Below are 44,298 nucleotides of genomic sequence, written 5' to 3'. Positions count from 1 at the left end.
CCATACGGCAGGAGATAACGGCTCGCCAAGCTCCCAGCGCCACATTCCTGAACAGCCATCCCCGAACTTTCTGCCATCGCTCTTAAGGTTGATTCCTTCCCGCTCCCTCTCCTCCCTTAACTCCTCCTCCAACCACCCCTTCCACTGCTGCATCTTCCAGTGCACCATCTCCGGCCCACCCACAAAATCCTTAGCCACCTTGCAAGCCCAGCCTAGAGGCATATCCCCCGACAGCAAAACCATCGTTCCATTCACTCCAGCATTCCTGCACACATACTCCCACCATGCGATATCTATACGTAGGTCCAGCGAAATTTTCATCCTCCACCGCTGCCCTTGCCGGATGGCATATACGGCGACACGCATGCGCCCGCCTCCTTTCTCCCTTCCCGTGTGAATGGTATAGGCCTCTACTGGGCCGTTATAACAAGAGGTCCATTGCAACATCTATACAAGTCCTTATCACCGACGATCCTCCGCCCAACGCAAAAAAGCACACCCCCGGCTTATCGCCTTTGGAGTGTGCTTCACTCTGTATTCTGCATTATGCCGCCTCCCGGCATGAACGCAGTTCCCTGCGTATTAGACATAAGGGATGCGCTCCGCTTCATGCGGCTTTCTCAAATCAATCATTTCGGAAATCATGCCGTCAGCCAGCACCAAGGTTCCTTCGATGTCTCCGTTCTCCACGGAGGACTGCATCGGGACGACGGATAATTCCATACCCGCGGTTCCGTGCATTCGGTGGACAATCTCCACGGTCTGATCCGTGGAAGCTGCATCCATCACCGTTAGACGAAGCTTCTTGCCTGAAATGAACGAATACCACCCGAATGCCCGGATGTACCATTCGATCTGTCCTTCATGGTTGGACGTCACCAGCGTATAGTGAACCCAGGGTGAACTTTTGCGCTTCTGCCAAGCATGAAATAAGTGAACCGCCGCAGCCGCCAGCACGTATACCGCCGTGATCCACAAAAGCGGAATCATCATGCAGACTCACCTCCTGTATACCCACACTATATGCGGGTACAAACCAGACGGTGAATGATAAAGGCCGGATCGCCCACACCTCTGACGAAAGGGGCATGAGCGAGCGTACAGTGGAATTTTTCACAAACTTTGGCAAAGGCAAGCAGCCATCCCAAAATTATGGTATTCGTATTAGAGCGTAACCCAACCGTATTTAATCGAGTTGATAACTGCTTGCGTACGGTCGTCGACTTCCATCTTCTGCAGGATGCTGCTGACATGGTTCTTGACCGTTTTCTCGCTTATGAATAAAAACTCTCCGATCATCTTGTTGCTCTTGCCTTCCGCCATCAGGCGCAACACTTCAGCTTCCCGCCGGGTCAGCGGATTGTTCTCGCCGGCCACGAACTTGACGCCTGCTTCGCGGACGCCGCTCTCGGTCATGGCACCCGTTTCGTTCAGGAAGGTCATGCGCCGCAGCTGCTGAATCAGCTTGCCGGTCACTTTAGGATGAATAAATGCATAGCCTTCCTGAACCGAACGGATCGCATTGATCAGCGACTCGGCTTCCATATCCTTGAGCAGGTATCCGTTCGCGCCCTTGCGGAGCGTCTCGAATACGTAACTCTCATCATCATGAATGGATAGAATAATGACCTTTACATCCGGAAACAGCTCGCGGAGCTTCTCCGTGGCCTCCACACCATTTTCCACAGGCATATTAATATCCATCAGGACAATGTCGGGTTTGATATCGTTGCAAAATTCGAGCACCTGGATACCATCGCCGCATTCCCCGATGACCTCAATGTCTTCCTCCATGTTCAAAATACGCTTCAGACCCTCGCGAAACAGTTGATGATCGTCAGCCAGGAGGACCTTAATGGTTGTTTTGCCGGAATCTCTCGTTTCCATCCAACTACTCCTTTCCCTTTTCCACGTTCGTTGGGATATGGATAATGATCTTCGTACCCTGATTCTCGGCCGATTCGATCTCCATTCTCCCTTCGAGAAGCTCTACCCTCTCGCGCATTCCGATTAAACCGAAATGATCCTTGCTCTTCTGTTCCAGAAGCTCGACTCGGAATCCAAGTCCATTGTCTTGAACGACAATTTTAACCATCTGCGCTTGATATGTAATCTCAATTAACACATAGGTTGGGTGGGCATGCTTCGCCGCATTGCTCAGTGCTTCCTGGACCAGACGGTAGATCGCCGCCTCCATTGCAGAAGAAAGACGATGCTCTTTCCCTCTCGTTTCGAACATGGTACGGATCTTGGTCTTCTCCTCGTAATCGTGCGCGTATTTACGCAGCGTCGGGATCAGTCCCAAATCATCGAGTGCCATAGGACGCAGATTAAAAATGACCTTGCGCATTTCTTCAAGGCTGGAGCGTACCTGCCCCTTCAAATCTACTATTTCGTCCTGCACCATCTTAAATTCCTGCTTCAGCAGCATTCTTTCCACAATTTCGGTTCTAAGGACCAGGTTAGCGAGCAGCTGCGCCGGACCATCATGGATTTCACGGGCGATGCGTTTGCGCTCTTCTTCCTGCGCCAAAATAATTTTCAGACCGATCACCTGGCGGTTCTTGGCCGTCTCGATGATCCGGGTCACTTGTCCCAGCTCTCCCGACAGGTATTCCATAACAACGCCCATTTGCGATCCGATGGATTCGGCACGTTCTATCGAATTTTCGACACTTCTCACCCGCTTCTGGAGTTCATCGCGTCTGGCCTTCAAATACATTTCCTTCTCGCGATAAATCATCACATCAAGCTGCAGCTGCGTCGCTTTCTCGTAGGCCTGCCTAATATCATCCTCTTTGTACCGGACGAAGTCCCGGCTGACCTCGGTCAGCCGGATCCGGGAGCGCCGGTAGTTCAGCTCCAGCTGATCCACCTTTTGCAGCGTATCCACGGTTTCCTTCATCACTAACTGCAGTTCCTGATTCAACGTGAGCAGCTCGTCCCGGGCCGTCTCGAGAATCTCGAACATCTGATATTTGCTGTTTTCAACCACCTGGATGGCATTCTTAATGACTCGGTCTATCGCATCGGCTTGAAAATCCACGAATGTTCTACTCCATTTCTAACCATTACAGTTCTACATAGAATGAGCTGCAGTCGCATTTCCTAAGTTCAATTCTATACATATCATACCATATCATGATTGGATGGTAATGGTCTTCGTGTTTTGTTCCCAATTTACTTGTAATCCTAATTGCTCGGAAACGAGCCGAAGTGGGACTAAAGTACGACCTTGGGTGATGAATGGAGCAACTTCTGCGCTTTTACGCTTGCCGTTTAGGATATATTCCTTTTTGCCGACCGTCAAGTCCATCAGCTTGCCGCCCCGCAGGACGCTGATCCGCTGATTGGCCGAATCCCATGTGGCTTGTCCGCCAAATGTATCCAGTACGTATTTCACCGGAATATAGGTCGTACCGTTCTTCATGACCGGCGCAGCGTCCATGGATTTCTTCTGACCATTCGACATATAGGACTTCTGCCCGACCGCCATGATCACCTTGCCGGTTGGAAGGCCGGCATCGCTGGACAGCGAAGGCATCGTGAATTTAATGTTGTCAAAAGCGACCGTACCCGTCTTCGCCCGCTCGTCCTGACCATCTTCAACATTGACGACGTAGAGGCGTTTCAACTGGGCCGGGAAGGCGATGCCCAGGCTGCTCAGATCCACGTTGATCGTCTTCCAGCCCGTCCAGTCAATGGCTTTGGCAAGATCGACGTAAACCGTCTGTCCTTTCGCGTCCGTCAGCTCGGCACGCATCCAGTTCAGGCTGTTGTCGCCCATCGCGTCGATCGACATCGACGTAGCCGCTGCATTAATGCCTTTCCCCGAAGTGCCGTTCAGTTGTGCATAAGCATACATTTTGCCGCTGCCGGCCGTCATGTCATACTGCAGCTGAAGCACTTTGGAATTGGCATGGTCGCCGGTTCCCTGCGTCACCTGCGCCGATCCGGTAACCTGGCTGCCGCTGTTGGTTGTAAAATCGACCGGGTATGTGACATTTTCAAAGTTTTCCCACATGTCTTCGCCTGCCGCCGACAGCACGACGACTGTGCTGAAGCCATTATAACGGGCGATGGCATAACCAACCTTCGTATTCGCATTTACCGAAGCGACGGTCAGCTTGTCATCCTGCACGCTGCCTTTAAAGCCGATGAATTCCCATTTCAGGGAGCCGGCCGGAACTGCAATGCTCTGCCCGTCCTTCGTCACCGCCGTAACCGGCACTGATACCGTGCTGCCTGCCTTCAGCGGAGCCGTTGCCGTTCCGACGTTCAGGGCGGACAGGTCGTCTCCGCCGATAACCTTCACCTGCATGCTGGCGTTGGCTTTGCCGCTGACCGCGGTAATCGTCGATGTTCCCGGCTTCACACCCTTCACCGTCTGCCCGCTGACGACGATGTTGCCGTTGCTCGACTTCCAGGTCGGCGTAATGCTCGACACGTCGATCGGGTTGTAGTAGGTGTCATAGCCTTTCAACTGGAACGACGCCTGCTGACCGATCAGGATCGCGGAAGAGCCGCTGATTTTCAGCCCGAGCAGGCTGCCCTGCGGCGCCTCGGTGTACACGCCGACAGCGTTGACGACGCTGCGCTGGGTCGTTCCGTATTCCGTGTCGAACGTCAGCTTCGTGCCCGTTTCGCCGAGCGGCCGGTCGATCATCGTTGTGGAGCCGCCACCGTCCAGGTTCATGCCTTTCCAGACACCGACCTTGACCATAAAGGTCTGCAGCTCGGACAGCGACATGCCGGAGCTGTTGTCATTTTTCTCAACGGCCACGATATAAGCGTAGCGCTGATCCTTCGAATATCCGAGTGCCGTACGGGCGCGGTAGCCTCCGATGCTGGATACGTCGCGCGAAAAGGCCGACGCCGCTCCATTATTCACCAGGATGGTATGCCCGCCGATCATCATCTGCAGGTTGGCCGGATCAAGCGACTGTCCGGACGTTTTGGACAGCAGCTTGTAGTCGGTTGTGATCGTTTGGCCGACTGCCATATGGTTTGTTACGAACTGCGCTGCCGTTCCGTGGGTCCGCAAAATGTACCCGTCCTCCGGCACTGCGAAATCGAAGCCTCCCGGCTCGGAAATTTGCGTAATCACGTTATTTTGCACCAGGACCTCAACCGGTGTAGTGGAGCTGTTCTTCGGACGAACCGGCGACTTCCAGGCACTTGTATAAATATACATAGCATTCGCATGGCTGTAATTCGAAGTTCCGCTCTCCGGCGTGTAAGATGCCTTGTTGACGCCTGCCAGCGGGAACGTAGAGCCGTCTTGGGCTGTCACCGTTCCGTCAAACGAAAACTGATCGATGACCGGCGTGCCGCTCTTGGTTACCGCAAAGGAATACATCCCCTTCAGATCCGAAGGCGTCGATACCAGTTCCCCGCTGGTGACCTGCCCCCCGATCGGTGCCCCGTCTCCGGCCGTATTAAAATAGTCCCCGTTCACGCCCGCTACCGCACCAGTCTCTTTGACCATGCCACCAGTGCTCTGTTTGGTGGTCAGCTGACCGTCCTGGCCGTTCATGACGTCAATCTTGACGTTCGGATTCTGCAAATCGACTTTGATGACGTCCGCCAGTGCTGTCGCCTGTTTGCCGGAGCGCGTCGTCGTAAATTTGTACTTGGTCATTATCGCCCCAGACGTAACCGGGCTCTCACTGAGCTTCGTTACGGTCGCAGCCGTGGCCGCGCTGGCCACCGAAGCAATAGAATGTCCGTTCAGCGGGATGCCGCTGCCGATAACCGGTGTGATAAACAGCAGGCCAGCCAGCGATACGACCATCCACTTCTTGCCTGCACCCTTCTTGTGCTCGTTCCCCATGCGATCATTATGCCATTTCATGTACTGTTAACTCTCCCATCTTCTTCATACGCAATGCTATTCTATCGTTGCTCGTTCATAAACAGGACCAACCGACTATACACGTTACAGCATGAGTTCACAGACTCTATTATCTAGGTCCAGTATGAACTCCCTATTAAATAGACTGAAATTATCCAAAAAAGTTACGGAAAATTAATCTTTTTAGCAAAATCCACCGAAAAATCCCACAAAAAAAGCCCTACCTAAGTAGGGCTGACGTACCGAAATGGAAACTCTATGATTTTGTGAGAGATTTAGCCTGTTCACTACTCTGGTTACATGTACCCGATCTTCTCCAGCAGACGCTGCAGCATGACGGCTGCCTGGGCGCGAGTCGCATTTCCGCGGGGCTGGAACGTGTTCGCCGTGACGCCCTGGATAATGCCTTCCTTCAGCACGCGTGCCGCGGAATCCGGATACTGGATTTGCTTGCTGTCCTTAAACACTTTCAGGTACGTGGACGCCGGATAGCTCAGCGTCGAGTTGTATCCCGCATAGTTCATGGCACGGACCATCATGATCCCCATCTGCTCGCGTGTGATCGAGCTGTTCGGTTTGAACGAACCGTCCGTATTGCCGGTGACGATGCCGGCTTTGGCCGCCGCCCCGATATAGGCGCTGGAGCCGATGTTGACCACGTCATAGAAGCGGTCCGCGCTCTGCGCATCTCCTTCCAATCCGAGAGCCCTGGCCACGTACTCGGCAAACTCAGCACGGGTAATGCTCTGATCCGGGGCAAACAGCGTATTCGTACGGCCCTCGATGACCTGCTTGGCGGACAGCGTGCTGATCGCGTCTTTCGCCCAGTGATTGCCAAGATCGCTGTAATATTTATAGAATGTCGCTCCGAAAACAGTAAAGTTCCCCTTTACCTTGCCATGGAATACCCGGCGGCTGCCTGCTGTGTCGATCACTCCCGGAACGTAGGTCAGCTTGTTGGCTCCGCTGTCGAAGCGGACCAGGCTGGACCGGCTGTCCTGCAGCGCACTGCTCGTCCGGACGAGCACCTCCCCGCTGAGCTTCAGCTCACGCGGATTGTTCGGCGAACTGTTGTTCACGGCGGATACATAGAAGTCTACAGGCTCGGTGATCTTTTGGCTGGAGCTGGTGTTCAGCTTCTTGCTCAAATCCGCGGCTGCCTCCGTCGACAACTTCTCTACCGTGATGTTAAGCGTGACGGAAGAGCTGCTCGCATTCAGGCTGCTGGCAATGTCCGGCAGGTTTATTTTGCTAAAAGGTACCATATATACGGCGTCCCCGGCTTTCACCGCCAGCACCGCGCTGCGATCGATATTATAGACTTGCTGCAGCGCATCCAAAGGGAACGTAACCGATGCTGAGCTTAGTCCAACGGCCGCATCCACAACGAGCGTGTGCAGCTTTTCACCGGAATTCAGCATATATTGGTAGGCCTGCTTCATCTTCTCGCCATCGACCCGGTACTGCTTAATATATTGGTTGTTGCGGGACTTTACGTCCGACACGGCCGTCGCCTGATTGCCCAGCGCAAACATGGCCTGTCCAAACTCTCCCGCTTCCATGAGTGTCAGGTAGGAAGGACGGTTCGGATCGGTCGTTCCGCTGCCGGTTGTCGTGCCCGTGTTGCTGACTGGGACTTTGTTAAAATACTTCAAATAAGTACCTGCGCTATCCCTGAGCGGCGTGGCCCCTGGAATGTAGGACAGCTCCACCTTTTGGCCGCTGATGACTGGATTGCTGAGCTTGATCGTCAGCGTGCTGCCATTGACCGAAGCGCTGGCCAGGGAGCTTGTCGTTCCGTCCACCAACACCTGAAATTGGGTTACTGTGACGGAGGACTGGGACACCAGCGTTTTATTGAACACGATCTGGATGGTATCTCCCTGCACTACCGCCGATTGGATGTCACCCATGTCGAGCAGCGTCGTAACCGTAACCGGCTCCAGATTCAGGTATCCGGCCGAGTTCCCATTTAGGTCCGTCAGGCGCGCGGTACCGGGTACGTACGAGATCGTCACCTTGTTATCTTTGCTCAGCGCAGACGTCAGCGTCAGCGTTACCTGGCTGCCCTTGATCTCCACTGCTGTCACGTAATTCGGCACATTGTTGACCAGTACGGAAAACTGGCTTTTCATCGGCACATTGGTCGTGCTCAGCAGCTCGTTATACGTCAGAACCAGCTTGGTGCCGCCGCCTTCCGCCTTGTCCAGGACCGGGGGCTTTGTGTCCCAATAGTTGCGGACGATGTAGTCCGTGAATCCGGCGATATTTTGTCCGCGGTAATCCTGAATCGGATACGCCCCCGGCTTGTAGCTGACCCGCACTACCTGCCCGTCGCCGACGGACGTGTTCAGGGACAGCGTCAAGGACTGGCCGCTTTGACTCACGCTTTTGACGCCCATACTCGTTCCGTCCGCCGTTACAGTGAACTGCTCGTAGGCATAGACAGATGGACTTTTCAGCGACTGGCTAAAATACAGCACCACCGTGCTGCCCGAAATCGTGCCGCTGGTTGGCTTCGGCAGCGCGGAGTCCACGCCATTCACGACCTCGCGGGCCCCAAAAGCTGCCGCCGCTTTCCCCGCCGTATCGCGGATCGGGCTGGAGCCGCCGCTGTAGCTGATTTTCACATTTTGCCCAACGGCGACGCCGGTCTCCAAAATGACATAGACACTGTCGCCGGAGGTATACACGTAGCTGATCCGCCGTGCTTCATCATTCACCGTCACATTAAAATTGGCTGTCGATGGCCAGGAGTCCGAATACAAGGCTTCATTATATACGAGCCGGATCGTCGTGTTGCTGTACATCTCACTGCTCTGCAGCACAGGAGCTTGCTTGTCCGACGTGTTCGTCTGGAACGTCCAGCCTGTACTGCTTGTAATTCCGGCATAGTTCATGCCAGGGTTCTGTTTGTCGTAAAAAGCCCCCGGATCTACAGTCACGTAATAGGACGCGTCTTTGTCGAGCGTGTAACCGGACTGCAGCTGGATTTTGGCCTGGGTCCCGCTCACCGTGACCATCACCGGAACACTGGCACCATTAGAGGATTTGCGGAGCAATACATTCCCTGAACCGCGAACTACTTCCCGGTTAAAATTCATATACAGCGTCGCGTCTACCGCCACGTTCGTGCTTCCGCTTGTTGGGGACAAGCTGGAAATGGATAGCGGAGTCGTACTTCCTGGCGCCGCAGCCGTCGTGAAGGTCCAGCCTGTGGTCGAGGTGATCCCCGCCACGTTACTGCCTCCCCGGTCCTGAAAAGCTCCTGTAGGCACAATCACATAATACGACGTCCCGTACGCCAACACGCTTCCCGGATCGATCGTCACAACCGTCGAGCCACCGCCTGTCACCTGAGTGGATTGGACGTTAATCGAAGTTACCTTGGTGCCGTTCGATTTATACAAATCAATCGTTCCCTGCCCTGGATACACCGGGTTGTTGAAGGACAGCTGGAGCTTGCTGTTTGTGGCGATCCCGGTAGCGGCGCTTTGCGGCGATTTGGCCGTAATGGCGGTATCACCCTGCGTCGTAAAATACCACTGCCCGCCCGTCGTCAACCCGCCGAACGCTTGTCCATCCAGCGTGGTGATCGCGCCTGCTGGGATATAGACATAATACGTCGTGTTTTTGTCCAAAGAACGGGACAACGTAAAGCTTACCTTCTTCCCATTCGACTGTCCCGGTGTCAGCGTGATCGTGTCTACCACTTGGTTATCGGAGGCCCGTTTAATCTGAACGCTGCCGCTTCCCGTTTGGACTTCTTCATTAAAAGTCAGCTGCAGCGCGTTGGAAGTGCTGGCTCCGATTGAACCCACTTGGGGCGCGTAGTCCACGACAGCCAGCTTGCTTAACGTGGTGAACGTAAACGTCGACTCGTCCAACGGTTGATCTGAAGCGTCTTTAAGAACCCCCGCCTCGACTTTCACCTGATAATCCGTCTTATAGGACAGCCATTTGCCTTCAGGCAACTGGAAGGTGAATTTATCGGAGGGTGCTGGATTCTTCGAATCCATGGCCTTCAAATCGCTTAGGCTGAGCTTGATCTGGTTGGCCTCTTCCGGATGAGCCAGATCGATGATCCGCACCGCTGGGTCCGACACTGGATCGCTGGATTGATCGGCAATATGTACGTTTTGGTTAAAGGTCAGCTGAAAATCCGGACGTCTCCCAACCTCCACGGCCCCATCTGTCGGCAGCGTGGAGACAAGCGGTCCACTCATTTGAGCCTGCACTGCCCCAGCTGCTGCCGAAACGGTACCTCCTCCCATCCCTCCTGTGATTCCTATGTCCAATGCCATGGCGAGTGCTAGCATGCATGCCGTTATTTTTTTCATAGAATGGCTTAAACCTACCTTTCCTCGTATTCCGCTCCTGTGAAACGAAACATACCGCACCCTTTTCACAGGCACACGCTTATACTTCTATGTCGGTTAAAAAGGAAAAGAAGTTTAGCCTAAGGCTGGAAACGCTAGGTGATAGGCATGCAAAAAAACCTCAGCCCGGCCATTTCGCCAAACTGAGGTTTGGAGTAATTTATAAATCCATTCAGTTGACGTTAAACCCGGCTTTCTTTAGATCCTGTTTATTTAACACAATTGCTCCTAGAGATTTCTTCACCTGAATCTGTTTATTATTAACGTCACTTACTACGGTTGAATCGCCTTCTTTAATATCTTCTCCGTAGATTTTTAAGAGTGAATTTCCAGCACTAGTAATTTCGTAGGCACTTTCTTTCCCAGAAATTGGCGTTATTGAAACTTTGTTTAACGCCTGTAGCTCATTTAATGTGATCCATTCCGTTGATAATGGATTTGACTTAAACTCAATCGTATTCGCATTGGAATTATAGTTTGTTGTGTAATGAAACATATTTGCCGTTTCACGAATTGGTACATATGTAGTTCCCTTATATACCAACTGATTTGATGTAGATGTTTGTGTCTCTCCGTTTATAACGATTCTGATTTTTTTCAATGTTGCTTGGACAGTGTTTGGAGCAGCAAGTGCCACAGTTGAAGATCCAATTAACATACCGATTGTGAGCCCAATAATCATTTTTTTCATATGTATAACCTCCCCTTGTTTAAATTCATCTCAATATGTTTATTAACCAGCTGCACAGTTTTTGACTTCAATTATTATAAAAAAATTTATTTTTCTTGGAGAGTGAGTTTGGTACTAATTAAAATTGAAATTTATGGGATTAATATGCCCCAGGTACTAATTTCTTGATCATAATAAAAAACCTCAGTCCGGCTATTAGCCCAAACTGAGGTTTTAAAATTTCTTCTATTATAGTAGTCGCTTCGATTACAAACCGGCTTGAGCACGCAGCTCTTCCGCTTTGTCCACGCGTTCCCAAGGCAGATCCACATCGGTACGGCCAAAGTGACCGTATGCCGCGGTTTGCTTGTAAATCGGACGGCGCAGATCCAGCATGCGGATGATGCCGGCTGGGCGCAGGTCAAAGTTGGCGCGGATCAGCTCAACGAGCTTCTCGTCACTCACTTTACCCGTTCCATACGTATCGACGTTAATCGATACCGGCGTCGCTACACCAATGGCGTAAGCCAATTGGATTTCGCATTTGTCAGCCAGTCCTGCAGCGACAAGGTTCTTCGCCACGTAACGAGCTGCGTATGCGGCGGAGCGGTCCACTTTCGTCGGATCCTTACCGGAGAAAGCACCGCCGCCATGACGGGCATATCCACCGTACGTATCCACGATAATTTTACGTCCTGTCAGACCAGCGTCCCCTTGAGGTCCGCCAATGACAAAACGCCCCGTAGGATTGATGTAATACTTTGTCTCGGCGTCAAGCAGTTCAGCAGGAACCACCGGCAGAATGACTTGCTCTTTCACGTCTTTCTGGATTTGCTCCAGCGTCACGTCTTCCGAGTGTTGCGTCGAAACGACGATCGTATCGACACGGACAGGCTTGTCGTCCACGTACTCGATCGTCACCTGCGTTTTACCGTCCGGACGCAGGTAGTCCAACGTACCGTTCTTGCGCACCTCAGCTAAGCGGCGGGCAATGCGGTGAGACAACGCGATCGGAAGCGGCATCAGTTCAGGCGTTTCGTTGGTCGCAAAACCGAACATCAGACCTTGGTCGCCGGCACCGATGTTATCGGTTTCCTTGTCGACCTGTGCTGGGTCACGGCTCTCCAGAGCGGCGTTAACACCTTGCGCGATGTCAGCCGATTGCTCGTTGAGCGATGTCAACACCGCCATCGTGTTGGAGTCGAAGCCATATTTGGCCCGAGTGTAGCCGATTTCTTTTACCGTATTTCGAACAATAGCGGGAATATCCACATATTCGGATTTCGTACTGATTTCACCGATGACGAGCACCAGGCCGGTCGCAACCGACACTTCGCACGCCACGCGGGCATTCGGATCATTTTCCAGAAAAGCGTCAAGAACCGCATCGGAGATCTGGTCGCAAATCTTGTCCGGATGTCCTTCCGTAACGGACTCGGATGTGAACAGATGACGTCCTTTTACAGACATTGTATCAACCTCCTATAAGGGTATTATAACAACGGCAGATAAGTTCTAAACAAAAAATGAACCTTTTCCGCAAAGGAAAAGGTTGTTCTACAATCCTCGTATGTCATATTAACGTATTTGTCAACCCATGTCAATCAACGCAGAGGGAACATGGGCCTCGAAAAAAGCTGCATGAGTGCTTCTCTGATCAGCGTTGAAATGGCCGGTTACAACAGGTTTTGCTGCGCCAGACGAACGAGGCGTTTCGTCATTTCGCCGCCCACCGAACCGTTCTCCCGGGATGTCAGATGAGCCCCGTTCACACGGCCAAATCCAACGCCTCCAGCTTCACCCAGGTCGGATGCAAACTCAGTGTCCGCACCGCTAAATCCTGCAGATCCGTACGCTGCACCCAGCCCAAACTCGGCAGCGATTTCGTACTTCATTTGATTCAGCATATTCCGGCTTTCCGGTACCACTTTACGATTACTTCTTGCCATGATGGATACACCTCCTGCAAATATGGTCTTGCAAGAATAGTATTTGTCATCCGGCCGTCTCTAGACGTATAAATCATTGTTACTTCTGGCAAAAATAAGCTTATGTAGCGCGATTATTGGATCGAATAACCGCCACGAACCATAACCGTCAGGCTGGATTTCACGCCGTCTTGTACCATGATGCCGCGTCCGGCTCTCGGGAAGGACATGAGATGGTTATTTCCGACCGCTTGTCCATTGGTTACGTCTTTGCCATCCGTAAGGTCGGCAACGCCATTGGAGTCGGCACTGTAGATGACCGCATGTCCATTACGAACGATAAACTCGGCACCCGCAGCTGCGATCAGCTTCTCGCCTGGTTTTACGGTGACGATGGTGACTTGGTCACTAGAAGACGATGAATTATTATTCCCGGAATTGTTGTTTCCATTATCCGTTGGTGCCGTTGGATTGGTTGGCGTCGTAGGCGTTGTTGTTCCTCCGCCAAGCGCTTTTTGGATCTGTTGGTCAACGTAGCTCTTCGTTACAACCGGATCATCGGCTGTGCCGGCTTGGCCTGTAACACCTGCGCCTTGCGCAGTAATGTCAAAGATGGAGCCAAGGGCTACGCCCGCGCCGAGAACGATCACGGTAAGGGATAGTTTGGTGATGGATTTCATGTGGGACCTCCATAGCAATTAATGAAAATTGTTTTCTAATAAAAAAAGGACCCCAGAAATCTGAGGTCCTTTCCTCGAACAAAGTTTATTTCCAAACCAGTGTGCCTGCATTATCAGCAACAGTTGCAAGAACTCCAGTTAGTTGGTTACCTGCTACATCTGTCAGAGAGCTAGCATCAACTTGCAATGTGTCCCCAACATTCAAGGCATCAGTTCCATCGGTAATTGTAACTGTGATCGTCTTTGCAGTATTGTCATAAACTGCACTGTCAATAGTTGCATCAGAACCAACAATTTTCAATTTACCTTTGATATCCGTAGCATTTGCAATATTCAAGGCTTCAGTCAATTTAATAGTCAATCCAGTTACTGCAGTGCTTCCAGTAACGCTGTCCACTGCAGGAGCAGTTTTATCAATGGTGAATTTATAAATTGACTCATTTCCAAGGGAGTCAACCGCTCTCAACTCATAAACGCCGTCAGAAGTGATGGCAGTGTTCTTAGTATACGATTTGATTACACCGTTTTGCTTAAGCGTGAGAGATTGAACATCCTCAGTAGCTGCAAAAGTCGGAGTAACATCAGTATTTACAACCGAACCATCAGCAGGCAATCCAGTTGCAACTGGGCCAGCAGTTCTGATAGTAAAGTTACGAGTTGTAGTAAGACCATTAGCTGTATTTGTTACTTTCACTACATATTTTCCCGGATCAGCGACGGCAGTTCCAGAAGTGTAAGGTGTAGCTGTGTTACCATCCTTGGAAATTGTAGCAGTGTTACCAGTTGCAAAAGTAACCACTACAGGTCCCCGTGTAACAGAACCTTCATTCAAAACGGCTCCGTTCACTTTCATATCAACAGTTGGACCAGATACGTTCACACCACCCACAACTGTCGAATATACAGAGGATTCTGCAGCTTTGTTGCCAGCAAGATCCTGAATTTCAGAAGCATTCTTTCTTACTTGTACAGTGTACTCATCAGTAGTTGCTACTGTCAGAGCAACTTTAAGCACATTGTTATCAACCGAAGTTTTGTAGCCAGTAGCCGAAGACAGAACATCACCTGTTCTCTTATTTGTAACAATAAGGTCACGGCTGTAATTAGTAGCATCAGTTTGGTCCAGAACTTCACTAAACGGAACAAGAATGACACCGTCAGCTGTTACGCTCAGCTTAGTTGCATCTCCCAGATCAACTTGAGGAGCAACGCTGTCCAATACATTTACTACTTTACCAGCAGGCAAGACAGAGTTTCCAGTTGTAGTTTTCAAACTGTTGTTTGCTACGACACGCAGTTGAATTCCTGGAGTTGTGCTGTTAGAATCCGAAAGGGAAGTAGTGGAAATTCCTGTTCCAGAGATCTTAACAGTCACTTCATTCGTTCCATCAGCAACTACATCAGAAATGTAGGCTCTTGTTGCATTAGCCAATTCAAAGTCGGAAATTCTTGCTTCGCTGATAGGTTGATCAAAGCGAACCTTGATAACTTTGCTATCAGTCAACTCGACAGGTTTTGTTGCAGCCAGTTCAGCAGAAGCAGTATTGATTGCAATTTCAGTTCCGCCCAGTTCATCAATTACGTTACCAGACAAATCTTTAATTGCCAAAAGCTTAAATGCTGTGATGTTAGCAACACGAGTAGCATTAGAAGTGTTAATTTCAACTTTGTCATTATCAATGTATTGAGGGAATACAATTCGAACAGCTTTGCTATCCAAGATCGGAGTTACTTCTGTTCCCTCAGGCAATTGAGTGAATTTACCGTTGATTTTAACAAGGTAGTTACTAGGATCACCAACAGTAGCAGGATCAAGTGCTTTGTTGAAGTTAATAACCAAAGTACGAGTTGAGCTGTTACCAGAGTTGGAAACATACTTAGGTGCTGCAGTATCTTTACCGCTAAGAGTTCCGGAATAATCATTCATTGTGTTTTGAAGTTTTGTAGTGTCACGAACACCAGAAATCTTCAAGTTGTACGAATCGTCAGTCAATGCAGTATAAGATTCAACTTCGAAAGTTTTGCCAACAGTAGCGCTGGAACCATCTACTGCTTTTACATTTCTCAGAGAAACTACATCGCCATTTGTTTTAGTCAGAGTGAAGTATTTTACATCGTCAACTTTAACTTCTTTGCTGAATTTCACAGTAAAGAACTTGTTGTCGGATTTCTTCAAAGCTACAGAAGTAACCTCCGGACGAGTTTGGTCAACTTCAGCTCTAACTTTTACTTCAGTTTCAGTGATTTTGTTTCCAGAGTAGTCTTTTACATTTTCAACAAACAGTGAAGTTTCGTAACCAGGGAATGCGTTAGAACCACTGAAAGTGAACTCATAAACTTCTGGAGAGATTTGTTTCACTGAAGCTGCAGTCTTTTTATCAGAACCAGATTTCCAGTAAACATTGGAAGCAGATACTGTTTCAGGATCAACTTCTTCATTAAATGTTACTGTTGCTTTTTCAAGAGTAGCACTTACGCTTGCAATCTTAGGAGCAGTTGTATCTTCAACTACTTCAAAGCTAACTTCTTTGGAAAGAGCTTTAAAGTTGTTGTAGTCTTCAACGCCAGAGATTTCAAGTTTATGCGATCCAACACTCAAATCAGTAGTGTTATAAGATTTAAGAATTACATCACGGGCACCTTTACTTACGTTACCGTAGAAAGTTTTTCCGTCCAATTTGAAGTTAGAAGCGCTAGCTGTTTTGATCGGCTCAGAGAAAGTAACTTTAACAGCTTTTGTTCCCAACGCTTTTACTCCAACAACTTCTGGAAGCGCGTTGTCAATTGGTGTAAATGCAAAGTTAGATACACTTACAGATTTGTCACCAGCTTTTACATTGGTTACAGAAATCTTATAGGATTTTTGGTTTACCAATGTTCCTTCAACAGTCAAACGAACTGTTTTGTTATCATCCAAAAGAACTGCGGAGTCAACAGTAACAGCACTATCGATCGAGTAGCGATCTGCATCTTCAGCTGTTGCCTTATCTACAGTGCCGTCGAATGCAACTTCAACCTCTTTCAGGTTGCTTGCTGTCACACCTTGCACTTTAGTAGCAGTTGTCACTACATAAGTCACTTTTGCAGTGTACTCGTTGCCAGCTGCGTCCTTGAATTTCACTTCAGTTTCTTTGTTAGCAACCAAAGGAGTGTCAAGTTTAACCTTTACTACTTCACCAGTAGAAAGTGTGAACTCAACATTGCTTGGGTCAACTACTTTATAAGTGAAAGTGATGTTAGCCGCTTGGTCGATTGCGTATGCAGCTTCAACCAATTGGGAACGGCTAGCGTTTGCTTTGAAGTTAGCATCTTTAGAGATGAGGCCTTTGTCGATTGCTGCTTGAACATATCCTTTAGCCCAGTCAGCTGCGTTGTTGTCTGGGTTTGCAGGGATTTCAAGTTTCAGCGCACGAGTCAGAACAGTCGCCATTTCTTGGATGGTTACTTTTCCGTTGTAATTGAAGATTTTCTTCACGTTGTCTTGACCTTGCATGATACCAGCAGCAGTTACTGCTTCGATGTAAGGTACTGCCCAGTTCTTGGCGTCGTAACCTTTATCTTTGTAAGAAAGAGTTCCAGTTACTTCTTTCAGTCCAAGAAGCTTCGTGATGACTTTCGCGAACTCAGCGCGAGTCATTTCTTTTTCAAGATGAGCTTGTTTGTCTGGGTAGCCGTTGAAGATCCCTTTAGCTGCCAGAGCGTCGAATTTTTGTTGCGGAGTTACTGCAGTATCACCAAATGCTACAGATGCAAACATGGAGAATGCCATTGCTGTAGACAGAGCGACTGTCAAAATTTTCTTCATAACCTTTTTTTCTCCTCCTTGAACATTCATCACAATAGAGTTTTCTTTAAATGGGTAGCTCGTGTTACTCATTAGCCAATGCACCCCCTTTCCCGAGTTGAGCATGGTTCATATAAATGATGTCTGTGACGATATCACAGAAACTGGTAAACATTTGAATGAAAGCGACAAAAATAGAGTAGATTCCTAATCCTACCTAAGTATTATACAATGGGCCCCACAAGCCGTAAAGATAATTTTTCTAAAAAATAGACATCTTTCTTGGGGAGGGTAATGCTGGTTAAGCACCCATCGTAAATGACTCTACATCTTAGACGCGCGTGTTTCTAAAAAGTTGCACCTTTTTTAAAAAAATTTCAAAATTGTTACCGGCCCTTTAAAAATGCACCAAAAACACTGTTTGTCCAAGAAATATCTGGAAAACATTAACCTTTCCTTACTTGCTTGAAACAAGGAAAACAAAAAAACAAGGCGCCGAATGGCACCTTGTTGGACGATGTAAATGAGTCAAAGGTTACAAAATATTAACGGATTTTCATGGCCAGTTGAATGATCTGAGCACGCATTTCCGGGCTTGCGTTGAGGTTCTCGTACATTTGTTCAATCGGCTGCTTGTTCTCACGGTAAGTCTTATCATGTTTGATTGTCGAATGGGACCATTCAATCAGTTCGTTCTCGGAAATGACCAATTCATTATATGCATCATGGAATCCTGTCTCCATTACGAGACCTTCCATTACTTCTTGCGTGATTTCTCTCGTTTTCCGAGTGGTTTCGATTTTCTTCTCCAAAATGCTAGCTTTATTCTCAAATTTGGTCTTTGCTTTCAGATAATCCAGCTGCGCCTTCGAATAGATCGGTTTCATAAGATTGCCTTCACCCTCTAAGATAAAATATCGTTCTACGCCATTGTATCCTAATTTCCGACAAATTACAAAGATTTGAAAATGGAAAAAGATAGCCCCTTAGCCTAATCATTGGACCAAGGGGCTTTACATTTATTCGATTAGCTTAAATTTGCCGGGAAGATTTTGGAGCTCTTCTTAAATAGCTCTACTGCAATCTTGCCTGCTTCCGCACGGGTCATGCTGCCCTGTGGATTGAAGTTGTACGAAGCCTTCTTCTGGCCTGGAAGCGTAACAGCTTCACCTGACATCACCTTGGCTTTCGTTACGGCCACGATGGCCGGTCGCGCATAAATACCGATCTTGCCAGAATCGAGGAATGACTTGTCCAACGTCGCTTTAAGCTTATCATCGTTAGCTGCAAGCTTTAGTTTCATGGCTCGTGCCACCATCACGGCAGCATCTTCTCTTGTGATCGGTTCAAATACACCGAAGTTGCCTTCTCCAATGCCTGTAACAATACCGGCTCTTGCCGCTGTTTCGATATGTTCGAAATCCCATGTGTCCGTCTTAGCAGCCGGATCCACATCAAAGAACGTTTGTACGTTCTTATCAAAGTTTAGAGGAATATTAAGACCTTTAACCAACAGAGTCGCAAATTCCCCGCGTGTCGTCAAATCGTCCGCACCAAAGACACTCGATTGAACATTAACCATAATGCCTTTTGCATAGAGGGCATTCAAGATGTTACGAGCCCAAGGATGCTTGGTAATGTCATCAAACCCGCGGCTTTGTTTCATGACTACATAATAACCAAAATCATCGAATGGCACCGTAATGGTATTGTTTTTCGTATCCACGACACCACCGACATTCTCCCACCTTGCGTCGTCCGTGAAACGGAACACCGTGACTGTAGTACCTGCTTCATCCACCACGCTCTTGTTGAAACCAAGAGTCAGTGTACCACGCTGAGATGGAACAATCTTACGGTCAGGTTGGAGTTCTGCAGATTCCTTAAAATTGTATTTGGTGTTTTGATATTCGTAAGCGTGCGGCGGAAGTCCGTTGGAAGGCGGAATATAATCCGCGGAGTTCACGTTGCCATGCTCCCCTAATCCCCCACTGATCCAATAGATATCCGATACGCGTGTAAAGTTGTAATTTTGAATCATTGATGTAAATGGCTCAAGTAAGTCTTCAGCAAGCGGTATTACGGTGTTACCTTGAGGTGTCCGGTCATCTTTATTCATATTGATTACGTTTCCGTAGTCATTCTTTCTCTCCACTACGCCATCCTTAGGATCGGCAATACCGAAGAGCAGCTTGTTGTCCGGGTAGAATTTTGCCACTTCTCCCACATTTACGTTAGCTGAAGTTAAAACTGTTCCCTTTGGAAAAGATAAATTCAACGCTTTGTTGAATGCCGTGTACTTGGTGGCCGGCTTTTCCGTCATATACTCAGAGTTCACAGTTACTGCACCCGCATAATAAATATCGATGGACTGCGTTATAGTATCCTTACCCCGTACAACCTGGATCTTGACAGTATTGTTCTTATCCGGTTTTAACCCCACATAATCAAGCACAAAGCGATTGTTCATATCCGTGCGTTTAGTTGCCTCTTCCTTGCCAATAAGAACCTTGTCTGCTCCTTCTGCTTCAATATCAAACCTCACAAAGTTTTTATTGACAACAATTCGGTTATCGACGGTTGCCTTGGGCGATAAAATGCGGAAAGCTTCTGCCACACGAGTGATTTCTAGTCGCTGGGTGGCCCGTGCTCCTGTGTTGTTAATCAATTCGAGATTAAAGACCTGACTTCCCAATGTCTCAAACGGAATGTCATTGATCCGGAGAACGAATCTACCATTATAAACTGCCATTTCATAATTAAGCGTTTGGTTGTTGTAATTGATCGTACCTCTAATGTATTTTGTGTCCTGCTGATCCGTTCGGGTCAGATCAATTTCATTATTTTCCGCTGAGGAAAAGAACTTCTGTGTTCCTAGATTCAAATTAACATATTTAGCTCCGTTGCCTTGAACAACAAGACTATATTTAAGCTGACTGGTTTCGTACTTATCATCTTTATACACAAACTCCGGCGAGCTTGCAGTAATTTTGTTTAATATTGGGTTATCCGTAAGCTCCTTTAAGCTTAAGCCATCAAAGGATGGGGGCGTCTCTACAGACAACGTCGGGTGGAACACTGTAATATTAGCAACGTTGGTATCTACAATGTATATTCTCAATTCTGTAAATACGGTTGTCGTGTTGCCTCTTCCATCTTTGGAGTATCCCACAAATTTGATTTTGTTTTCTCCATAGTACAGTGGTCCATCCGTATCTACAGTAAGATCAAGATTAAACTTTCTATTCGCATCGTTTACACCGAGGGTAACACCGCGTTTTTCGCTCTCGCTGCCATTAATGAATAACTCCGCTTTTTCAAGCTTGTCGAATTCTCTATATTCCCCACGGATATTGATACTCTTTTTCGTACTTGAATCCATCTCATACACTTGACCGTTTCTAACGTTCTCTACATAAATGTTATTCTTGATCGCATATGAAATGGTCGCTACATAATTAGCCGATGAATCTTTAAAATGAAATTGTACTTTTTGCTGACCACTGGACAGACCCGTAACTTTAAAAACTTTTTCTGAATTATTGCTTCCAGGCCCCATGTATTGAACCGAAATGGATTGGCCACTCGGGACGTACTCAGCTTCCAGAACAGGGTCAGGTTGATTTGGCAATTCTTGATCCGCCTTAACCAGAATATAGAACGTACTGCTGTCTACCTCGTTCAGTGGTAATTTACTGACTTTCGTAAGGTCCACGTTTCCATTCGCTTCTTCTGCACCCTTCAAATACTGGATATCTTCAATACCTACGACTTTGCCCAAGTATTTATATGCAATATCGTAAGCACTGCTGGTATTCCCATAATTGACAACCAATTTGTAGCTGGTTGAATCCGTAAACTTCGGTGTATCCATGCTTAATGTAACAATACGATAGGCCACCTTCGTGCTGTTTGGAACGAGAATCGGCATATCCTTATCGACATTCAATCCTGTAGGGGAACTTCCATTAACAGTAACTGTTCCTTTATTGGCAAATGTATCGCCAGCATCTTCGAGAATAACAACGGCGGTTAATTTACCATGATCCACAGCTGGACTTGCCCCATCAGTAACAGTTGGCACGTTATCCACCAGAATATAGTCCTTGGAGTTATAGTTCAAGTTGATGCTGACAAACGGTGTTTTCTTAGTATAATAGTAAACATTTCTGGTTATGGACATCGTATCCGAGCCATTCTTAATGTTAATCGTAATGACATTTAACCCTGAATCGAGTTTAATACCAGAGGAAAAAAATTTGCCTGATGGAAGCAAAGTTGATGTCAACGGTGTTCCAGAATTGACAGATACAGTAACATCCGTTGCGTTACGTACTTCGCCCTGGATGGAGATCATCTCTTTATCAGATACTGCTTCAGAACCTTCATTAAGGGGAACTTCCCCAAGGCTTGTCCCTGTCATTTTCAAATCATTGATATACGGAATCTGATCATACAGTACATAAAATACATCAGAATGTGTAACTCCGTTCAAAGATCCGGAAAACGTAATCTTATTAAATCCGGGGAACAACGGCAGATTAGTTGCCTTGAACTTCTGAGCGGTTGTCGATGTATCAGGCGTAATGCTCCCGTCTTTAAAATGAGTAGGATCAGTGACCCATTCGATGATTTCATTGCCATTTCCATCATCGCTTATTTTCTTAGAACTCAACTGCTCTACTTTCGCTTTAAGCGTATTCTCGCTAACCTGTGAATATACCCCTGTGACGGTAAGAGTGGAAGTGCTTGAAATATAGACATTGTTCCTATTAATCTGCGTTCCTGAGTTATCCGTTGTTAAAATCGTTGTTTTTCTGAGGACGATGTCATCAGGAATAAAATAACTAGCAGTTTGAACCGGTGATTCTGCTGCATGCACAGGCTGAGCTAAACCTGCAGGAAACAATGAAACGATCAATGCCATAAGCATGATCCAGACATACGTCTTCTTAATGCGATGCATAAATGTTTGATCTCTCCTTTTCGCCTAACTTTTGTGAGATTTCCGGTAATCATGACTGGAAATTCCAATTGATTCTCTTACTCTTTCTATCGGATACTTTCTACCTATTTTTTAGGTGAAACTAGAAAAAAAGTCCCCCCTTTATAAGTAGGCACAAAAAAACGCCGCACCCCCAGGTGCGACGTTCCACTTAACAATATATATAATTGCACAACGCTCATATCTTACCCTAATTATGACGGTTCTCACTAACCTTCATCCGCAGTCTTGCGATCAGATTCAGGATCGGCCGCTTCGTCTTGCCAACGAGGCCGATGATCTCTGCACCGATTTGCAGGAAGAACATCATGACGCAGATCACGACGAACGTGACCCAGTTCGCTTCATACATTGCCGCCGAGGACTGGATGACCGCCAGCACGCCGAAGAATGCGGCGATACCGTACACGATCAGCACCGACTGGCGGTGGCTGAAGCCGATCTCGCGAAGGCAGTGATGCAGATGGCCCTTGTCCGGTGCGAAGATCGGTTTCTTCTGCACCCAGCGGCGGATGATCGCAAAGAACGTATCCGACAGCGGCACGCCGATGATGATCAGCGGGGTGATGAACGAGATGATCGCAATCTGCTTGAATCCAAGCAGGGAGAGCATCGCCAGACAGAAGCCCAGGAACAGCGACCCCGTATCCCCCATGAAAATCTTGGCCGGGTGGAAATTGAAGTACAGGAATCCGACGATGGCGCCGAGAAGCAAGAGACACAGCATAGCGACCATCATGTTGCCCATCAGCAGGGACATCACGAGGATGGTGCCGATCGCGATGCCGGATACGCCGGCTGCCAGGCCGTCGAGACCGTCGATGAGGTTAATGGCGTTCGTTACGCCGATAATCCAGATGATGGTCAGCGGAATGGAAATCCAGTTTTCCAGCGAAGAATAGTTATCAGCAAAAGGAATATTTACAAAGTCCACTTTGATATCGAATCCGAACACGACCACGCACGCAGCAATGATCTGTCCGAGCAGCTTCACCTTGGCCGACAGTTCGAAGCGGTCGTCGAGTGCGCCAATAAGCACGATCAGCGTTCCGCCCAGCAGGAATGCTTTAATAAAGTTGGAATCCCGCATCGTGAAATGATCGGCGACAAACGGAAGGACTGCGAACATGGCTAATATAAAAGCAAGATATATGGCTAAACCGCCAAGCCGGGGCATAATTCGCGTATGCACTTTTCGGGCATTCGGTACGTCCACGGCTCCGATCTTCACCGCCAGCTTCTTGACGAGCGGCGTCAGGACCAGTGCCAGGATGAGTGACACGATACATCCGATGATGGCTAGCATTAACATGTGATTGTTCAACCCCCAATTGTTCTACCGGATTGAATTATACTCTGATCGAAAAATAAAACCAATCCCGTTTTTTCGCAAAATATCGGGTTTTTCAAGGCGATTTCACCTTTTTATCTGGGTTTTGTCAGGTTTTCTTTATCCCGCAGCACTTTCACTACGAATTTCGGCAGCGCAAGCATTCTTTTGGCTCGCGTCGGCTCCTTCAGCAGCCGGTATAACCACTCCGCACGCAGCTGCTGGAACAGCTTGGGAGCCCGCTTGGACTTGCCGGAAATGACGTCGAAGCTTCCGCCGACGCCCATCATGACCGGTACGCCGAGCTGCTCCTTGTAACGCGCGATCCACGGCTCCTGCGTATCTACGGCACGTGCCACGAACAGAATGTCCGGCTCCGCTTCGCGGATTGCCGCGATCACATCGGCGTCCTGCTCTTGGGAAAAGTAGCCATCACGAAATCCCGAGATTTGAACCCCCGGATACTGCAAATGTAACCGCTCCGCCGTCGCCTGAATCACTTCAGACGTCGATCCGAGCAAATACACTTTCCAGTGATAGTCTTCTCCGACCTTCATCAATTCATGTAGGAGGTCAAAACCTGCAACGCGTTCCTTCACGGGCGATCCGGCTTTATCCGCCGCCCATACCACTCCCGTCCCGTCCGGGACGAGCAGATCGGCTCCCCTCATGACGTCCATGTAAGCCGGGTCCTGAAGGGCCGTCATCACCATAATGGGATTGGCGGTAATGATCTGATGCGGCCGGCGCTCACCCGACTGGATGAGTCCGGTTAAATATTGAACGGTATCGGTCATGCCCCATCGGCTCACCGGGATGCCGAAAATCGGCACCGTGGGCACTTGGCTTGGTTGGTTCACGCTATAATCACCTTATCCTTTATTGCTGCTGCAAAAAATCAATAATATGCTGTGCCGGAGCCTGCGCCTCTTCCTTCAGCACCGCGATGCGCTCGCGGTTCGCCTCCTGCCAGAGGCTGTTCTCGCTCAGCAGGCGGGACACCTCGCTCTTCAGCGCCTCAGGCGCCAGCGAAGCGCTTGTCCCTACAGGCTCCAGATCCAGCCGCTTCAAAAAGTTATCGATCTTCGGATCATAGGACACGCCGATCATCGGCACCAGCTGATTCGCGGCATAGATGAGGCTGTGCAGCCTCATGCCGATGACAACATCACAGCGGCCAACCTCGGCCAGCATCTGCTGCGGGTGAACCACATCGCGGCACACCGACACGACGCTGCCGTTCGCGGATACATCGCCCATCCGGTCGATGATTTCCTGCGATGCTTTCACATCGTCCGGCAAATGGAAAGGCAGGAAGCGCAGATGCACCGCCTGCTCCTGGCACAGCTTGCTCAGCCCGTCGGCCATCGCCTGCAGCTCCCGGCGCTCCGGATCCCAATAGCGGACCGAGATGCCGATTACGGGCAGCGGACGTTCGGCGTCCTGCTGCAGCGATTCCGGCTTCTTGCCGCCGGTCGTCAGGCCCATCACCGGGTCAGGCACGACCTGAACCCGGTTCCAGCCCAGCCCCATGCGCTCCAGCAGGCGTGCCGACTCTTGATCCCGAACCGATATATATTCACATTGGTTAAATACGCTTTTGATGAACGGGTGAAACAACTTCCGGTTGACGGGCCCAATCCCTTGAGAGTAGATAAAGACCGGCTTTTTCAACCACTGGGCCAGCTTGATCACCCCGAGATAATAAGGGATCGTCTTGGAGCTGGTGGCATCCTGCAGCAGGCTGCCGCCGCCGCTGATCAGACCTGAGCTTTCCTTCAGCGCCTGTCTCACTTCGCCCAGCTTCATCCGGTGTACCGCGTCCACCCCGTAGGTGGCCTTGGTCCACTCGGGATCGATGGAGAGAACCACCGGCCGAATTGGAACGCCGGCTGCCTTCCCCCGCTCCTCCAGAGCGGTTAAGATCGATTGGAGCACCGCCTCATCCCCGCTGTTCCGGAACCCGTAGTATCCGGAGATGACTACGGTCTTCTGAGACGTGGTACCCATCGTTTCCAACACCCTTCCAGTACTTGCCATACGCCAATGGCGATCAGGCCAAAGATAAATCCGAGACCCAGACCGAGCAGGTCACGAACGAACGAAATTTTCATCGGCGAGTGGATATGCGCGAACGTATCCACCATCGACAGCTGGCCGATAACCGCAAAGATCATCAAGTAAACGACGTTGCGGTATCTAAGCGACACGAAGATGCCCAGCAAGAACAGCGCGTGTGCAACGAGTTCCTTGTTCCGAGGACGAACGTGGAACGTGTTTTCCAGAACTGTGCGTAACGTCATTTCAATCGAGCTGACGCTTCCCCCGTTGCCGGTGCGGCTCAGATAATATAAGCCTAACACACCAATGACCCCTGCTGCCACTACCCAGGTCAGCGTAATCGGGGTGCGGAATAATTTACCGATTTGCTGCAGCGGTTTGCCGCCGCGGTACAGCACGACATAGATCGCGATGAGACCGATTGGGGCTAAATGCAGCAGGCTGACGCCGCGGAACTGATTCAGCACCAGGCTGTAGGTGATGTTGTTCAGCAGAGCGATGACAAAAGGAATCGCACTCAGCGAAATAATCGCCGTCTTGATATAAATCACAACCGCATGAGCAAACCGGCGTCCAGATGTAAGCCCGGCGTTGGCCGCGTTCATTTCGTTCAGCTTTCTCACCGCCAGCAGCACGGCAATCGTCGGTGCACTGATGGCCACGAGCAGAGCCAGCGCCTGCTCAAACAGCGTCGGCTTGAGGACATACAGTCCTGCGCTGCCGATTAACCCAAGCACAAACGCGATCAGGGTCAGTGCCGGGATAAAGTAAGAAACGAGGAGCGCGACGAAGGCAACCCCACCGAGCACGACGACCATTTTAAAATAACGCTGTCCTGCAGAATCATAAATATGGAATGCTCCCGCTTGTCCCATCTTGAAGCCGTTGTTTTCCATCTGCTTGATGGCATTTCCCGGCTCCTGCAAGGTTTTCACGATGTTATCCACGGAATCGGTAATCGTGGCCTTGGTCATGTTGCGGGATGGAGCGACGTTGATGTACAGCATCCGGATGTTCCGATCCTTCGTCGCTAGCGCAAACCGGTCGGCGATCGTCTCCGGACTCAGCGCCGCAGCATCACGGTCGCTCAAGGAGTACAGACGGGCTACGTTGTAATCCGTATCGTAGGCCAGCTTGGACAGCCCCTTCTGCGGCTGCTTCAAGTTTTCGATGGCCGCAATGCCGATCCCGTATTGGTTCAGCAGGTTGGCAAAGCCCTGCAGGCTGTTCATATCCTCATTGTCATTGAAGCCTTTAACGGAATCGCCCTCAAACAATACGCGTTTGACGCCGTTCGCCTGATAGTAGGCCAGCAGCTTGTCCATCGCTTCCTGGTTGTAAGGAAGGCTGTCGGACATCCGCGGTACGATGTTGAATCCTTTGCTGCGCAGCATTTCGAATGCAATCGGATCTGGCTGCATTGGCTTGAGCACGGCATCCTCCGGGGAAGTTTCCAGAATAAGGCCCTTCTGCCCGTTGAATTCCCATGGCTTGACGCCGATGCCGATCCCCGTAAAGGTGTCTTCGATCAGGGGAGACAAGCGTCCCGCATTCTCTTCGTTCGTAAACAGAATATAGGTATAGTTATCGTTGGTCGGGATGACGCTCTTCGTCATCGAGGCGACGTCCCCCGCATTAAACATCATGATGCGGCGGGATTTTTTAAAATCGTCCAGCGTACTCTCGAACATCGCCATGCTCGTCACGCCCGCCGCCTTCAGCTGATCCAGCTGCTGCTGAAGGTATTCCTCCGGATGGGCTTGATACGAAGCCGTCTCCACCAGTCCGCGATAGTTATACACCAACTCTACGTTATTGGAAGATGACTCCGTCCGGTAGCGGTCATAAATCACCGGAATCGCGGCGATTATGCCCAGCACGACGAGAATCCACAGCCATTTGCGGGATGCCGTGTTCCAACGCTGCCATTTCTGATGCACCAAAAGTACCTCCTCATAATAACTCCGGGAATCCGCAGCGTTCTTCTTCGAACACGTGGCCTCCCGGAATATCCATTTCTTAAATGTTAGGCGTCAACCCTTGCCATCACTTCATCCGACAATTTCTGAATCCGCGCATTCGCATCCTCCAGAGAATCGCCTCTCACGGCAAAGTATACCTTGATCTTCGGCTCCGTCCCCGATGGGCGCAGGCAGAACCATGAACCGTCTTCCAGCATATATTTCAGCACGTTTTCCTTAGGCAGGCCGTCCAGCCCTTTCGAATAATCCAGCACCTGCGTGACGGCTTGTCCTGCCACCGTCTGCGGCGGGTTGCTGCGCCAATCGGACATTTTCGCCTGGATTTGGGCCAAGCCGTCTTTGCCTTTCAACGTGCGGGACTCCAGTTTCTCCTGGAAGTAGCCGAACTGCTCATACAGCTCCTGCAGCACTTCGTACAGCGTCTTGCCTTGAGCCTTGTAGTAGGCACCCGCTTCACAGATGAGCAGCGCGGCCAATACGGCGTCTTTATCGCGGGCATAGTTGCCAGCGAGGTATCCGTAGCTCTCCTCGTATCCGAACAGATACGTATGGGAGCCGGTCTTCTCGAACTGGGTCATTTTCTCCCCGATGTATTTAAAGCCGGTCAGCGTGTTGAATACTTCCGCCCCAAAATGCTCGGCGATCGTCGCTCCCATCTCGCTGGTCACGATCGTTTTGATGACCGCCCCATTGTTTGGCAGCTTGCCTGCTTCTTTTAATTGGCTGAGCAAATAATAAATCATGAGTGCTCCGGACTGATTACCGGACAATACAACGAATTCTCCTGCCTGGTTCTTAACTACCGCACCCATGCGGTCGGCATCCGGGTCGGTTCCGATCAACAAATCAGCACCGATCTCCTGCCCTACCTTCATGGCCAGCGTGAACGCTTCGCGTTCTTCCGGGTTCGGAGATTTCACGGTGGAAAATTCGGCGTCCGGCTGCTCCTGCTCCGCTACGATATGCACGTTCGTAAAGCCGACTTCCTCCAGCACGCGGCGGACCGGAATATTTCCCGTTCCATGAAGCGGCGTGTAGACGATTTTAAAATCTTTGCCGAGTGTTGAAGCAATCGTCTCGCGGTTAACGCTGACATCGGCTACGGTGCGGATAAACGCATCGTCATCCTCTTGGCCGAGCCACACGAGCAGCCCCTTCGCTTCCGCTTCCTGCTGATCCAGCCGCTTCACCGCAGCGAAGGAATCAACTTGCTGGATGTAGGAAATGACCTTCTCCGCTTCGTCAGGGACGAGCTGTCCGCCCTCGGCGTTGTACACCTTGTACCCGTTATACTCCGGCGGGTTATGGCTCGCCGTAATAACGATACCGCCGGTCGCTCCCAAATGGCGAACGCTGAACGACAGCTGCGGCGTGGGGCGCAGGGACGGGAACAGCTTGGCTGTGATACCGTTGCCTGCAAGCACCAGAGCGGCCTCCAGCGCAAACTCCGGCGAGAAGTGGCGGGAATCATGGGCGATCACGACTGAAGGCGTACCCTCAGCCGAACCGTGCTGCTCCAGTATGTAGCGTGCAAATCCTTGCGTCGCCTTGCCGACGGTGTACCGGTTGATGCGGTTGCTTCCTGCACCGATCACGCCGCGGAGGCCGCCTGTGCCAAACTCCAAATCTTTGTAAAAACGGTCTTCCAGCTCCAGCGGCTGATCGGACAGCCCTTCGAGCTCCCGTTTCGTTTCTTCATCTATAGAAGGATCTTGAAGCCATTGCTTGACATTTTCACTTGCTTGAGTGCTGAGTTGTTGTGTCATTACTGCTTCTCCTTTCCATAATAAGAATGATGGTTACTTAAGATTGTGCGGGGTCGGACAGAGCGAACATGATGTCGCCTTCCGCGACGACTTTATCGTCGACCTTGGCTACGGCGTGTCCCTTCCCGATGCTTCCCTTCAGGCGGGTAATTTCCACCTCAAGGCGAAGCGTATCGCCGGGTACTACTTGTCCACGGAAGCGGAAGTTGTCGAGACCGGCCAGAAAGCCGATTTTGCCCCGGTTGCTCTCTTCCTTCAAAATAGCGGCTGCCCCAACCTGCGCCAGCGCTTCGGTGATCAGCACGCCTGGCATAACCGGATATTCCGGAAAGTGGCCGATAAAGAAAGGCTCATTAATGGTTACGTTCTTGATCCCGACCGCGCGCTTGCCGACTTCCATCTCGATGATACGGTCCACCAGCAAAAACGGAGGCCGGTGCGGGATAATCTCCTGAATTTCTTTCACGTTAAGCACGTCTCTCAAACTCCTTTCAAAATAGGCGAATCACCGCAACTTTCAAGGGTTATACTGCATAAAATCCATAGATTTCGGAAAAAACTAAACTATCCTTCACCCTCTGCAGAAGTGAAGGTTCAGATAAGGGGCCTTTCTCCGGTATGCCGATCCTGATGAACGGCACGGGAGAGGCCCTTTTGTACGGGCTTCGCAAGTCCCCCATCATTATACATTTTCCGAGCAAAAAAAGAAAACTCCCGATTGGAAGGAGTTTTCTGTCAAAAGTCAGCGGTTAGACGCCCCGTCAGGGCGCAAATACCAAATCGATCACATGCTGCCAAGTCTTCCATTGAAACACGTCGGACAGGCTCTGTTTGCCGATAAAGACATAACCGAAGGTCATTCCGCCAACCAGAGCGAGCAGCAAAAACAGCGGAATCATCCAGCGGATGACGATTCTCCATCTTGCCGTCTTCCGCACGGCCGGTTTCGCTTTGCCAGCTGCTTGGGTTTTCTCACTCATTGCAGAACTCCTATCCACGGATATTGTTCGCCAGATTCATCATCGTGTCGCTGGATGTCAGTGCCCGGGCGGATAGCTGATAAGCGCGCTGCGCCTGCATCATATCCGTTATTTCTTGTGCATAATCGACATTCGACTGTTCCAGATATCCCGAACGGATGGTTGTCCCGGAGGCGGCTGCGGTATAAGGAGCGTTGCCGAACACCTGAGCTTTCGTCAGGTTGCCGGGAATAACAAACAGGTTGCCGTCCATCTGCACCAGCGCATCCGGGCGGACCGGCGATGCCAGCTGAATGGTAGCCACGGCGTTTGTCCCCGCCGCATTCTTAACCATGACCTGTCCGTCCTGATCGACGGCCACCTTGGCATTGTTGGCGACAGAGATCTGTCTGCCGTTCGTGTCCAGAACGAAGTATCCCTGATTGTTGACCAGCACCATATTCTTCGGCTTGGCAGGGTCGGGATCGGGCACAAAATGGAAGGCGCCTTCCCGGGTGTAAGCCGTACGGCCGTTCGCTTCAACCGCAAACAGGCCCGTGCCTTCAATGGCGAGATCCAGCGGGTTGCCCGTCTGATTCAGTGGTCCCTGCTGCATATCCCGGGTGATTTCCGTCATCCGCATGCCAAAACCGTTATTGTATCCAAGCGGGGAAACCCGTCCGTTCTGCTTGAATCCGTCCGGCTGCTGCGTGACCGTCGTCAGCACGTCCTCGAAGGAGCTATCCTTCCGCTTGTATCCGTCCGTATCGATGTTGGCGATGTTATCCGCGATAACGTCCAGCTTCCGCTGCAGCGCATTCATGGATACCATCGCGCTGATCATGGAGTTATTCATTTACGTCCACCCTCCCTAGTCCGTAGCATCCTATACCTTGCCGACCTCGTTGACAGCCTTGTCCAAACTTCTATCATAAAATTGCACGACCTTCTGATTGGCCTCATAGGCCCGAAGCGCCGTGTTCATGTCTACGACCGCCGCGGAGGAATCCACGTTGGACTGCTCCAAATAATGCTGCCGCACTTCTACGCGGTCGGCGTTACCCAACGCGCGGACACCGGCAGCTGCGGTATCATCCACCTTGAACAATCCGTCACCCGTACGCACCATCTGGCCGGGCTGCCCCACGACGGCAATGCCAAGCCGTGTTCCGGGCGCACCCGTTGCGGGATTCAAAATAAACCCCTGCTCGTTCACTTTAAGGCTGTCCACCGAGCCTGTCAACCGAATGGGCCGATTATTGGCATCCAATACCTGGTACCCGGCCGAAGTCAGCAGCAAACCGTCCGGAGTCACCATGAAACTGCCGTCTTTCGTATACCCGATTTTCCCATCCGCATTGCGGACGGTAAAATACGCCTCCGGCTTGTAGGTCACATTGCCGTCCGGGTCAACATACTTGCCGGATTGGTCGAACGGGATGTTCTGGCCTGTTGCCGGATCGTTGACTTCAATATCGGACACCAGCGCAAAGTCGGTCGGCTTCTCGCTCTCCGTAATGACGCCCTGCTGGTACATGGACAAGCTCTCTTCGGCAAAAACGCCCGTGTTCAGCTTGCCGAGCTGCGGGTTCGGGTTCTCTGCTCCCCCGCCGATCATCGAAATCAGCACCTCGGGAAACGAACGGGCAACACTGTTCACCTGCTTGTACCCAGGGGTGTTGATGTTGGCAATATTTTGGACGTCGGTGTCGTGGCGGCTCTGCTGCGTCATCATGCCGGCAGCGGCGGTGTAAAGTCCTCTCAGCATTGAGATGGGGTCCCTCCCTGTTTCATGTGCTTGTTCATTGGGTAATAAAAATTTTATCTTCATATATATAGAATACATCTCTGATCTATATGAACGGGCTCCTCAGAGCCCGCGATCCATAGTACATATATCGGACATAGGCCCGGGTTTTTTTAGGGTTTTGCCGCAGCCGGCCCAGGGGCCGGCCACAAGTTATTAGAATGCTTTCTTGGACACCTTGTCCAAGTGATCGAGCATGAGTCCCGTGCCTTTCACGACACAGTGCATCGGGTCTTCCGCGATTAATACCGGCACGTGCAGCTCTTCGGCGAGCAGCTCGTCCAATCCGTCAAGCAAAGCGCCACCGCCGGTGAGAATGACGCCGCGGTCGATAATGTCGGCGGACAGCTCGGGAGGCGTCCGTTCCAGCACCGACTTGGCAGCGGCCACGATCATCGAGACCGGTTCCCACAGCGCTTCCTGAACTTCGTTCGAAGAAACCGTCACGGTAAGCGGCAGTCCGCTGACCATATCGCGCCCGCGGATATCGATCTCATCCTGGCGTCCGCCCGGACGGACGGTGCCTACCTTGATCTTGATATCCTCCGAGGTGCGTTCACCGATGAGGAGCTTGTACTTATTTTTAATATATTTCACGATGGCTTCGTCGAACTTGTCCCCTGCCATTTTAATAGAAGAGGCGGTAACGACGTCGCCCATAGACAGGACGGCTACATCCGTCGTTCCGCCGCCGATATCGACGACCATATTGCCGCTTGGCTGATAAATATCCATACCCGCGCCAATGGCTGCGGCTTTCGGTTCTTCTTCCAGGAACACATCCTTGGCTCCGCTTCGCTCGGCGGCTTCCCGGATGGCCTTCTGTTCAACAGAGGTAATATTCGTAGGCGCGCAGATCAGAATCCGCGGCCGGCTGCTCCAGCTGCGTCCTCCCACACTGCTGATGAAGTACTTCAGCATCGCTTCCGTAATCGCAAAATCGGCAATAACCCCATCGCGCAGCGGACGAATCGCCACGATATTCCCAGGCGTGCGGCCAACCATTCTCCGGGCTTCTTCCCCGACGGCAAGGACTCTTTTGGTGTCGCTTTCGATCGTCACGACAGAAGGCTCGTTGAGTACAACCCCCCTCCCTTTGACATGAATCAGCACGTTGGCTGTGCCAAGATCAATTCCAATATCCTTGCTAAACATCATGAAAAGAGCCCCCAAAGTATTATTTTATGGTAAAAGAGTCCCTGTTACCGCTTATCGAAGTCCCATTTCGACAGGATGTGGCAGGAAGTTATGTATTTTTGGGAAAAAGGGATCACATTTGTCGACCTTATACCATCTTTTAACATATCATACTTCAGGGGAGGGATACAATGGGCACAGGTGTGCCCTGCCGCAAGATCATATGAACCGGGCCCGGAAGCCCAGATGGTCAGGCTTTGGCGGAAGCAACGGCTTCCCGTTTTTTCCCGCTGGTCTTTTTATACTTAATCTTGGTCGCTTCGCCTCCCCGGAGATGACGGATCGATTTGTGGTATTCAAGAATGTGCTTAACCTGATCAGCCAGATCGGGATTGATTTCCGGCAAACGTTCGGTCAAATCCTTATGCACTGTGCTCTTCGATACGCCAAATTCCTTGGCAATGGTTCGGACCGTGTGTCTCGTTTCCACGATACAACGACCAATTTTAATGGTCCGTTCTTTGATGTAATCGTGCACGCTCCCGCCTCCCTACTGTGGATAGTTTGGTACATTATATGAGGGGCGTGCCTATATATTCGCGCTTTCCAAGCCTGACAAGCTCCGCAAGGCCCATTTATTTTACGGGCAGCGCAAAATAGCCCCGCAAATCGAGGGGGCTGCCAAGAGTCCTTTCCCGCCATTCACAAGGGTTTGCACACAAAAAGGCAGGGATTGTCCCTGCCTTTAGGCTTATTTTTCTTCGCGCTTTCGGTTATTGCTTCGGAAGAACGGTTTCCGGATTGACCGGAGTTCCATTGTCGTACACTTCGAAGTGTACGTGGTTGCCCAGTTCCTTCTCGATTTCGCTGCGTCCGGCGGTGCCGATCGTATCGCCCTGCTTCACGGTGTCGCCCAGTTTAACTTTGGCGTCCGAGAGACTTTGGTAAACCGTCTTGAGATTGTTGTCATGGGTAATCTCGATCACGGTTCCCGTCAGCGGCGGGTTCAGATCGACGCGAGTGACTTTTCCGCCGAGAGCGGCTTTGACGTCAAACGCTTGGTCATCTGCGCGGGCCAGGTCGACACCGACGTTCGGAGTGAACGTGTCATCGTACTGAACCATCGCGGCTTGATGATTTTCTTCGGTACCATTTTCATCATAGAACGGCTTCACGACTTTTACGTCTTTGGCATTCGCCACCGGCCATACCATACCTTCGGCATTGGCGGTTACTTCAACGGCATTGTCCTTGGCGTCTGTGGCATTGTCCTTGCTTGCTGCAGCATCCGAAGCGGTAGTAGATTGCTCCGTTACTTTAGCGGGGTCTTGGGTAAGGTTCTTCTGGCTGGTATCCTGGTAGACCCACACTAAGGTTAGTATAATTGCTGCTGCGGCCACGTAAGCTGCCGGGTATACCCACCGTTTGGACAACAGCTTTTTCCACGAAGAAGGCTGATTTACAGGCTCTCCTTGCACTTTTTTAGGAGCTTCGCCGTGGTTTTGACTACTTTTGTTTTGTTCATTCATATGTTTATCACCTCAGTAACATTGTTACCGGGGCGGAATCTTTTATACGTATCTCTTTATATTATTTTTTCAATCTTTAGAGAGAAGTTTTGAAGCTTGCGTAAAGTCGATGCCCGTATAGTAGTGTTTGAGAATTTGCGTGGCGGTGGATCCTTCCTTGGCCATCCCGTCCGCACCCCACTGGCTCATCCCTACACCATGCCCGTATCCGTACGTGGTGATCTGGATGTCGGCCCCCGAGGTCTTCCAAGTAAACTCGCTGGACCGCAGGTTCAGCTTCTCTCTCACTTCCCGGCCGCTGAACACATGACCGCCGATGGAAATCTCTTTAATCCGGTGCCCCTCCGTCGTAGACAAGACTTGAATGAAAGGCTGACCCGTCGATACCGTGATAGCCTGTCCGGCCAAACCGAGCTTGTTGATAAAATCTTTCCGGCTGATCGTGACCGTTTCCTTGTACCCCGGCGACAGCTCTTTGTCCCATGGGCTTGCTACGCTGCGGAGGTACGGAATGTCTTCCTTCCAATAGTCTTCCGAATTTTCGGTATACCCGTTGCTGGTAGAGAAAAAGGATGCCGTAATCGGCTTGCCTTTATAGGTCATGATCGTATTGCGGGTTTCCTGAACCGCCCGCTGCAGCTTGGCCAGCTCCGCGGATTTCCCCTGAGCCTTCCATTCCTTCTCCAATACTTCCTTGGAGATATACGCCTGGTGGCTGACCGTATCGGTCACCATCGCCTTGCGGTCCGGCACGCCGCTCATGTCGCCGTCAACGAGGCGGCGGACGATAAAAGTGCGGGCCGCGATCGCCTGCGCTTTGAGCGCCTCAAGCTCAAAGTCCGCCGGCATCTCGGCCGCCAGCACGCCGGTGACGTAGTCTTCCATCGGCAGCACTTCCACTTGTCCCGTCTTCGTCAGATAGACGGACACGTTCGGCAGCTGCGCCTCCGCTTGCGGCGCGGCGGGCTTGGCCGGCGCCGGCGCCGGAATGGGCGCGGGCACCGGTGCAGGGTGGTGGTTCGTCGACACCACCACCAGCGTGGGCAGCAGCAGCGCCAGTGCGAGCACCCCGCCCGCCCCCCACAGGGCGGCTGGGGGCACCTTGCGGGCGCTGCCCGGGCGGCGCGGCCCTTTGGCCGGGCCGCGGCTTGGCGGCGGCGTCCATGGGCGCCGCCCGTTGGTGTGCCGGGCGCCGCCAGGCGCGCCCGGGGCTTCGGGCCGGAGCGTGCCTTGGCGCTCCGGCCTCACCGGCGCTGCAGCCTCTGGCGGCTGCGCAGCATGGCCGGGCAGCAGCGTCAGCTGCGGCCTGCCCGGCTGGGGGGCCGTGCTTCTCGGATCATCCGGCGTGAGCGCTTCGCTTCTGGGAGCGACGGGAATTTTTAATTGTGTGCGTGGATCCTTCATATTCTCTCAAACCTCCGTCCATGCTTCGTCCTTCGTTACTAGACCTTCCGGATACCGGCTGCGCGGCGGGCAGATATCGATGGGACGCGGCGCAATCGTCCGCCCCTCCTTCACCGTTCACATCCGATATTCATACATATGAGAGGCTTGAGAGTGATAGAACCCTTTTTAAGAGAAACAGAGATTGTGCCTTCCAAGCAGAAGGAACCTTCCATTCCTTAAGAGAACAAATAGGCTGGGTCAGAACCCGATGCCCTGCATCGTATAGGAAGAAGTATGAACTGACCCAGAGCCGAAACGGCCCAGGGATATCGGCAGGATCGTTTCATTCACCCCGGGAAGTTCCTCATTATAATAAGAAAGACTTGGATTGAGGTGACGAATATCGAAGAGAATGGTGGATCGCAGACAATTGGACGACAGAAAAGACCAGGCCGCAAAGGGCCTGGTCTTTTCTCAGCTGCTTATGGTGATGGCCGCGTAGCTCCGGCCATTTGTTTGTTTACAGTACAATGAATCGTTTCCAGTAAAATGTTCCGCCTATCACAAGATCAAATAAGGACTTACACCCAAGTCGGCTGCACATTCACCAGCTTGACTTCCTCTTCCTTGCTGTCCGCCTCTTTCTTGGCCGCTGCCGGCTGAGTCAAGGTCGGCTCATCGACGGAAATCCGCCAAATATCGGCTCCCAGGCCTTGCAGCTTCTCCGCCAGGTGAACATAGCCCCGGTCGATATGATGCGTACCGCTAACCTCTGTCGTTCCTTCCGACACGAGGCCCGCCAGAATCAAGGCTGCTCCGGCCCGAAGGTCGGTAGCGCACACCTTGGCGCCGGTAAGCTTGGCACCGCCGGTTACGATGGCCGTGCGGCCCTCTACCTTGATCTCCGCGTTCATCAGCTGGAACTGGTCCACATGCATAAAGCGGTTCTCAAACACCGTCTCGGTCACGACACTCGTGCCCTCCGACTTGAGCAGCAGCGCCATCATTTGCGACTGCATGTCGGTGGGGAAGCCCGGATAAGGCAGCGTCTTGATATCAACCGCCTTAAGCGGATGGTTCGCCTTTACGCGCACGCCGTTTTCGCCTGGTTCGATCTCAACGCCCATCTCCTCAAGCTTGGCAATCACCGGACCCAAATGATCCGGAATCGCGCCTTCAACGTACACGTCTCCGCCGGTAATCGCGGCCGCCACCATGTAAGTGCCTGCTTCGATCCGGTCCGGAATGACCGTATGCTCGGTACCGTGCAGCTTCTCCACACCTTCGATCCGGATAATACCGGTACCGGCGCCGCGCACTTTCGCGCCCATGCCGTTCAGGTAGTTCGCCAAATCGACAATTTCCGGCTCTTTCGCCGCATTTTCGATCACCGTCACGCCTTCAGCCAGCGTGGCGGCCATCATAATATTTTCAGTAGCGCCTACGCTGGCCACGTCCAAATAGATCTTGGCCCCGCGCAGTCTGCCATTACTTTTCGCTTCAATGTATCCTTGTCCCAGGCTGATTTCGGCACCCAGCGCTTCAAAGCCCTTCAGATGCTGATCGATAGGTCTTGTACCGATGGCACACCCGCCCGGCAGTGAAATCCGCGTATGGCCCATTCTCGTAAGCAGAGGACCCATGACCAGAAAAGACGCCCGCATCTTCCGCACCCACTCATAAGGTGCCTCACATGAGGAAATCGTTTGGGCATTGACCCTCATTACATCCTTTTCATATGTAATGACTGCACCTATGGATTCCAATACTTTACTGATTGTAATTACATCGTCAAGAGGAGGCGCATCGATAATGATGCTTTCTCCTTCTTCCCCAAGAAGAGAGGCAGCGATGATCGGAAGAACAGAATTTTTTGCCCCGCTGACTTTCACGCTTCCGGTCAGTTTATTGCCACCGCGGACGATAAATTTGCTCATCATGATTCCCTCCGCGTCCAATTTTTCCTTTATTTCTGGATATTCAAGAAATTACATTGCTAATTCCCTAACTTCCATCATAACACTGACCTTTTGACGGATACAAGCGTTTTTTGGCGAATATGCTCCGGAGGAACTATCGCTTCAAGCCAGCCGGCATCAGGCACGCTAAGCGGGATGAGTTACGAAATCAGACTTTTTCGGCTCCAGGTCCACATCTTTTTTCAAACGTGTAAGGCTTTCCTGCCGCCATCGGCAAGTGGAGCCGTCAGCCTTACCTAAACTGTTCTTTTTCATTGTTGACATAAAAAAATGTTATTATTCGACATCTTTCAACCATGTTCAGTTGCTGAAGTCCTACAAGCAGCCTATCAGTGATATAACCAAACGTTGACCGGTTAAAACATATACCGGATCATGTTACTCCAGCCGATATAATCGAGCAGAAACTTAGCGACGAAATGCCCCAGTACCACCGCCAGCAGCAGCTGCAGCAGCTTTCCTTGAGCTCCCTTCGGATGCCTGATAAACAGGTCCAGCTTCAAGTTCTGGAGCGCCCACCAAGACAAACCGATGCAGAACAAAGACACCACAATGGACATCAGACCGCTGACTCCGATGGTGCTTGATATGTTCTGTGATACGTCCGTATCCATGCCCTTACCTCCATCATCACTTGATTTAAAAAAAAGAATAACGATGAACGCTGGGTGTCCCTTCCAGCAACCAAGCTCATCAAGGGACTATTATATAATACTTGCCTTGACCTCAAGAATCCAGTTCCAATTCCTTTATTTTTGAATAATTTATCGTAAAGCGCTTTCTGTCTAATTTCCTCGGAAATAAATAGGTCATTTGGACTAGTCAGCACCAATATTCTATATGGAATATGGGGATTGTATGACAGAAGAATCCCCTGGTTTCATAGGAACGATACCTTCGGTTTTTCCCGTTTCAATAAAAAAGCCTGTCTCTTTAACGAGACAGGCTCTCTGTACTATTATTTACGACCGGCCACATTGATCCGGTTAATCGCTTTTTGCAGGGCCATTTCCGCACGGCGGAAATCGATCTCATCCTGCTTGCCCGCTGCCAAACGGCGCTCGGCACGCTCTTTGGCGGCACGTGCGCGTTCAACATCGATCTCTTCAGGAAGCTCTGCGCTCTCAGCCAGAACGACAACCTTGTCTTTACGTACTTCAACAAAGCCGCCGTTAACCGCGATCTCGGTGGTTTTCTTGCCGCTCGTCACGGCAATCGGAGCAACCCGCAGCGGGGTGACCAACGGAATGTGGTTCGGCAAAATGCCGAGCTCACCCTCCACACCGCGTACAACCAGGCTGTCCACCTCTCCGGAATAAGCCACGTGGTCCGGTGTGACGATTTCCAATAAAAAGGTGCTCACTTACATCCCTCCCTGAATGCTCACTTCGGAAGCAGTTAGCTCCCGGCAGGACACTATTCCAACGTCTTCGCCTTTTCTACGGCTTGTTCAATCGTTCCAACGAAGAGGAAGGCTGCTTCAGGAAGGTCGTCGTGCTTGCCTTCGAGAATTTCCTTGAAACTGCGGATCGTTTCTTTAACCGGTACGTAAATACCCGGCATGCCGTTAAACGCTTCTGCCACGTGGAATGGCTGGGACAAGAAACGCTGTACGCGGCGGGCACGGCCTACGATCAGCTTGTCGTCCTCGCTAAGCTCATCCATACCGAGGATGGCAATGATATCCTGAAGCTCGTTGTAACGGGCCAGGAGACGCTTAACGCCTTGAGCGACGTTGTAATGCTCTTCGCCTACGATTTCAGGCGTCAGGATCCGGGAGCTCGATGCCAGCGGATCCACCGCTGGATAGATACCCATCTCGGAAATTTTACGCTCCAGGTTGGTCGTTGCGTCCAAGTGGGCGAACGTTGTAGCTGGAGCCGGGTCCGTATAGTCATCCGCAGGCACGTAGATCGCCTGGATCGACGTAACGGAACCTTTTTTCGTGGAAGTGATCCGCTCTTGAAGCTGACCCATCTCGGTTGCCAGCGTTGGCTGGTAACCTACCGCGGAAGGCATCCGTCCGAGGAGGGCGGATACTTCGGAACCGGCTTGGGTAAAGCGGAAAATGTTGTCGATAAACAGCAGCACGTCTTTGCCTTCTTGATCACGGAAGTATTCCGCCATCGTCAGACCTGTCAGTGCCACGCGAAGACGGGCGCCCGGCGGTTCGTTCATCTGTCCGAATACCATCGCCGTCTTGCTGATAACGCCGGAATCGCTCATCTCGTGGTACAGGTCGTTACCTTCACGGGTACGTTCACCTACACCCGCGAATACGGAAATACCGCCGTGTTCCTGAGCGATGTTGTTGATCAATTCCTGGATCGCAACGGTTTTACCTACGCCGGCACCACCGAAGAGACCGATTTTACCGCCCTTTTGGTAAGGAGCGAGAAGGTCGATAACCTTGATCCCTGTCTCCAGCATTTCTGCTTGGGTCGACAGTTCGTCGTATTTTGGTGCTTCACGGTGAATCGGGCTGGAAACTTCGGAAGTCACTTCGCCCGCTTCGTCGATCGGCTGTCCCAGTACGTTAAATACGCGTCCGAGGGTAGCGGATCCTACCGGAACAGTGATTGGGCCGCCCAAATCCACTGCTTCCATACCACGAACGAGTCCATCAGTGGAGGACATGGCAATGCAGCGCACCATGTTATCGCCCAGATGGTTTGAAGCTTCCAGAGTCAAGTCAATCTGGCGTCCGCCAGCGACTGTGCCCTCAACTTTAATTGCATTGTAGATTTCCGGTAGTTGACCTCTTTCGAATTCGATGTCGACAACCGCACCCATAATGCTGACAACGCGTCCTTTGTTCATCTTTTTTGTTCCCTCCTACAAGTCTGCTGTATTCGCAAACCTAAATCGTAAGCCATGCGGCTTAACGGTATGCTCCGTGCAAGGTTCTATTATGAAATATAGATCATGTCTATCGCAGGTAACCGAAGCCGACAGACCGATTAAGGATGAGTTTGCTGCTGAAAACCAGGCGGGGCTTCTCCATACGCGGACAAGCACCCCCGGGTTATGAAAACTGTTATTCGAAAATAAGACACCGTCTAAAAATCTTATACCTGGGCGTTCGCACCAGATACGATTTCCGTAATTTCCTGCGTGATCGCCGCCTGACGCGCACGGTTGTAGGACAGCGTCAATTCGTTGATCAGCTTGGTCGCATTCTTCGTCGCCGCACCCATCGCCGTCATCTTGGCACCCAGCTCACTGGCTTTGGCGTCCAGCAGTGCGCTGAAGATCAAGGTTTCGGCATATTTAGGAAGCAGCGCTTCCAGAACGGCTTCCGGTGACGGCTCGTATTCGTAGCTGGCCACCGGAGAAGCTGCGGATTCCATGCTGTCCATCGGAAGGAGCAGATTGGCTTCCGGAATTTGCGTCAACGCGTTCACAAAGCGGTTGTAGATGACGTACAGCTCATCGATTTTGCCTTCCTCAAACTCGCGGACCGCTGCGGAAGCGATCGACTTGATGTCAGCAAACGATGGCGTATCGGACAAGTCCGTAACCTCTTTCACAATCGGAAGCTCTCTGCGGCGCATGTAGTCGCGGCCTTTCCGTCCAATCACGAACAACTCGTATTCGTCGTTGGACTTATGGCGTTCCTTAATCATCGTCGAGACAAGCTTCAACACGTTGGCGTTCGAACCGCCCGCAAGACCGCGGTCGGAGGTGATGACCAGGTATCCGGTTTTCTTCACGGGACGTTTCTCAAACATCGGATGCTTGATGCCTTTGGTACCGGACGCGATGCTGGAGACCACTTCCTTCAGCTTCTCGGAGTAAGGACGGGAATGCTGCGCCATCTCCTGGGCTCTTCTCAGCTTGGAGGCAGCGACCATTTCCATCGCCTTCGTGATCTGCTTCGTGCCTTGAATACTTTTGATCTGACGTTTAATTTCGCGTAATCCTCTTGCCATGTTTTCACCACCTCAAAACTTTAGCAAAGCTAAAGTTACTTCGAAAGCATTTGCATAGCTTTGACGTAGTCAAAGCTAACTTCGTAAGCGAAACTGTACTTTAGCAGAGCTAAAGTTACTTCGAAAGCATTTGCATAGCTTTGACATCGTCAAAGCTGACTTCGATGCGCATATCTAAAAAGATGAACCCGAGCCTTGCGGCCCGGTTCACGTCCAGGCTTACGCCATCACAGCAAAGCCTCTTTTAAATTTATCAATAGCCGCTTTCAGAGCCGTTTCGTTGTCGGCAACCAGATCTTTGGTATCGCGGATGGACGCCATGATCTCAGGATGGTTGCTTTCAAGGAACGCCAGGAATTCGCTCTCGAAACGACGGATGTCGCCGACAGGAATGTCGTCCAGGTGTCCTCTGACTGCCGTGTACAAGCTGGCTACCTGCTGCTCAACGCTGAGCGGCTGGTTAACCCCCTGCTTGAGGATTTCCATCAGTCTCGCACCACGGTTCAAACGGGCCAGCGTGGATTTGTCAAGGTCGGAACCGAATTGGGAGAACGCTTGAAGCTCGCGGTACTGGGCCAAATCCAGCTTCAAACCGCCGGCGACTTTCTTCATCGCCTTGAGCTGAGCGGAGCTACCTACCCGGGATACGGAAATACCTACGTTGATCGCCGGACGCTGTCCAGCATAGAACAGTTCGGACTCAAGGAAGATCTGTCCGTCCGTGATCGAAATAACGTTGGTTGGGATATATGCGGATACGTCAGACGCCTGTGTTTCAATGAAAGGCAGAGCGGTTAATGAACCACCGCCGAGTTCATCGGACAGCTTCGCCGCGCGTTCCAGCAAACGGGAATGCAGATAGAATACGTCACCAGGATAAGCTTCGCGGCCTGGAGGACGTCTGAGGAGCAGGGACAATTCGCGGTATGCCGCTGCCTGCTTCGACAAGTCATCATAGATGATCAAGGCATGCTCGCCTTTGTACATGAAGTACTCACCCATTGCACAGCCCGCATAAGGAGCGATGTACAAGAGCGGAGAAGGCTCGGAAGCCGATGCGGTAACGACGATCGTGTAGTCCAGGGCGCCGTGACGGCGAAGGTTTTCCACGACGTGCGCAACCGTCGATTGCTTTTGGCCGATGGCGACATAGATACATTTCACGCCATTGCCTTTTTGGTTAATGATCGTATCGATCGCGATTTGGGTTTTACCCGTTTGACGGTCACCGATGATCAGCTCGCGCTGTCCGCGGCCGATTGGCACGAGAGCGTCAATCGCTTTGATACCGGTTTGCATTGGCTCATGAACCGATTTACGGTCGATAACGCCTGGCGCGCTGCTCTCAACCGGACGATAAGCAGAAGCTTCGATCGGTCCTTTGCCGTCCACTGGCTGACCAAGCGGGTTGACAACGCGTCCGAGCAGGGCTTCCCCAACAGGAACCTGCATGATGCGTCCAGTACGTTTTACTTGGTCGCCTTCTTTGATTTCTGTGTAAGGTCCGAGGATAACGACACCTACGTTGCTTTCTTCCAAGTTCAGCGCAAGGCCTACAACACCGTTGGCGAACTCGACGAGCTCACCGGCCATAACATTGTCGATCCCGTGAATACGGGCGATACCGTCACTTACTTGAATAACGGTGCCGACTTCGGCCACTTCGATGTCAGATTTATATTGTTCAATTTGACTTTTAATCAGCGTACTGATTTCTTCAGGTCTGATACTCAAGTGTCTTCACCCCTATCTACTGTGCTAGTCTGTTAAAAGACTTTTCAAGCCGTTCCAGCTTCCCTGCCAAACTGCCGTCGTACAGCATATCACCGATGACGACTTTTACACCGCCGAGCAGATTTTTATCAATCACGTTGGTTACGCGAATTTTCTTCTTAGCCAATGCTCCAAACTCCGCGGCAACCGTTTCGATTTCCTGGTCGCTCAGCGGATAGGTGGAGTACACCGTGGCATCCGCAAGTCCAAGGCTTTCGCCTTCGATCCGGACGTAGCTGTCCAGCAGGTCGGCGAACAGATCCGCTCTGCCCCGTTCGATCAGCATATCAACGGTGTTCATGACCGGCTGGGATACTTTGTCTTGAAGGGCCTTCTTCAGCACATCCAGTTTCACCG

Annotated in this window: 32 protein-coding genes and 1 pseudogene (1 of these 33 only partly in view); all 33 read right to left on the bottom strand. The window is 51.0% G+C overall.

The window, feature by feature from the left end; genetic code table 11:
• A pseudogene (locus tag BCV73_RS35255) lies at nucleotides 1–366 on the bottom strand (hypothetical protein); the annotation flags it as partial.
• 216 nt (nucleotides 367–582) lie between these two features.
• The gene (locus BCV73_RS31345; RefSeq protein WP_089549740.1) at nucleotides 583–993 is read right to left on the bottom strand and encodes a hypothetical protein; all 411 of its coding nucleotides are present in this window, start codon (nucleotides 991–993) and stop codon (nucleotides 583–585) included.
• A gap of 171 nt (nucleotides 994–1,164) precedes the next feature.
• Nucleotides 1,165–1,887: a response regulator transcription factor gene (locus tag BCV73_RS31340; RefSeq protein ID WP_076174607.1), complete on the bottom strand. Its 723-nt coding sequence runs from the start codon at nucleotides 1,885–1,887 to the stop codon at nucleotides 1,165–1,167.
• Between the two features lie 4 nt (nucleotides 1,888–1,891).
• Complete coding sequence (locus tag BCV73_RS31335; protein WP_089549739.1) at nucleotides 1,892–3,046, bottom strand: sensor histidine kinase; 1,155 nt, start codon at nucleotides 3,044–3,046, stop codon at nucleotides 1,892–1,894.
• Nucleotides 3,047–3,139: 93 nt separating this feature from the next.
• Nucleotides 3,140–5,854, bottom strand: coding sequence for a stalk domain-containing protein (locus tag BCV73_RS31330; protein ID WP_089549738.1), 2,715 nt, complete (start codon nucleotides 5,852–5,854; stop codon nucleotides 3,140–3,142).
• A gap of 296 nt (nucleotides 5,855–6,150) precedes the next feature.
• Nucleotides 6,151–10,080, bottom strand: coding sequence for an Ig-like domain-containing protein (locus tag BCV73_RS31325; RefSeq protein WP_218828211.1), 3,930 nt, complete (start codon nucleotides 10,078–10,080; stop codon nucleotides 6,151–6,153).
• A 325-nt stretch (nucleotides 10,081–10,405) separates the two neighbouring features.
• On the bottom strand, nucleotides 10,406–10,924 hold the full coding sequence (locus BCV73_RS31320) for a stalk domain-containing protein (RefSeq protein WP_089549736.1): 519 nt from the start codon (nucleotides 10,922–10,924) through the stop codon (nucleotides 10,406–10,408).
• Between the two features lie 246 nt (nucleotides 10,925–11,170).
• The gene (gene metK, locus BCV73_RS31315) at nucleotides 11,171–12,373 is read right to left on the bottom strand and encodes a methionine adenosyltransferase (RefSeq protein ID WP_089549735.1); all 1,203 of its coding nucleotides are present in this window, start codon (nucleotides 12,371–12,373) and stop codon (nucleotides 11,171–11,173) included.
• Nucleotides 12,374–12,579: 206 nt separating this feature from the next.
• The gene (locus BCV73_RS31310; protein WP_089549734.1) at nucleotides 12,580–12,852 is read right to left on the bottom strand and encodes an alpha/beta-type small acid-soluble spore protein; all 273 of its coding nucleotides are present in this window, start codon (nucleotides 12,850–12,852) and stop codon (nucleotides 12,580–12,582) included.
• A gap of 113 nt (nucleotides 12,853–12,965) precedes the next feature.
• Nucleotides 12,966–13,511 carry a hypothetical protein gene (locus BCV73_RS31305; RefSeq protein WP_089549733.1) on the bottom strand — a complete coding sequence of 182 codons (546 nt, stop codon included), beginning with the start codon at nucleotides 13,509–13,511 and terminating at the stop codon, nucleotides 12,966–12,968.
• 85 nt (nucleotides 13,512–13,596) lie between these two features.
• On the bottom strand, nucleotides 13,597–17,388 hold the full coding sequence (locus tag BCV73_RS31300) for an S-layer homology domain-containing protein (protein ID WP_089549732.1): 3,792 nt from the start codon (nucleotides 17,386–17,388) through the stop codon (nucleotides 13,597–13,599).
• Between the two features lie 452 nt (nucleotides 17,389–17,840).
• On the bottom strand, nucleotides 17,841–18,182 hold the full coding sequence (locus tag BCV73_RS31295; protein WP_089549731.1) for a hypothetical protein: 342 nt from the start codon (nucleotides 18,180–18,182) through the stop codon (nucleotides 17,841–17,843).
• A gap of 140 nt (nucleotides 18,183–18,322) precedes the next feature.
• A complete protein-coding gene (locus BCV73_RS31290) occupies nucleotides 18,323–22,222 on the bottom strand; it encodes an S-layer homology domain-containing protein (protein WP_218828210.1) in 3,900 nt (1,299 codons plus the stop codon).
• A 268-nt stretch (nucleotides 22,223–22,490) separates the two neighbouring features.
• On the bottom strand, nucleotides 22,491–23,612 hold the full coding sequence (locus BCV73_RS31285; protein ID WP_089549729.1) for a glycosyltransferase family 4 protein: 1,122 nt from the start codon (nucleotides 23,610–23,612) through the stop codon (nucleotides 22,491–22,493).
• 113 nt (nucleotides 23,613–23,725) lie between these two features.
• On the bottom strand, nucleotides 23,726–24,490 hold the full coding sequence (locus BCV73_RS31280; RefSeq protein WP_251678268.1) for a WecB/TagA/CpsF family glycosyltransferase: 765 nt from the start codon (nucleotides 24,488–24,490) through the stop codon (nucleotides 23,726–23,728).
• Nucleotides 24,491–24,509: 19 nt separating this feature from the next.
• Entirely contained in the window at nucleotides 24,510–25,640 is a 1,131-nt protein-coding gene (gene csaB / locus BCV73_RS31275; RefSeq protein WP_089549728.1) for a polysaccharide pyruvyl transferase CsaB, read from the bottom strand.
• Entirely contained in the window at nucleotides 25,613–27,631 is a 2,019-nt protein-coding gene (locus BCV73_RS31270; RefSeq protein ID WP_089549727.1) for a DUF5693 family protein, read from the bottom strand. The genes csaB and BCV73_RS31270 overlap by 28 nt, the downstream gene beginning before the upstream one ends.
• Nucleotides 27,632–27,717: 86 nt before the next feature.
• Entirely contained in the window at nucleotides 27,718–29,439 is a 1,722-nt protein-coding gene (locus BCV73_RS31265; RefSeq protein WP_089549726.1) for a phospho-sugar mutase, read from the bottom strand.
• Between the two features lie 37 nt (nucleotides 29,440–29,476).
• Nucleotides 29,477–29,914 carry a 3-hydroxyacyl-ACP dehydratase FabZ gene (gene fabZ, locus BCV73_RS31260; protein ID WP_076174644.1) on the bottom strand — a complete coding sequence of 146 codons (438 nt, stop codon included), beginning with the start codon at nucleotides 29,912–29,914 and terminating at the stop codon, nucleotides 29,477–29,479.
• 286 nt (nucleotides 29,915–30,200) lie between these two features.
• Nucleotides 30,201–30,419, bottom strand: coding sequence for a DNA-directed RNA polymerase subunit beta (locus BCV73_RS31255; protein ID WP_076174647.1), 219 nt, complete (start codon nucleotides 30,417–30,419; stop codon nucleotides 30,201–30,203).
• A 10-nt stretch (nucleotides 30,420–30,429) separates the two neighbouring features.
• A complete protein-coding gene (locus BCV73_RS31250) occupies nucleotides 30,430–31,254 on the bottom strand; it encodes a flagellar hook-basal body protein (RefSeq protein WP_089549725.1) in 825 nt (274 codons plus the stop codon).
• Between the two features lie 30 nt (nucleotides 31,255–31,284).
• Nucleotides 31,285–32,166, bottom strand: a complete 882-nt coding sequence (locus BCV73_RS31245; RefSeq protein WP_089549724.1) for a flagellar hook-basal body protein — start codon at nucleotides 32,164–32,166, stop codon at nucleotides 31,285–31,287.
• A 195-nt stretch (nucleotides 32,167–32,361) separates the two neighbouring features.
• Entirely contained in the window at nucleotides 32,362–33,360 is a 999-nt protein-coding gene (mreB, locus tag BCV73_RS31240) for a rod shape-determining protein (protein ID WP_163882780.1), read from the bottom strand.
• A gap of 232 nt (nucleotides 33,361–33,592) precedes the next feature.
• Nucleotides 33,593–33,880 carry a sporulation transcriptional regulator SpoIIID gene (gene spoIIID, locus BCV73_RS31235; protein WP_089549722.1) on the bottom strand — a complete coding sequence of 96 codons (288 nt, stop codon included), beginning with the start codon at nucleotides 33,878–33,880 and terminating at the stop codon, nucleotides 33,593–33,595.
• A gap of 235 nt (nucleotides 33,881–34,115) precedes the next feature.
• Nucleotides 34,116–34,871, bottom strand: a complete 756-nt coding sequence (locus BCV73_RS31230; RefSeq protein ID WP_089549721.1) for a M23 family metallopeptidase — start codon at nucleotides 34,869–34,871, stop codon at nucleotides 34,116–34,118.
• 69 nt (nucleotides 34,872–34,940) lie between these two features.
• Nucleotides 34,941–36,275, bottom strand: a complete 1,335-nt coding sequence (gene spoIID, locus BCV73_RS31225) for a stage II sporulation protein D (RefSeq protein WP_089549720.1) — start codon at nucleotides 36,273–36,275, stop codon at nucleotides 34,941–34,943.
• A gap of 563 nt (nucleotides 36,276–36,838) precedes the next feature.
• Nucleotides 36,839–38,194, bottom strand: a complete 1,356-nt coding sequence (murA, locus tag BCV73_RS31220) for a UDP-N-acetylglucosamine 1-carboxyvinyltransferase (protein WP_089549719.1) — start codon at nucleotides 38,192–38,194, stop codon at nucleotides 36,839–36,841.
• Between the two features lie 398 nt (nucleotides 38,195–38,592).
• Nucleotides 38,593–38,850, bottom strand: a complete 258-nt coding sequence (locus tag BCV73_RS31215) for a DUF1146 family protein (protein ID WP_089549718.1) — start codon at nucleotides 38,848–38,850, stop codon at nucleotides 38,593–38,595.
• A gap of 344 nt (nucleotides 38,851–39,194) precedes the next feature.
• On the bottom strand, nucleotides 39,195–39,599 hold the full coding sequence (locus BCV73_RS31210; protein ID WP_076174668.1) for a F0F1 ATP synthase subunit epsilon: 405 nt from the start codon (nucleotides 39,597–39,599) through the stop codon (nucleotides 39,195–39,197).
• A gap of 53 nt (nucleotides 39,600–39,652) precedes the next feature.
• Nucleotides 39,653–41,056 carry a F0F1 ATP synthase subunit beta gene (gene atpD / locus BCV73_RS31205; RefSeq protein ID WP_076174670.1) on the bottom strand — a complete coding sequence of 468 codons (1,404 nt, stop codon included), beginning with the start codon at nucleotides 41,054–41,056 and terminating at the stop codon, nucleotides 39,653–39,655.
• Between the two features lie 248 nt (nucleotides 41,057–41,304).
• A complete protein-coding gene (gene atpG, locus BCV73_RS31200; protein ID WP_076174672.1) occupies nucleotides 41,305–42,168 on the bottom strand; it encodes an ATP synthase F1 subunit gamma in 864 nt (287 codons plus the stop codon).
• A gap of 219 nt (nucleotides 42,169–42,387) precedes the next feature.
• The gene (gene atpA, locus BCV73_RS31195; RefSeq protein WP_076174674.1) at nucleotides 42,388–43,902 is read right to left on the bottom strand and encodes a F0F1 ATP synthase subunit alpha; all 1,515 of its coding nucleotides are present in this window, start codon (nucleotides 43,900–43,902) and stop codon (nucleotides 42,388–42,390) included.
• A 16-nt stretch (nucleotides 43,903–43,918) separates the two neighbouring features.
• Nucleotides 43,919–44,298 carry the 3' portion of a F0F1 ATP synthase subunit delta gene (locus tag BCV73_RS31190; protein WP_089549717.1) on the bottom strand. The gene runs 169 nt beyond the window's last position, so the window shows 380 of its 549 coding nt (coding positions 170–549); its start codon lies off the right edge, out of view — the gene reads right to left on this strand; the stop codon is at nucleotides 43,919–43,921.

It is taken from the genome of Paenibacillus sp. SSG-1, assembly GCF_002224835.1.
Classification (GTDB): domain Bacteria; phylum Bacillota; class Bacilli; order Paenibacillales; family Paenibacillaceae; genus Paenibacillus_AQ; species Paenibacillus_AQ favisporus.
This window is presented reverse-complemented; position numbering and strand designations above follow the sequence as displayed.

Excerpts from the sequence above, each read along its gene's own strand:
- BCV73_RS31245 (WP_089549724.1), bottom strand. The coding sequence starts at position 32,166 with ATGCTGAGAGGACTTTACACCGCCGCTGCCGGCATGATGACGCAGCAG.
- BCV73_RS31255 (WP_076174647.1), bottom strand. The coding sequence starts at position 30,419 with ATGAGTGAGAAAACCCAAGCAGCTGGCAAAGCGAAACCGGCCGTGCGG.
- BCV73_RS31230 (WP_089549721.1), bottom strand. The coding sequence starts at position 34,871 with ATGAATGAACAAAACAAAAGTAGTCAAAACCACGGCGAAGCTCCTAAA.
- csaB (WP_089549728.1), bottom strand. The coding sequence starts at position 25,640 with ATGGGTACCACGTCTCAGAAGACCGTAGTCATCTCCGGATACTACGGG.
- BCV73_RS31300 (WP_089549732.1), bottom strand. The coding sequence starts at position 17,388 with ATGAGTAACACGAGCTACCCATTTAAAGAAAACTCTATTGTGATGAAT.
- atpG (WP_076174672.1), bottom strand. The coding sequence starts at position 42,168 with ATGGCAAGAGGATTACGCGAAATTAAACGTCAGATCAAAAGTATTCAA.
- BCV73_RS31250 (WP_089549725.1), bottom strand. The coding sequence starts at position 31,254 with ATGAATAACTCCATGATCAGCGCGATGGTATCCATGAATGCGCTGCAG.
- BCV73_RS31305 (WP_089549733.1), bottom strand. The coding sequence starts at position 13,511 with ATGAAATCCATCACCAAACTATCCCTTACCGTGATCGTTCTCGGCGCG.
- BCV73_RS31310 (WP_089549734.1), bottom strand. The coding sequence starts at position 12,852 with ATGGCAAGAAGTAATCGTAAAGTGGTACCGGAAAGCCGGAATATGCTG.
- BCV73_RS31285 (WP_089549729.1), bottom strand. The coding sequence starts at position 23,612 with ATGTTAATGCTAGCCATCATCGGATGTATCGTGTCACTCATCCTGGCA.
- BCV73_RS31345 (WP_089549740.1), bottom strand. The coding sequence starts at position 993 with ATGATGATTCCGCTTTTGTGGATCACGGCGGTATACGTGCTGGCGGCT.
- BCV73_RS31320 (WP_089549736.1), bottom strand. The coding sequence starts at position 10,924 with ATGAAAAAAATGATTATTGGGCTCACAATCGGTATGTTAATTGGATCT.
- BCV73_RS31265 (WP_089549726.1), bottom strand. The coding sequence starts at position 29,439 with ATGACACAACAACTCAGCACTCAAGCAAGTGAAAATGTCAAGCAATGG.
- murA (WP_089549719.1), bottom strand. The coding sequence starts at position 38,194 with ATGAGCAAATTTATCGTCCGCGGTGGCAATAAACTGACCGGAAGCGTG.
- mreB (WP_163882780.1), bottom strand. The coding sequence starts at position 33,360 with ATGTTTAGCAAGGATATTGGAATTGATCTTGGCACAGCCAACGTGCTG.
- spoIID (WP_089549720.1), bottom strand. The coding sequence starts at position 36,275 with ATGAAGGATCCACGCACACAATTAAAAATTCCCGTCGCTCCCAGAAGC.
- BCV73_RS31340 (WP_076174607.1), bottom strand. The coding sequence starts at position 1,887 with ATGGAAACGAGAGATTCCGGCAAAACAACCATTAAGGTCCTCCTGGCT.
- BCV73_RS31330 (WP_089549738.1), bottom strand. The coding sequence starts at position 5,854 with ATGAAATGGCATAATGATCGCATGGGGAACGAGCACAAGAAGGGTGCA.
- BCV73_RS31215 (WP_089549718.1), bottom strand. The coding sequence starts at position 38,850 with ATGGATACGGACGTATCACAGAACATATCAAGCACCATCGGAGTCAGC.
- BCV73_RS31295 (WP_089549731.1), bottom strand. The coding sequence starts at position 18,182 with ATGAAACCGATCTATTCGAAGGCGCAGCTGGATTATCTGAAAGCAAAG.
- atpD (WP_076174670.1), bottom strand. The coding sequence starts at position 41,056 with ATGAACAAAGGACGCGTTGTCAGCATTATGGGTGCGGTTGTCGACATC.
- metK (WP_089549735.1), bottom strand. The coding sequence starts at position 12,373 with ATGTCTGTAAAAGGACGTCATCTGTTCACATCCGAGTCCGTTACGGAA.
- BCV73_RS31325 (WP_218828211.1), bottom strand. The coding sequence starts at position 10,080 with ATGAGTGGACCGCTTGTCTCCACGCTGCCGACAGATGGGGCCGTGGAG.
- BCV73_RS31290 (WP_218828210.1), bottom strand. The coding sequence starts at position 22,222 with ATGGCATTGATCGTTTCATTGTTTCCTGCAGGTTTAGCTCAGCCTGTG.